General features: G+C 71.4%; 55 protein-coding genes and 1 pseudogene (1 of these 56 cut by a window edge). 24 read left to right on the top strand and 32 right to left on the bottom strand.

Annotation, left to right across the window (positions count from 1 at the left end; genetic code table 11):
* Positions 1–2: 2 nt before the first annotated feature.
* Positions 3–239 carry a hypothetical protein gene (locus tag ACESMR_RS13275; protein ID WP_373047647.1) on the bottom strand — a complete coding sequence of 79 codons (237 nt, stop codon included), beginning with the start codon at positions 237–239 and terminating at the stop codon, positions 3–5.
* Here ACESMR_RS13275 and ACESMR_RS13270 point away from each other — a divergent pair.
* A complete protein-coding gene (locus tag ACESMR_RS13270) occupies positions 147–587 on the top strand; it encodes an NUDIX domain-containing protein (RefSeq protein ID WP_373047643.1) in 441 nt (146 codons plus the stop codon). The two genes, ACESMR_RS13275 and ACESMR_RS13270, sit on opposite strands and share 93 nt — an antisense overlap.
* A gap of 40 nt (positions 588–627) precedes the next feature.
* Positions 628–921 (top strand): hypothetical protein, encoded by a 294-nt coding sequence (locus ACESMR_RS13265; protein ID WP_373047559.1) that lies wholly within the window; start codon positions 628–630, stop codon positions 919–921.
* 37 nt (positions 922–958) lie between these two features.
* Here ACESMR_RS13265 and ACESMR_RS13260 read toward each other — a convergent pair whose 3' ends face one another.
* On the bottom strand, positions 959–1,273 hold the full coding sequence (locus ACESMR_RS13260) for a DUF3817 domain-containing protein (protein ID WP_373047558.1): 315 nt from the start codon (positions 1,271–1,273) through the stop codon (positions 959–961).
* A gap of 125 nt (positions 1,274–1,398) precedes the next feature.
* Between ACESMR_RS13260 and ACESMR_RS13255 the strand changes: the two genes are divergently transcribed.
* Positions 1,399–2,601: a metallophosphoesterase gene (locus ACESMR_RS13255; RefSeq protein WP_373047557.1), complete on the top strand. Its 1,203-nt coding sequence runs from the start codon at positions 1,399–1,401 to the stop codon at positions 2,599–2,601.
* A gap of 92 nt (positions 2,602–2,693) precedes the next feature.
* On the top strand, positions 2,694–3,467 hold the full coding sequence (locus ACESMR_RS13250; RefSeq protein ID WP_373047556.1) for a hypothetical protein: 774 nt from the start codon (positions 2,694–2,696) through the stop codon (positions 3,465–3,467).
* Positions 3,468–3,479: 12 nt separating this feature from the next.
* On the opposite strand, the gene ACESMR_RS13245 is transcribed toward ACESMR_RS13250, so the two are convergent.
* From ACESMR_RS13245 to ACESMR_RS13230, 4 genes are all read right to left on the bottom strand, one after another.
* On the bottom strand, positions 3,480–3,923 hold the full coding sequence (locus tag ACESMR_RS13245) for a MarR family winged helix-turn-helix transcriptional regulator (protein ID WP_373047555.1): 444 nt from the start codon (positions 3,921–3,923) through the stop codon (positions 3,480–3,482).
* Complete coding sequence (locus ACESMR_RS13240; protein WP_373047554.1) at positions 3,920–4,291, bottom strand: Rieske (2Fe-2S) protein; 372 nt, start codon at positions 4,289–4,291, stop codon at positions 3,920–3,922. The genes ACESMR_RS13245 and ACESMR_RS13240 overlap by 4 nt, the downstream gene beginning before the upstream one ends.
* An 11-nt stretch (positions 4,292–4,302) precedes the next feature.
* Positions 4,303–5,373, bottom strand: a complete 1,071-nt coding sequence (gene hppD / locus ACESMR_RS13235; RefSeq protein WP_373047553.1) for a 4-hydroxyphenylpyruvate dioxygenase — start codon at positions 5,371–5,373, stop codon at positions 4,303–4,305.
* A gap of 77 nt (positions 5,374–5,450) precedes the next feature.
* Entirely contained in the window at positions 5,451–6,410 is a 960-nt protein-coding gene (locus ACESMR_RS13230) for a CAP domain-containing protein (RefSeq protein WP_373047552.1), read from the bottom strand.
* Positions 6,411–6,514: 104 nt separating this feature from the next.
* Here ACESMR_RS13230 and ACESMR_RS13225 point away from each other — a divergent pair, with 104 nt between their 5' ends.
* Together ACESMR_RS13225 and ACESMR_RS13220 are read left to right on the top strand one after the other, a co-directional pair.
* Positions 6,515–7,774, top strand: a complete 1,260-nt coding sequence (locus ACESMR_RS13225) for a phytoene desaturase family protein (protein ID WP_373047551.1) — start codon at positions 6,515–6,517, stop codon at positions 7,772–7,774.
* On the top strand, positions 7,771–8,706 hold the full coding sequence (locus ACESMR_RS13220; RefSeq protein WP_373047550.1) for a sigma-70 family RNA polymerase sigma factor: 936 nt from the start codon (positions 7,771–7,773) through the stop codon (positions 8,704–8,706). Before ACESMR_RS13225 ends, ACESMR_RS13220 begins: the two co-directional genes overlap by 4 nt.
* Here ACESMR_RS13220 and ACESMR_RS13215 read toward each other — a convergent pair.
* The 3 genes and pseudogenes from ACESMR_RS13215 to ACESMR_RS13205 all read right to left on the bottom strand — a co-directional run.
* Positions 8,661–9,650 carry a CAP domain-containing protein gene (locus ACESMR_RS13215; RefSeq protein ID WP_373047549.1) on the bottom strand — a complete coding sequence of 330 codons (990 nt, stop codon included), beginning with the start codon at positions 9,648–9,650 and terminating at the stop codon, positions 8,661–8,663. The two genes, ACESMR_RS13220 and ACESMR_RS13215, sit on opposite strands and share 46 nt — an antisense overlap.
* A 62-nt stretch (positions 9,651–9,712) precedes the next feature.
* On the bottom strand, positions 9,713–10,189 hold the full coding sequence (locus tag ACESMR_RS13210) for a GGDEF domain-containing protein (RefSeq protein ID WP_373047548.1): 477 nt from the start codon (positions 10,187–10,189) through the stop codon (positions 9,713–9,715).
* A gap of 4 nt (positions 10,190–10,193) precedes the next feature.
* Positions 10,194–10,895, bottom strand: a pseudogene (locus ACESMR_RS13205) (hypothetical protein); the annotation flags it as partial.
* Between ACESMR_RS13205 and ACESMR_RS13200 the strand changes: the two are divergent.
* Positions 10,894–11,544, top strand: coding sequence for an NADPH-dependent FMN reductase (locus tag ACESMR_RS13200; RefSeq protein WP_373047547.1), 651 nt, complete (start codon positions 10,894–10,896; stop codon positions 11,542–11,544). The pseudogene ACESMR_RS13205 and the gene ACESMR_RS13200 sit on opposite strands and share 2 nt — an antisense overlap.
* Here ACESMR_RS13200 and ACESMR_RS13195 read toward each other — a convergent pair.
* Genes ACESMR_RS13195 through ACESMR_RS13185 form a run of 3 tightly spaced genes read right to left on the bottom strand, consistent with a single transcriptional unit; the run spans position 11,541 to position 14,241 of the window.
* Positions 11,541–12,872: a nicotinate phosphoribosyltransferase gene (locus ACESMR_RS13195; protein WP_373047546.1), complete on the bottom strand. Its 1,332-nt coding sequence runs from the start codon at positions 12,870–12,872 to the stop codon at positions 11,541–11,543. The genes ACESMR_RS13200 and ACESMR_RS13195 overlap by 4 nt on opposite strands.
* Complete coding sequence (pncA, locus tag ACESMR_RS13190) at positions 12,869–13,510, bottom strand: bifunctional nicotinamidase/pyrazinamidase (RefSeq protein WP_373047545.1); 642 nt, start codon at positions 13,508–13,510, stop codon at positions 12,869–12,871. The genes ACESMR_RS13195 and pncA overlap by 4 nt, the downstream gene beginning before the upstream one ends.
* A 53-nt stretch (positions 13,511–13,563) precedes the next feature.
* On the bottom strand, positions 13,564–14,241 hold the full coding sequence (locus tag ACESMR_RS13185) for a hypothetical protein (protein WP_373047544.1): 678 nt from the start codon (positions 14,239–14,241) through the stop codon (positions 13,564–13,566).
* A 199-nt stretch (positions 14,242–14,440) separates the two neighbouring features.
* Here ACESMR_RS13185 and ACESMR_RS13180 point away from each other — a divergent pair, with 199 nt between their 5' ends.
* Complete coding sequence (locus ACESMR_RS13180; RefSeq protein WP_373047543.1) at positions 14,441–15,070, top strand: DUF938 domain-containing protein; 630 nt, start codon at positions 14,441–14,443, stop codon at positions 15,068–15,070.
* Here the strand turns inward: ACESMR_RS13180 and ACESMR_RS13175 are convergent.
* Positions 15,061–15,954, bottom strand: a complete 894-nt coding sequence (locus ACESMR_RS13175; protein WP_373047542.1) for a pirin family protein — start codon at positions 15,952–15,954, stop codon at positions 15,061–15,063. The two genes, ACESMR_RS13180 and ACESMR_RS13175, sit on opposite strands and share 10 nt — an antisense overlap.
* 160 nt (positions 15,955–16,114) lie before the next feature.
* Here ACESMR_RS13175 and ACESMR_RS13170 point away from each other — a divergent pair, with 160 nt between their 5' ends.
* From ACESMR_RS13170 to ACESMR_RS13150, 5 genes are all read left to right on the top strand, one after another.
* The gene (locus ACESMR_RS13170) at positions 16,115–18,079 is read left to right on the top strand and encodes a DUF4215 domain-containing protein (RefSeq protein ID WP_373047541.1); all 1,965 of its coding nucleotides are present in this window, start codon (positions 16,115–16,117) and stop codon (positions 18,077–18,079) included.
* 179 nt (positions 18,080–18,258) lie between these two features.
* Positions 18,259–19,713: a PhoX family protein gene (locus ACESMR_RS13165; protein ID WP_373047540.1), complete on the top strand. Its 1,455-nt coding sequence runs from the start codon at positions 18,259–18,261 to the stop codon at positions 19,711–19,713.
* Between the two features lie 143 nt (positions 19,714–19,856).
* On the top strand, positions 19,857–21,149 hold the full coding sequence (hmgA, locus tag ACESMR_RS13160; protein ID WP_373047539.1) for a homogentisate 1,2-dioxygenase: 1,293 nt from the start codon (positions 19,857–19,859) through the stop codon (positions 21,147–21,149).
* Between the two features lie 103 nt (positions 21,150–21,252).
* Positions 21,253–22,539: an NTP/NDP exchange transporter gene (locus ACESMR_RS13155; protein WP_373047538.1), complete on the top strand. Its 1,287-nt coding sequence runs from the start codon at positions 21,253–21,255 to the stop codon at positions 22,537–22,539.
* Positions 22,536–23,459 carry an aldo/keto reductase gene (locus tag ACESMR_RS13150; protein WP_373047537.1) on the top strand — a complete coding sequence of 308 codons (924 nt, stop codon included), beginning with the start codon at positions 22,536–22,538 and terminating at the stop codon, positions 23,457–23,459. The genes ACESMR_RS13155 and ACESMR_RS13150 overlap by 4 nt, the downstream gene beginning before the upstream one ends.
* Positions 23,460–23,462: 3 nt before the next feature.
* On the opposite strand, the gene nrfD is transcribed toward ACESMR_RS13150, so the two are convergent.
* The 15 genes from nrfD to ACESMR_RS13075 form a co-directional block, all read right to left on the bottom strand.
* Positions 23,463–24,548 (bottom strand): NrfD/PsrC family molybdoenzyme membrane anchor subunit, encoded by a 1,086-nt coding sequence (gene nrfD, locus ACESMR_RS13145; protein ID WP_373047536.1) that lies wholly within the window; start codon positions 24,546–24,548, stop codon positions 23,463–23,465.
* A complete protein-coding gene (locus tag ACESMR_RS13140) occupies positions 24,545–25,363 on the bottom strand; it encodes a 4Fe-4S dicluster domain-containing protein (protein ID WP_373047535.1) in 819 nt (272 codons plus the stop codon). The genes nrfD and ACESMR_RS13140 overlap by 4 nt, the downstream gene beginning before the upstream one ends.
* Positions 25,353–28,628 carry a formate dehydrogenase gene (fdh, locus tag ACESMR_RS13135; protein WP_373047534.1) on the bottom strand — a complete coding sequence of 1,092 codons (3,276 nt, stop codon included), beginning with the start codon at positions 28,626–28,628 and terminating at the stop codon, positions 25,353–25,355. Before fdh ends, ACESMR_RS13140 begins: the two co-directional genes overlap by 11 nt.
* A complete protein-coding gene (locus ACESMR_RS13130) occupies positions 28,592–29,824 on the bottom strand; it encodes a cytochrome-c peroxidase (protein ID WP_373047533.1) in 1,233 nt (410 codons plus the stop codon). Before ACESMR_RS13130 ends, fdh begins: the two co-directional genes overlap by 37 nt.
* Complete coding sequence (locus tag ACESMR_RS13125; protein ID WP_373047532.1) at positions 29,821–30,231, bottom strand: FixH family protein; 411 nt, start codon at positions 30,229–30,231, stop codon at positions 29,821–29,823. Before ACESMR_RS13125 ends, ACESMR_RS13130 begins: the two co-directional genes overlap by 4 nt.
* On the bottom strand, positions 30,228–30,620 hold the full coding sequence (locus ACESMR_RS13120) for a c-type cytochrome (RefSeq protein WP_373047531.1): 393 nt from the start codon (positions 30,618–30,620) through the stop codon (positions 30,228–30,230). The genes ACESMR_RS13125 and ACESMR_RS13120 overlap by 4 nt, the downstream gene beginning before the upstream one ends.
* The gene (locus ACESMR_RS13115) at positions 30,617–31,537 is read right to left on the bottom strand and encodes a cytochrome c oxidase assembly protein (protein ID WP_373047530.1); all 921 of its coding nucleotides are present in this window, start codon (positions 31,535–31,537) and stop codon (positions 30,617–30,619) included. The genes ACESMR_RS13120 and ACESMR_RS13115 overlap by 4 nt, the downstream gene beginning before the upstream one ends.
* The gene (locus ACESMR_RS13110; RefSeq protein WP_373047529.1) at positions 31,534–31,869 is read right to left on the bottom strand and encodes a hypothetical protein; all 336 of its coding nucleotides are present in this window, start codon (positions 31,867–31,869) and stop codon (positions 31,534–31,536) included. The genes ACESMR_RS13115 and ACESMR_RS13110 overlap by 4 nt, the downstream gene beginning before the upstream one ends.
* A 3-nt stretch (positions 31,870–31,872) precedes the next feature.
* The gene (locus ACESMR_RS13105) at positions 31,873–32,475 is read right to left on the bottom strand and encodes a heme-copper oxidase subunit III (protein ID WP_373047528.1); all 603 of its coding nucleotides are present in this window, start codon (positions 32,473–32,475) and stop codon (positions 31,873–31,875) included.
* Positions 32,472–34,331, bottom strand: coding sequence for a cytochrome c oxidase subunit I (gene ctaD / locus ACESMR_RS13100; RefSeq protein WP_373047527.1), 1,860 nt, complete (start codon positions 34,329–34,331; stop codon positions 32,472–32,474). Before ctaD ends, ACESMR_RS13105 begins: the two co-directional genes overlap by 4 nt.
* Positions 34,328–35,284 carry a cytochrome c oxidase subunit II gene (gene coxB, locus ACESMR_RS13095; RefSeq protein WP_373047526.1) on the bottom strand — a complete coding sequence of 319 codons (957 nt, stop codon included), beginning with the start codon at positions 35,282–35,284 and terminating at the stop codon, positions 34,328–34,330. Before coxB ends, ctaD begins: the two co-directional genes overlap by 4 nt.
* Positions 35,281–36,741 (bottom strand): cytochrome b N-terminal domain-containing protein, encoded by a 1,461-nt coding sequence (locus tag ACESMR_RS13090; RefSeq protein WP_373047525.1) that lies wholly within the window; start codon positions 36,739–36,741, stop codon positions 35,281–35,283. The genes coxB and ACESMR_RS13090 overlap by 4 nt, the downstream gene beginning before the upstream one ends.
* Positions 36,738–37,274, bottom strand: coding sequence for a ubiquinol-cytochrome c reductase iron-sulfur subunit (locus ACESMR_RS13085; RefSeq protein WP_373047524.1), 537 nt, complete (start codon positions 37,272–37,274; stop codon positions 36,738–36,740). The genes ACESMR_RS13090 and ACESMR_RS13085 overlap by 4 nt, the downstream gene beginning before the upstream one ends.
* A gap of 75 nt (positions 37,275–37,349) precedes the next feature.
* The gene (locus ACESMR_RS13080; protein WP_373047523.1) at positions 37,350–38,045 is read right to left on the bottom strand and encodes a pirin family protein; all 696 of its coding nucleotides are present in this window, start codon (positions 38,043–38,045) and stop codon (positions 37,350–37,352) included.
* 78 nt (positions 38,046–38,123) lie between these two features.
* Entirely contained in the window at positions 38,124–38,669 is a 546-nt protein-coding gene (locus ACESMR_RS13075) for a YceI family protein (protein ID WP_373047522.1), read from the bottom strand.
* A gap of 129 nt (positions 38,670–38,798) precedes the next feature.
* Here ACESMR_RS13075 and ACESMR_RS13070 point away from each other — a divergent pair, with 129 nt between their 5' ends.
* From ACESMR_RS13070 to ACESMR_RS13060, 3 genes are all read left to right on the top strand, one after another.
* Complete coding sequence (locus tag ACESMR_RS13070; protein WP_373047521.1) at positions 38,799–39,665, top strand: LysR family transcriptional regulator; 867 nt, start codon at positions 38,799–38,801, stop codon at positions 39,663–39,665.
* 76 nt (positions 39,666–39,741) lie between these two features.
* Positions 39,742–40,857, top strand: coding sequence for a pirin family protein (locus ACESMR_RS13065; protein WP_373047520.1), 1,116 nt, complete (start codon positions 39,742–39,744; stop codon positions 40,855–40,857).
* Positions 40,858–41,062: 205 nt separating this feature from the next.
* Positions 41,063–42,829 carry a cytochrome-c peroxidase gene (locus ACESMR_RS13060; RefSeq protein WP_373047519.1) on the top strand — a complete coding sequence of 589 codons (1,767 nt, stop codon included), beginning with the start codon at positions 41,063–41,065 and terminating at the stop codon, positions 42,827–42,829.
* Positions 42,830–42,877: 48 nt separating this feature from the next.
* Here ACESMR_RS13060 and ACESMR_RS13055 read toward each other — a convergent pair whose 3' ends face one another.
* The 3 genes from ACESMR_RS13055 to ACESMR_RS13045 all read right to left on the bottom strand — a co-directional run bounded on the left by ACESMR_RS13055 (position 42,878) and on the right by ACESMR_RS13045 (position 47,118).
* Positions 42,878–44,284, bottom strand: a complete 1,407-nt coding sequence (locus ACESMR_RS13055) for a carboxypeptidase-like regulatory domain-containing protein (protein ID WP_373047518.1) — start codon at positions 44,282–44,284, stop codon at positions 42,878–42,880.
* A gap of 70 nt (positions 44,285–44,354) precedes the next feature.
* Positions 44,355–46,289, bottom strand: a complete 1,935-nt coding sequence (locus ACESMR_RS13050; RefSeq protein ID WP_373047517.1) for an ABC-F family ATP-binding cassette domain-containing protein — start codon at positions 46,287–46,289, stop codon at positions 44,355–44,357.
* Between the two features lie 46 nt (positions 46,290–46,335).
* Positions 46,336–47,118, bottom strand: coding sequence for an MBL fold metallo-hydrolase (locus ACESMR_RS13045; RefSeq protein ID WP_373047516.1), 783 nt, complete (start codon positions 47,116–47,118; stop codon positions 46,336–46,338).
* A 156-nt stretch (positions 47,119–47,274) separates the two neighbouring features.
* Here ACESMR_RS13045 and ACESMR_RS13040 point away from each other — a divergent pair, with 156 nt between their 5' ends.
* Positions 47,275–47,718 carry a DUF302 domain-containing protein gene (locus ACESMR_RS13040; RefSeq protein WP_373047515.1) on the top strand — a complete coding sequence of 148 codons (444 nt, stop codon included), beginning with the start codon at positions 47,275–47,277 and terminating at the stop codon, positions 47,716–47,718.
* Between the two features lie 4 nt (positions 47,719–47,722).
* Here the strand turns inward: ACESMR_RS13040 and ACESMR_RS13035 are convergent, their stop codons facing one another.
* The gene (locus tag ACESMR_RS13035; RefSeq protein ID WP_373047514.1) at positions 47,723–50,572 is read right to left on the bottom strand and encodes a sigma 54-interacting transcriptional regulator; all 2,850 of its coding nucleotides are present in this window, start codon (positions 50,570–50,572) and stop codon (positions 47,723–47,725) included.
* 198 nt (positions 50,573–50,770) lie between these two features.
* Here ACESMR_RS13035 and ACESMR_RS13030 point away from each other — a divergent pair, with 198 nt between their 5' ends.
* The 7 genes from ACESMR_RS13030 to ACESMR_RS13000 all read left to right on the top strand — a co-directional run.
* Positions 50,771–51,196, top strand: coding sequence for a FixH family protein (locus tag ACESMR_RS13030; protein ID WP_373047513.1), 426 nt, complete (start codon positions 50,771–50,773; stop codon positions 51,194–51,196).
* 29 nt (positions 51,197–51,225) lie between these two features.
* Positions 51,226–52,941 (top strand): cytochrome c peroxidase, encoded by a 1,716-nt coding sequence (locus tag ACESMR_RS13025; protein WP_373047512.1) that lies wholly within the window; start codon positions 51,226–51,228, stop codon positions 52,939–52,941.
* The gene (locus ACESMR_RS13020) at positions 52,938–53,291 is read left to right on the top strand and encodes a DUF3703 domain-containing protein (RefSeq protein ID WP_373047511.1); all 354 of its coding nucleotides are present in this window, start codon (positions 52,938–52,940) and stop codon (positions 53,289–53,291) included. The genes ACESMR_RS13025 and ACESMR_RS13020 overlap by 4 nt, the downstream gene beginning before the upstream one ends.
* Positions 53,288–54,181 (top strand): NAD(P)/FAD-dependent oxidoreductase, encoded by an 894-nt coding sequence (locus tag ACESMR_RS13015; protein WP_373047510.1) that lies wholly within the window; start codon positions 53,288–53,290, stop codon positions 54,179–54,181. Before ACESMR_RS13020 ends, ACESMR_RS13015 begins: the two co-directional genes overlap by 4 nt.
* Before the next feature lie 32 nt (positions 54,182–54,213).
* Complete coding sequence (locus ACESMR_RS13010; RefSeq protein ID WP_373047509.1) at positions 54,214–54,468, top strand: GIY-YIG nuclease family protein; 255 nt, start codon at positions 54,214–54,216, stop codon at positions 54,466–54,468.
* 103 nt (positions 54,469–54,571) lie between these two features.
* On the top strand, positions 54,572–54,883 hold the full coding sequence (locus tag ACESMR_RS13005; protein ID WP_373047508.1) for a nucleotidyltransferase family protein: 312 nt from the start codon (positions 54,572–54,574) through the stop codon (positions 54,881–54,883).
* Positions 54,880–54,899 carry the start of a hypothetical protein gene (locus tag ACESMR_RS13000; RefSeq protein WP_373047507.1) on the top strand. It continues 469 nt past the right edge of the window, so the window shows 20 of its 489 coding nt (coding positions 1–20); its start codon is at positions 54,880–54,882; the stop codon falls past the right edge of the window. The genes ACESMR_RS13005 and ACESMR_RS13000 overlap by 4 nt, the downstream gene beginning before the upstream one ends.

Below are 54,899 nucleotides of genomic sequence, written 5' to 3'. Positions count from 1 at the left end.
GGTCAATCGCCTGTCGAGTGGGTAGGATCCCGGGATTGTTCGCCAATTGGGGTGGCGCCATGCCGAACCGCGGAGACATGGAACTCGACCGCGTCGACGAAGCGGATCGGGTCATCGGAACGACGAAGAGGAAGCGCGCGCTCGACGTGGCAGCAGGCTTCCGTGTCGTTCACGTTCTGCTCCGCGATCGGTTCGGAAGACTTCTTCTGCAGCAGATCGCCGCAGAGCACGATCGCCACGCGCTGCAGTGGGGATCGTCCGTCGCGGGTTACGTGCAGGCCGGCGAGAGCTACGAGAGCGCCGCGCGGCGGAAGGTCGCCGAGGAGCTCGGGATCGCCGAATTGCCTTTGCGCCATCTCGGCACGACTTCGATGCGCGACGGCGCCGCAACGAAGTTCATCGGTGTCTTCCTCGGCGCGATCGACGAGGGGAGCCTGCATCCGAATCCGAGTGATTTCGCTGCGGTGGATCTCGTGCCGTTGAGCGATCTGCAGCGTGAGTTGGCGTGTGGCAGCCGCCAGTTCACACCGACGTTCGAACAGGTCTTCCGCTTCGCATGGAAGACGCTGGCAGGAGCCCCGCAGTGAGGGAGGAAGAGGGGCGGGCCCCGGCGGGCTTCTCGCTGCGGTGCTGGTATTGGCTGCTTTCACCGCGGTGCTTGGTTCGCTCGTGGTCGAGCGCAGCCACGAGCACTACCGGAACGCACGAGACGGCTTTCGCGAGCTCGAACGCCGGTTGGGAATTCTCGACCAGGGCCTCGGTCTCCTGACGACGCCCGGCATGCGAGGGGAGAAGCACCCGCTCGCGGCGCAGGGTGGAGGAGGATTCGAGCTACCAAAGGTCTACCGCGCGGTGCAGCTGCTCCTCGTGTGCCTGGCGCTATTCGACGTCGTGGCGGCAGTCATGATCTGGCCCGAGTAGCGCTCCGCCGGGCAGGCGGCCAGCGGCGCCCCGGGTGTCAGGCCTGCGGGGCGATGCCGGTGTCTGCCTCCCGGGCGAGGCGGCGGTCGATGACGAAGGGGCCGAAGGGGAGCACCGAGGCAGCGAGCAGGGCGAGCAGGCGGCCGACGCTCCAGCGGTGGGCCAGCGTCGCCTGCATCGCCGCGGCGACGTAGAGCACGAAGAGCGCGCCGTGGGCCCAGCCCACCACCTTCACCGCCTCCGGCATGCCGGCCAGGTATTTGAGCGGCATGGCGATGCCGAGGAGGACGAGGAAGGAGACGCCTTCGAGGAGGCCGACGAGGCGGAGACGGGCGATGGGCGTGCGGAGCATGCCCCTGCCTACCACGGGAGCTTCGTCTGGCGCGACAGGGGGGCGCCTGGCGCATCCGGGCAGGAATCGAGAAGCCGCCCGGTTGTTGGGGGGCCGCCAGGTCCGCCCGCAGGAAAGCCGCCCCCATGATCACACGCGTCATCCTCCTCTCGCTCGTCTTCAGCCTCGTCTCCTTCCTCGTCGTCCGCGCGCTCTCGCCCAGGCTGCTGCGCGGCTGGCGGCAGGTTGTCCCCTATTGGCTCTTCGTGCTGGGGATCCACGGCGCGTGGCTCTGGGTGCGTGCGCAGGGGCACGGCCAGACCGGTGATCTGGGCGCAGCCGTGCAGGTGATCGCCAGCTCGTGGACCATCACCACCCTCGCCTGCGTCTTCATCGGCGGGCCCTGGGCCCTCCTCCGCCCGCGCCTCGAGAAGCTGCGGGAGAAGCCGGTGGATCTCGAGCGCCGCCGCTTCCTCGGCGGGGCGGCGGTGCCGGCTGCGGCGCTGGCCACCGGTGGCGGCGGCAGCATCGCGGGGCTCGGGCCCTTCACCGTGCGCCACGAGGAGATCCGTGTCGCCGGCCTGCCCGAGGCGCTCGACGGATTCCGCATTGGCCAGATCACCGACGTGCACATCGGCGACTTCGTCGATCCCGACTTTCTCCACGAGGCGGTGGCGGCGATGAACGAGGCGCGTTGCGATCTGCAGGTGATGACCGGCGATCTCATCGACGATCTCGCGCAATTCGAGGCCACCCTCGACGCCATGGAGGCGAACGACGCGCCCCATGGCATGCTCTGCATCCTCGGCAACCACGAGATCTGGCGGGGCAGGGCGGAGGTGATCGCGGGCTACCAGCGGCGGGCGCCCAATGGCCGGCTGAAGCTGCTCGTCGACGAGAGCGTGCGCATCGATCACCGCGGCACCGCCCTGCAGGTGGTGGGCGTCGACTACCCGATCGGCGCCGGGCGCCGCGGCAAACACCGCCTGCCGAAGGAGGAGCGCGACGCGAAGATGGCCACCATGGCCGAGCGCGCCTGGGCGCAGGTGCCGGCAGGTGATCCGGTGCTCTGCCTCACCCACCACCCCGACTTCTTTCCCCACGCGGCGAAGCGGGGCGCGGCGCTCACCCTGGCCGGCCACACCCACGGCGGCCAGGTCGCCTTCCTCGGCTTCCCGCTCTTCCGCTTCGCCTACGACTACATGCTGGGCCGCTACCGCAAGGGGGAGAGCCACCTCTACGTCTCCGGCGGCACGGGCCACTGGCTCCCCTGGCGCGTCGGCGTGCCCACCGAGGTGACCATCCTCACCCTGCGCCGGGCCGAAGCGGGGCGGGCCGCGGTGAGCTGATCCCGCGCCCGGTTGCACCCCGGACGCGCCGTGCAGAGCTAACGCGGTGCGGGGATGCCGGTTCCGAGGCCGGCCCCGGTGCGGGGGCCCCTTTGTCTCTCCTCAACGGCGTCGACCACACGCTGATCGCGCTCGTCTTCCTCGGGCTCCTGGTCGGGGCGGCGGAAGGGGCCTACCGCCGCGCCGGTCGCACCCACCCGAGCGAGGAGCTCCGCAGCCAGGTCGCCACCCTGCAGGCGGCGCTCCTCGGCCTCCTCGGCCTGCTCCTCGCCTTCACCTTCGCCATGTCGTCGGCGCGCTACGACCAGCGCCGGGAGCTGGTGGTCGAGGAGGCCGACGCCATCGGCACCGCCTGGCTGCGGGCGATGGTCCTCGACGAGCCGGCGCGGAGCGGGCTGCAGGAATTGCTCCGCCGCTACGTCGACGCACGGCTCGGCTATTACGAGGCAGGCGCGAACGAGGGGGCCATCGCGGAAGCGGTGGACGAGGCCCTGGCCATCGAGGCGGATTTCTGGCGCCTCGCCGTGGAGCAGGCGCGGGAGCATCCCGACCCGATCCGCGCCCTGCTGCTCGCCTCCCTGAACGAGGTGATCGATCTCGAGGAGGAGCGGCTGGTGGCGCTCCACGCCCGCGTACCCGACGCGGTGGTCCTGCTCCTCCTCGTCGTCGCCCTCGCGGCGATCGGCGCCGTGGGCTACAGCTTCGGCCTCGCCCGGAAGCGCCACCTCGCCGCGACGCTCATCCTCTCGCTGCTCGTCGCTGCGATCGTCTTCGTCATCCTCGATCTCGACCGCCCCCGCCGCGGCCTGATCACCGTGAGCCAGGAGTCGCTCTACGACGTGCGCGAGAGCGTGCGCGCACGGTGACCGGGAGCGCCGCTACCGCGCGGCGAGCTTGCGCAGCAGCGCGTGGAGCTGCGCGCGCTCCTCGTCGCTCATGTGGCAGGAGATCCGGCGGTCGTGCTCGAGGGCCCGGTCCCGCCAGGAGCGGAGCGCCTCCTCTCCCGCGGCGGTGAGGTGGAGGCAGTTGGCGCGGCGATCGCCCGGGCGGGCGCGGCGCTCCACCAGCCCCTCCTCTTCCAGCCAGTCGACGAGCAGCATCGATCCCGAGCGGGCGATCTGCAGCGTCTCGCCCAGCGCGGTCTGGCTGAGCCCGGGGTTGGCGCCGACGATCACCAGCGCCGCGAAGCGCTGCGGCGTGACGCTCCCCAGCGCGTCGGCGAAATCGTCGTAGACCGCGAGCTGCGCCCTTCGCAGCGCGTAGCCCAGCAGCTCGTCGAGCACGTCCTGCGCGACGGCGCTCTCGGGGGCCTGGAGCTTCACGCGGTCTTCACCCAGCCGTCGTCCACGCGGACGGGCCACGGCGTGAGGCTGGCGCCGCTGCACGGCCCGCCCACACACGCACCGTCGTCGATGCGGAAGAGGGCGCCGTGCCAGACGCAGCTGATCAGGTCCTTCTTCTCGGTGAGGTAGTCGTCGAGCTTTCGCGAGAGCGGCAGCCCCGCGTGTGGGCAGCGGTCCACGTAGCCATGGACCACCTCGCCCCTGCGGACGACGAAGCCGTGGAAGAAGGCCTCGCCGATCTGGAGCACGAAATTGCGCGCCCCGGGATCGGCGAGATCGGAGAGCAGGCAGAGCCGCACGCCTGCAGGCGTCTGCCAGACTCTCTCGCGAACGGTCGTCTCGGACATCCGGCGGCGGATCAGCCCTCGACCTTGATCACGCCGCGGCGGATCTGGTCGAGCTCGATCGACTCGAAGAGGGCCTGGAAGTTGCCGTTGCCGAAGCCCTCGTTCCCCTTGCGCTGGATGATCTCGAAGAAGATCGGCCCGAAGAGGTTCTCGGTGAAGATCTGGAGGAGCAGGCCCTCCTCCTCGCTGCCGTCGATGAGGATGCGGTTCTTCTTCATCCGCGCGAGATCCTCACCGTGGCCCGGGACGCGCTTGTCGACGAGCTCGTAGTAGGTCTCGATGGTGTCCTGGAAGACCACCCCGTTGGCCTTCATCTTCTCGACGGTGGCGTAGATGTCCGGCGTGGTAAAGGCGAGGTGCTGGATGCCTTCGCCGTTGTACTGCCGGAGGTACTCCTCGATCTGCGACTTGTCGTCCTGGCTCTCGTTGAGCGGGATGCGGATCATGCGATCCGGCGCGATCATCGCCTGGGAGAAGAGGCCGGTGGCCTTGCCCTTGATGTCGAAGTACTTCTGCTCGGTGAAGTTGAAGACCTGGTTGTAGAAGCTCGACCAGGTCCGCATCTGCCCGCGGCGCACGTTGTGGGTGAGGTGGTCGAGCAGCTGGAGGCCCATGCTGTTCTTCGCCTCGGCCTCCGCAGCGCCGGGGATCTGCTCCCACGAATCGTAGACCGAGCCCTTCTCGCCGTACTGGTCGACGAGATAGAGGAGCGAGCCGCCGATGCCCTCGAGGACGTAGGAGCCTACGCCGAGGGCGCCGGGGGCAGCGTCGGTGGGCTTCGCGCCCCGCTCGATCGCCAGCTCGAAGGCCTTCTTCGCGGCCTTGACCCGGAAGGCCATGCCGTTGGCGGAGGGGCCGTGGTCGGCGCGGAAACGGGCAGCCTGGCCGGTGGTCTCGCGGTTGAGCAGAACGTTGATGTCGCCCTGCTTGTAGCGGATCACGTCCTTGGTCGGGTGCTTCGCGAACGCGGTGAAGCCCAGCAGCTCGAAGGTGCGGGCCATCTTCTCCGGCTCGGGCGAGGTGAACTCGACGAACTCGAAGCCGTCGGTGCCAAGGGGATTCTCGAGGGTCGTGTCGACCATGTGCTGCTCCTTCTTCACGTCGCGCCGTGGGCGCGGGTGGGACTCGGGCGGCACACTGTAACGGTGTGTTACAGCTGTCAAGGCGCGACGCGGCGCATCGCGCAATCGACCAGCTCGAAGCTGTAGGAGATGGGCTCCGAGGCCCCCGTCACCTCGACCGAGTAGGTCCTGCCCACGGTGGTGCCCCAGCCGTCCGGGACGATGCGCAGGGCGTAGCGGCTGCCGTAGCGGGCGAGCAGGGGGTGCAGCGTCACCGGGCGCTCGACCCCGTCCTCGCGGACCACCACGCCCACCCCGGCGAGATCGATCCGGTTGCTCTGGATCGACCAGCCGATGCTGTCGACGTTGCCGCTCCAGGGGGTGGCCCCGTGGATCATCTCCACCGGGACCTTCCCGGGCGGCGGCCAGGCCACGAAGGGCGCCTCGTCCACCTCGAAGGGATGGACCACCCACATGCACGAGAACTGGTCGGTGGTGCCGACGCCGATCTGCTCGAGCGGCGGCGAGAGGATCCAGCGGCGGTGCCCCAGCGACCTCGAGTTCGAGGCGCCCGAATCGGCCATGTAGAGGTGCACCGCCTCGTAGCCGTCGGCGGTGGCGATGTTCGAGTTGCTCGCAGCCTGGCGCGCCACCGGGTCGAAGCAGGCCCAGCTCTCGGGCGGCTCGTGGCTCAAGGAGCGGTTGGCGTGCATCAGCACCGCGCACTGCTGCGCCTTCTCGTCGAGGGCGGGATCCGCCTCCACCGGCTCGAGGCCGGCGACGAAGCGGTAGGCGTTGGTGAGGACCACCGAGGCGGCGCGCACGTCGGGATCGTCCCCCGGCTCGCAGCTGGCGGCGTCGCCGGTCCAGGCTGGCGCCACCTCCGCCTCCCTGGCGCAATTCCAGGCCTGGCACACCGCCGCTTTGCGATCGTCGAGCGCCCGCTCGCAATAGGGCAGCTCCTGCTGCGGGTCCTTGCCGGTCTCCTTCTCCTCGCTTCCGCCGCACGCTGCAGCGGCGACGAGGAGGGCCCCCACTCCGATCGACGTCCGAAACATGGGCGCCATCATGCACGCCGGGTTGTCGGGGGACAAACCTGCCGTAACCTTTCCGCGGCCCCGGACGTGGAGGCGGTGGACCCTCGTTTTTTCCGGAGAATCCCATGCCGCCGCAGATCGCCGTCGTCGGGGGAGGCCTCGCCGGCCTCACCGCAGCCACCCTCCTCGCCAGGGAGGGCGCCGCGGTCACCCTCTTCGAGCGGGCACCGCAGCCCGGAGGCCGCGCCGCTTCGACGCTGGCGCACGGCTTCTCCCTCAACTTCGGGGCCCACGCCCTCTACCTCGGTGGGCCCGGGGCGCGGCTCCTCCGCAGGCTCGGGGTCGAGCTCCCCGGCGGCCCGCCGCCGAAGGCGCCCCTCGCCCTGCGCGGCGGTGAGCTGGTGCCGCTGCCTGCGGGCTTCGGCAGCCTCCTCTCCACCCCGCTCCTCGGCTGGGGCGGCAAATGGGAGCTCTCGCGGACCCTCTCCGCACTGCTCTGGCGCAGGGCCGCGGCGCACGACGGCGAATCGCTCGCCGGCTTCCTCGCCGCCCTGCCGGTGCAGGGGGAGGTGCGGGCGCTGCTCGCTGCGATCTTCCGCCTCTCCACCTACGCCGCCGACGCGGAGCGGCTCTCGGCGGGGGCGGCGATCCGCCAGCTCCAGATCGCCACCAGGGGCAACCTCCGCTACCTCGACGGCGGCTGGCAGGCCCTGGTGGACCGCCTCGCGGCGAAGGCGGAGGCGGCAGGGGTGCGCCTCGTCGCCGGCTGCAGGGTGGAGGCGGTGGAGCACGAGGGACGGGTCCGCGCCCTCCGCCTCGCCGACGGCACCCGGTTGCCCTTCGACGCCGCCGTGATCGCCACCGGACCCGCTGCCGCAGCGGCGCTCCTCGGCGGCGCCCGCTGGCCCGCGCCGACGCCGGTCCACGCCGCCTGCCTCGACCTCGGCCTCGCTCGCCTCCCCGAACCCTCGCGCCTCTTTGCCCTCGGCATCGACGCGCCCCTCTACGTCGGCGTCCACGCCAGCGCCCGCCTCGCGCCCGAGGGCGGGGCGGTGGTGCACGTGGCGCGCTACCTCCTCGGCGAGGAGCAGGGCGACGAGGCCGGGCTCGAACTCGCCCTCGATCGCCTGCAGCCAGGCTGGCGGGACCACGTGGTGGAGCGGCGCTTCCTGCCGCGGATCGTGGTGAGCCACGGCCTGCCCCTCGCGGCGCAGGGCGGCGCCGCCGGCAGGCCCGCCGGCGAGGTGGCGGGGATCGAGAACCTCCGCCTCGCTGGCGATTGGGTGGGGCCAGAGGGCATGCTCTCGGATGCGAGCTTCTCCAGCGCCGCCGCAGCAGCAGCGGCGCTCGCCGGATCGCTCGCCAGGGAGCGCCGCGCGTCGTGAACCTTTCCCCACCAGCAGCTGCCGCCTTCCGGGCGCACGAGCCCTTCCTCCGGGCGCTCCTGTATCGGCTCACCGGATCGCCTGCCGACGCGGAGGATCTGGTGCAGGAGACCTTCGGCAGGCTGCTGGCCGATCCCCCGCCGGATCTCGAGGCGCCGCTCCGTCCCTGGCTCACCAGGGTGGCGGTGAACCTGGGGCGGGATCTGCTCCGCCGCCGCAGGCGCGAGGGCTACGTGGGCCCGTGGCTGCCGGGACCGATCGAGACCGAGGCCCTCGGGCCCTGTGCCGGCGATCGCTACGAGGTCCTGGAGAGCTGCACTTTCGCCTTCCTCCTCGCGCTGGAGGCCCTCTCTCCCAAGCAGCGGGCGGTGCTCCTCCTGCGCGACGTCTTCGACCACGCGGTGCGGGAGACGGCGGAGGTCCTCTCCATTTCGGAGGCGGACGTGAAGACGACGCTGCACCGGGCCCGCAGGGCGATGGCGGCCTATGACCGCGGCCGCCCGACCCGTGCCGGCCTCGGGGCGCGGCAGCTCGCCGCGCTGCAGCGCTTCCTCGCAGCGGTGCGCAGCGGCGACGGGGCTGCAGCGGCGGCCGCCCTCGCCGAGGACGCGGTGCTGGTGAACGACGGCGGTGGCGACTTCGTCGCGGCGCGGCTGCCGGTGGTGGGCCGCGATCCCGTGGCCCGCTTCTACCTGGGGCTGGCGAAGATGGCGCTTCCCTACGCGATGGAGCCGCGGGTGCTGAACGGCATGCCGGCGCTGGTTGCGCGCTGGCCCGATGCGCCGCCGCCCCATGCGCCGCTGCTGGTGATCCGCTGCGAGGTGGACGACACCGACAGGATCCGCGCCATCCACGCCATCGCCGCCACCCGCAAGCTCGCCGCGCTTCAGCCGCCGGCAGATGGCCCGCAGTCGACGAGGTGGAATTCGTAGGCAACCGGGGCGCTCGTGCCGGCGAGCTCCACCCGGTAGGTCGGGCCCACGGCGGTGCGCCAGCCGTCGGGCACGATCTTGATCGCCTGGCGGCTGCCGTAGTTGTTCTCGAGGGGCAGCGTTTGCACCGGGCGTTCCACGCCGTCCTCGGTGACGGTGGCGCTGGCAGCAGAGAGGTCGATGGTGTTGCTCTGGATCGACCAGCCGATCGCGTCGAGGCTGCCGATGCCGGGGTGGACACCCTGCACCGCCTCCGCGGGGACGGGACCGGGTGGCGGCCAGGCGACGAAGGCGGCGGTGTCGTTCTGGAAGGGGTGCATGATCCACATGCACGAATAGCCGTCGGTGGTGCCGAGCCCCGTCGCCTCGAGGGGCGGCGAGAGGATCCAGCGCCGGTGGCCGAGGGCAGCGGCGTTGTGCTCGCCGGCGTCGAACATGTGGAGGTGGATCCCCATCACCCCTTCGTTCGAGGCGAGGTTGCTCTTGCCCGACGCCTCGCGCCCTGCGGCGCTATAACAGGCGGCGCTCTCGTCGGGGAAATGCTCGAGCACGTCGTTCGCGTCCTGGAGCAGCGCGCAGGCCTGCGCCTTCGCGTCGAGGGCCGGGTCGGTGACCAGCGCCGGCAGATCGGCGACGAGTCGGTAGGCGTTGACGAGCTGCAGCGCCGCTGCGCGATTCGCGTCGTCATCACCGGGATCGCAGGCGGCGACCGAGCCGCTCCACGCGACCCGGCCCTCCCGTCCGCGGGCACAGCTCCAGGCCTGGCAGACCGCCTCCGAGCGACCTTCGGGCTCGCGCTCGCACGCACCCGGTGTCTCGCCACCGCCACCGCCGTCGCACGCGCAGGCGGCCTCGCCTGCGCAGGGGCAATCCGCCGGCTCCTCGCCACCACCCCCGCAGCCCGCGAGGGCCAGCACCAGCATCGCTCTTCCGATCGAACGCATGCCGCGAGCTACCACGTGGCGCCGGGGCGGATCAGCCACCCGGATGGCGCTTTAAGAAAGCTTCAGGGCGGCGTGCTGCAGATTCGGCTGCGCCCCGCCTCCTTCGCCGCATAGAGCCGCTCGTCGGCGATGCGGAGGAGCGCCTCGGGCGTGTCGCCGTCTTCGGGATAGGCGGCGACGCCGCCGCTGAAGGTGCAGTGGAAGGTCGCACCCTGCTCGCCGGTGAAGGGGATCGCCTGGAACGCGCCGAGGAGGCGCGCCAGGATCCCCTCGGTGGCTGCGGCGGTCTCGCCGGGAAAGGCCACCAGGAACTCCTCGCCGCCCCAACGTCCCCGCAGATCCTCCACCCGGAAGCTGGCGGTGAGCAGGTGGCCGAAGCGAAGGAGCACGCCGTCGCCGACGAGGTGCCCGTGCTCGTCGTTCACGCGCTTGAAGTGATCGATGTCGAGGAGGGCGAGGGCGGCGGGCCTCGCCGAGGCGGGCGGGCGGGCTCTCCGCTGCGAGCAGCAGGATCGGCAGGTCCTGCCACCGCGGCGCAAGGCGCAGCATCCTGCAGAGATCGAGGCCGCTGGGGCCGGGCAGGGCGACGCCGGCGAGGAGCAGGGCGGGCCGGTGCTCCTCGAGCGATTCGAGGAGGGAGGAGGGATCGTCGATCGCCACCGCGTCCATCCCCGCCTCCCCGAGCTGCCGAACGAGCTCCGCGGAGAAGCTCCGATTCGCCTCGAGGACCAGGACGCGGGGGCGCTCCAACCCGGGGCCCGCCACGAGCTGGCGGATGGCGCTGCGGAGGTAGGCCCGGTCGAGCGGTTTCACCAGGAAGAGCGAGGCGCCTGCCTGTGCAGCGGCCAGGCGCGCGGCGACGCCTGCATCCCTGCCGAGGAAGGCGACGCCGGCGAGGTCGAAGGCCGAGGGGCCGAGCTCGAGGTCGACGACGGCGGCGCCCAGCTCGAAGCGGCGGGCGATGGCGAGCGCCTCCGCCTCGTCCTTCGCGGGATGGGCGCGGATGACCCGGTTGCGATCGAGCTCGGCGAAGAGGGCGAGGGCTTCGGGGGCGGCGCAGGCGACGAGGACGTGGGGCGCATCCTCCGCCCCCTGGCGCTCCTCGCCCGTGTGCTGCTCGATCGTCGCCACGACTGCTCCGCCTCCCCGCCCGGCGCGGTAGCTCGCACGACTCGGCGCTTCGAGGCAAGCGGGCCATCGGCAGCACGCTGCAGGCGGCGCGGCGCGAGGCCACCGTCTCTCCATGCGCATCCTCTGCTTCGGCGCCTCGCTGCGCCGCGACTCCCTCAACGCCCGGCTCGCCAGCCTGGCTGCCGACGTCCTCCGGCGCGCAGGTGCCGACGTCGATCGCGCCGACTTCGCCGAGTTCGAGATGCCGATCTACGACGGCGACGTGGACGCCTCGCCGGGGCCGCCGCCAGGGGCGGTGGAACTCTGCATGCGGGTGCGGCAGGCGGAGGCGCTGGTGCTCGCCTGCCCGGAGTACAACTACTCGATCGCCGGCCCGCTCAAGAACGCCATCGACTGGGTCTCGCGCTTCCGGCCGATGCCGTGGCGGGGCAAGAGCGTCTACCTCCTCGCCGCTTCGCCCTCGCCGATGGGCGGGATCCGCGGCCTGTGGCAGACCCGGGTGCCCTTCGAAGCCTGCGGGGCGCTGGTCTTTCCCGACATGTTCGCGCTGGCCCACGCGGACAAGGCCTTCGACGCACAGGGGCGGATCGCCGACCGGGCGTTGCAGGCCCGCCTCGAGCGGGAGCTCACCGGCTTTCTCCGCCTCGCGGAGCGCATCGCGCCGATCTGCGACGAGGACCACGTGAAGCGCCCCACCCGCGAGCAGCTGCAGATCGCCGCGGCGCTGGAAGAGGAGAGCGAGGTCCAGCCGCCGTCGCACTAATGGCGGCGCACGAGCGCGGCGCGCACCGCCTCGAGGTCCGCCTCGAGTCCCGCGCTGAAGGAGACCGGGTGGTGGGCCTTCGTCTCCACCGCTCGCAACGCCGGCGGCAGGCTGCGACGCCCCCGCGCCGCGCGCTCCCTGGCGGTGGCCAGCGGCTCGCGCGGCGCGAGGCGGCGGCCGCCCCGCATCATCGGCACGAGGAGCGGCTCGCCCTCGATCGCCTCGTCGTGGCGGCCGATCACGTCGCGCCGGAGCACAGCCCCTTCGGCCTGTCGGAAGACCTGCTTGCGGCCCGGGTGGATCACCTTGGACGAGGAGAGCTTGGTGCGGCCCCGTCCGTCGTAGGCGACCAGCTTGTAGGCGACGTCGAGGGTGGGGGCGTCGGCGGAGGTGGCCATCCGTGTCCCCACCCCGAAGCCGTCGACGGGGGCGCCGGAGGCGACGAGCCGCGCCACGGCGAACTCGTCGAGGTCGGAGGAGACGAAGATCCGTACGTGGCCGCAGCCCGCCTCGTCGAGGATGGCGCGGGCTGCCCGGGCGGATTCCGCCAGATCCCCCGAGTCGATCCGGATCGCCTGCACGTGCTCGGCGCAGGCGGGCTTGCGCAGGAGCTCCACCACCTTCCGCACGCCCTCCAGCGTGTCGTAGGTGTCCACGAGGATCGTGGTGCCGGGGAAGATGCCGGCGAAGACCTCGAAGGCCCGGCTCTCGTCGTCGTGGGCCTGGATGTAGCTGTGGGCCATGGTCCCGAAGGTCGGAATGCCGTAGCGCATCCCGGCCTCGAGCAGCGAGGTGCCTGTGGCGCCAACGAGGTAGGAGCAGCGGGCGAGGTGGAGCCCGGCGTCGAGGCCGTGGGCGCGTCTGCAGCCGAAGTCGATCACGGTGCGGCCCTGCGCCGCCTCCACCACCCGGGCTGCCTTGCTGGCGATCACCGTCTGCATGTGGATCTGGTTGATGAGGAAGGTCTCCACCAGCTGCGCCTCGACGATCGGCGCCACCACCTGCAGAATCGGTTCGTTCTCGAAGACGATCGTGCCCTCCGGCAGCGCTTGGACATCGCCGGTGAAGCGGATCCCGTGGAGCCTCTCGAGGAAGCCCTCGTCGAAGATCCCCCGGGACCTGAGCCAGTCGACCTCCTCGGAGCGGAAGCGGAAACGCTCGAGGAAATCGAGGGCGTCCTCGATCCCCGCCGCCACCGCGTAGCTGCGGGTGGGCGGGAGCTTGCGGAAGAAGAGCTCGAAGACTGCCTCGCCGGTTCTGCCCTCCGCCAGATAGGCGGCCGACATGGTGAGCTCGTAGTGGTCGGTGAAGAGCGCGCCGCAGCTCATGCGAGAGGTCCCGTTGCAGCGGCGCCGAGGAGCGCCTCGCTCCGCACGACGTGGACGCCGGCCGCCTGGAGATCGTCGAGGGTCCGCTGCGAGTCGCCGGGCTCGAGATCGATGCCGCGGCAGGCGTCCTCGATCACCGTGACGTCGAGGCCGAGCTCGAGTCCATGGGCGGCGGTGGCCCGCACGCAATAGTCGGTGGCCAGGCCTGCCAGGTGGATGTGCCGGACGCCGTGCTCCTCGAGGTAGAGGTCGAGGCCGGTCGAGCGCCGCCGGGCGTTGTCGAAGAAGGCGCTGTAGCTGTCGACCGTGGGGTCGACGCCCTTGTAGAAGGTCGCCGCGAAATGGGAGGTGTCGAGCCCCGGCGCGAACGCCGCGCCCCGGCTCTCCTGCACGCAGTGCGGGGGCCAGAGCACCTGCTCGATCCCGTAGAGATCGACGCGGTCGCCCGGCTTCTTCCCGGGATGCGCGGTGGCAAAGCTGCCGTGGGCCCGCGGGTGCCAGTCCTTCGTCGCCACCACCAGCTCGAAGCAGGGGAGCAGCCGGTTGATCACGGGAACGACCTCGTCGGCGTGGGGGACGGCAAGGGCCCCGCCGGGCAGGAAATCGTTCTGGATGTCGACGACGATCAACGCGCGCATCTCTCGCCCCTGGAGGGAAGCTACGCACCGTCGGGCGAAATGGACCGCTGGCTTCAGGGCGGAGCGGGCGTGTTCTCGCCGTAGCTGGGCAGGTCGCCGAGCACGAGGCCGAGGCCACCCACCAGCCGTGGAGCAGCTTCGTCGGGAGGCGCGCCGAAGAGCGTGACGCCCGGGGCCAGGGCGACGCCGTCGCCCAGGCGGAACCAGGCGGCGAACGAGCCAGCCCAGGTCACCCGACCCGTCTCCGTGCCTCCGGCGACCAGGCCCACGCCGCCACCGGGGACGAGGGTGACGTCGCCCAGGTTGATGCCCGCCAGGAGCGGTAGCATCACCGCCACGGCGGGACCGGGCTGGTTGGAAACATCGTAGCCAGCATGGCCCCAGAAGGTGAGGCCAGGCGCGATGGCGAGGTCGAAGGAGCGGGAGCGGAGCAGCTCCACTTTCACGTCGAGCCCCAACGAGAGATCCAAGGCGAGGCCGAAACCGAGCTCGACGCCCTCATCGATGCCGGCGCGAAGCGTCCAACTGGGTACCGGTGCCATCGACGTGCCGCCGCGATCGCAGCCGTTTCCGTCGCAGCCCACGGCGATGGCAGGCGTGAATGAACCCACGTCCACCGAGACGTGGTGGGCGACGTCACCCGGGGCGAGGGTACGGGGCACGCCGTAGCGCTGCACGCCGGTGCAGCCGCCGAGGAGCAGGCTGGCGACGAGGACGATCGAACGGTTCATCGGCGGCTCCCCGGGTGGCAGCAGGACCGGCCACGATGCACGCGTTCGCGCAAGGCATTGGACGGCACCACGCTCGATACCCCCGGCAGAAGAGCATGACACAGAAGCCCGTGCTCGAGCAGAACGACGGCAGGCCCATTGGGAGGCGGGAGCGGCGCCAGGTGCTTGCTTGCCGCGGGCGACGGGGTAGGTTGCAGCCATGTTCGATCCCATCGAGCCCGATGGCCCGCGCCGCCACGCCCCCGCCACCCTGCGCAACCGCGAGCCGATCCTCGAGGTGCTGCGGCGGCTCCTTCCCGCCCCGGCGACGGTGGTCGAGGTCGCCAGCGGCACCGGCGAACACGCCGCCTTCTTCGCGGCGCAGCTGCCCCATCTCACCTGGCAGCCGACCGATCGGGACCCCGCGCTCCTCGCCAGCATCGACGCCTGGCGCGCCGACGTGCCCAACGTGCGGCCGGCGATCCACCTCGACGCTGCGGCGGAGGTGTGGCCCGTGGACCGTGCGGACGCACTGATCTCGATCAACATGATCCACATCGCGCCCCCGGAGGCGACGGAGGGGCTGCTGCAGGGCGCAGCCCGGATCCTTCCGCCCGGTGGCGTGCTCGTGCTCTATGGCCCCTTTCGCGAGGGCGGCAGGCATACGGCGCCGAGCAACGAGGCCTTCGACGCCGATCTGCGCCGGCGCAATCCGGCCTGGGGCGTGCGCGATCTCGGCGAGGTGGCTGCGAGGGCCTCGGCACTGGGCCTCCTCCACGAGGAGACGGTCCGGATGCCGGCGAACAACCTCACCGTCGTCTTCCGCAAGCGCGGAGTAGATCAGGGATAACGCACGATCGCGGGGCCGCTGCCGGGGAGCGGGATGAACTCGGCCTCCCCCGGCACCGGGGCGAAGCGGCGCTGCACCCAATCCTCCTTCGCCTGCTCGATCCGCTCCTTCGAGCTGGAGACGAAGTTCCAGTAGATGTGCCGCGGGCCGTCGAGGGCGGCGCCGCCCAGGAGCATCACCCGCGCCCCCTCCGGCGCTTCGAGCACCACGGGGACGCGGGGCCGGAGGACGAGCAGCTGCCCCGCCTCGTAGCGCCGCCCCTCGATCACCACCGCCCCTTCCACCGGAAACGCCGCCCGCTCCTCGTGCTCCGGCGAAAGCTCGAAGCGCGCACCGGCCTCGAGGACGAGATCGACGTAGAAGAGCTCGGAGAGCGCGGCGACGGGGGCGCGGAGGCTGCCGAGATTGCCGGCGACGAGGCGCAGGTGCACGCCGTCGGCGCGCTCCTCGGGGAGCGTGGCAGCGGGATGGTGGGCGAAGGCGGGCGGGCTCTCCTCGTGGGCCCGTGGCAGCGCCACCCAGGATTGGATCCCGAAGAGCCGCGAGTCGTGCAGCCGTTCCTCCGGCGGCGTGCGCTCGGAATGGACGATGCCGCTGCCGGCGGTCATCCAATTGACCGCCCCCGGCTCGATCCGCTGCACGCTGCCGAGGCTGTCGCGGTGGAGCATGGCGCCGTCGAAGAGATAGGTGACGGTGGCCAGCCCGATGTGCGGGTGGGGCCGCACGTCGAGGCCCGTTCCCGCACGCAGGATCGAGGGGCCCATCTCGTCGAAGAAGACGAAGGGCCCGACCATGCGCCGCTCGATCGACGGCAGCGCCCGGCGCACCGGAAAGCCACCCAGGTCCTTCGTCGGGGGTACGATCACCAGCTCGACGGCATCCATCGAATCCTCCTCGCAGGGGAGCCGCCATCGTGGCCGCCCGGCGCTGCCGCGTCGAGTCGGTCCCGCTCCCACCCCACAGGTCGGTGACTGCACGCTGCCGGGACTTTCGGTGTAGAAGGCGCGGCAACCGCGCACAACGTGCCGATCCCCGGGGGAAAAGATGCCCATCGTCCGATCGCTGTCCACCTGGGCCCTTTTGGCGCCGCTGCTCGTGCTCCTCGCGCTCGGCTGCGGCGGGGAGGAGGAGCAGGAGAGGGGCGAGCCCCCTGCAGCTGGATGCGGCGACGGGATCGTCCAGGCCGGCGAGGTCTGCGACGACGGCAACGTCGTCGAGGGTGACGGCTGCAGCCCGGACTGCAAGTCGGACGAGAGCTGTGGTAACGGCATCGTCGACGTGGCGGCAGGCGAGCGCTGCGATGACGGTGGCATCGAGGACGGCGACGGCTGCAGCGCCGACTGCAGCTCGAACGAGCTCTGCGGCAACGGTTTCGTCGACACCGCGGTGGGTGAGGCCTGCGACGACGGCAACGAGGTCGATGGCGACGGCTGCAGCGCCGACTGTCTCTCCACCGAGCGCTGCGGCAACGGCTACGTCGATGCAGGCCTGGGCGAGGTCTGCGACGACGGCAACAACGTGAACGGCGACGGCTGCGCCGCCGACTGCCGCTCCGACGAGAGCTGCGGCAACGGCATCGTCGATGCCGGGGAGGCGTGCGACGCCGGCGAGGCCAGCGCCAGCTGCGACGCCGACTGCACCGCCGCCTTTTGTGGCGACGGCCAGGTCAACGCCGCCGCCGGCGAGGAATGCGACGACGGCAACGACGATGATGCGGACGGCTGCAGGCGGGATTGCACCGTGAACGTCTGCGGCGACGGCGTGCGCAACCTGCTCGCCGAGGCCTGCGACGACGGCAACACCGTGACCGAGGAGGCCTGCCCCTACGGCGTCGCCTCCTGCACCGCCTGCGACGCGACCTGCAGCACCGAGCTGCAGCTCACCGGCGCGTTCTGCGGCGACGGGGCGGTGAGCGACGGGGAGATCTGCGACGACGGCAACGCCGCCACCGAGACGAGCTGTCCCTACGGCACTGCCAGCTGCATGGCCTGCGACGCGATCTGCCAGGTGCCGCTGCAGCTCACCGGCGCCTTCTGCGGCGACGGCAGGGTGAGCGACGGCGAGGCCTGCGACGACGGCAACACCGTGAGCGAGACGAGCTGCCCCTACGGGACCGCGAGCTGCACCACCTGCGACGCCACCTGCGCGAGCGAGCTGCAGCTCACCGGTGCTTTCTGCGGCGACGGCACGATGAGCGACGGGGAGGCCTGCGACGATGGCAACACCATCGACGAGACGAGCTGCCCCTACGGTGTGGCGAGCTGCACGAGCTGCGACGCCGCGTGCACGGCCGAGCTGCAGCTCACCGGTGCCTACTGCGGCGACGGGATGCAGGACCATCCCGCCGAGGTCTGCGACGACGGCAACACCGTGGACGAGACGAGCTGCCCCTACGGCACCGCGAGCTGCAGCACCTGCGACGCCACCTGCAGCAACACGCTCCTGCTCACCGGCGCGTTCTGTGGCGACGGGAACGTCGATGCAGGCGAGGCCTGCGACGACGGGAACACGCTCGCCTGCGGCAGCTGCAGCGCCGGCTGCAGCGCCGTCCAGCTCGCCGCCGCCACCGGCTCGATCACCGCGCTCGCCGCAGCGGATCTGGCAGATGGGGCCACTTTCACCATCGGCGACGGCCTCTCCCAGCTGATCACCTTCGAGTTCGACCGGAACGGAATGACGATGCCGCGCAACGCCGGAGTCCCGCTGGTATCCGGCGCCACCGCGGGCCAGGTGGCCACCGCGATCGCCAACGCGATCAACGGTGCGCCTGGCTTCGGCATCACCGCCACTGCATCCGGCAGCCTGGTCACGCTCTCCAACGACGCCGCCGGGATCCACGGCAACCGCGCGATCACCGAGACGGTGAGCGACGGCCGCTTCGTGGTGACGGGGATGGCGGGTGGCGCTGGCTCCGACTGCACGGCGGGTACGGCGTGTACCGCCGACGCCGATTGCGACCCCTCGCTCGTCTGTGCGAGCGGCACCTGCGACGTGCCGCCGGTCCCCTGATCCGGCAAGGCATCACGGTCCCCAAGTCCCGCGCCGGCACCATCCGGCGCGGGTCTTCGTTTTTGTCTCCACGCAATTGGATCCGGCTCCCCCGGCTCCCGCCAAAACGCCGCCACGGCGAAGCCATCCGGCGGTGGTCGACTCCCGGTCGCTCCCACCACCGCACAAGGGGACGACCGATGACGACCACGAACACCAGCCGCCGCAACCTGCTCAAAGGCGCCGCCACCCTGGCAGCAGCCGCTCCCTTCGCCGGGGCCCTCCAGGCCCTCTCCGTCCGCCAGGCCCGGGCCGACGTGCCCGCGGGGCCGGTGCCCAGCCCCTACGGCCCCATCGCCCCGGTGGCCGATCTCGCCACGGGCCTGCCGCTCCTCCAGCTCCCCGCGGGCTTCCAGTACAAGAGCTTCTCCTGGATCGGCGATCCGATGGAGAACGGCCAGCCGGTGCCGACCCGCCACGACGGCATGGGGGTGATCGAGGTGCGCCAGGGCCGCGGCGGCAGGGAGTTCGTCCTCGTCCGCAACCACGAGGCGGCGGCGACCCCCACGATCATCGACGCGCCGGCGAAGTTCGACACCGTCGCCTTCGCCAACGGCAATCGCGTCGGCGGCGGCACCACCACCCTCTACGTCCCGCAGGGCGTCGGGCAGCCGGTGCGCACCGTGCCCAGCCTCGGCGGCACCCGCACCAACTGCGCCGGCGGCGTGACCCCGTGGGGCACCTGGCTCACCTGCGAGGAGAACACCGCCGACGACACGCCGGCAGGTGGCCAGAAGCACGGCTACGTCTTCGAGGTGACCTCAGATCCCCTCGATACCACCGGCGCGCCGATCCGCGACATGGGCCGCTTCAAGCACGAGGCGGTCGCCTTCGATCCCCGCACCGGCGCCGCCTTCCTCACCGAGGACAACAGCAGCGGCTCCGCCTACTACCGCTTCCTCCCCAACGACGCCGCGCAGCGGGCCGGCGCCCTCGCCGCCGGCGGACGCCTCCAGGCAGCCCGGGTCAGGGGCACCACCAACCTCGACATCCGCCAGCCGCAGCTCGGCGACGTGCACGAGCTCGAGTGGGTCGAGATCGCCACCCCCGACAGCCCGACCGTCGGCGGACTCAGCGGTCCCTACCGGCAGGCCCGCGACGCAGGCGCCCTGCGCATGGGCCGCGGCGAGGGGATCTGGCACCACGACGGCAAGCTCTACGTCGTCGACACCAGCGCCGGCGCCGCGGGCCAGGGGGCGGTCTGGGAGCACGATCTCCGCGCCGACACCCTCCGCTGCATCTACGTCTCGCCCGACGCCGCGGTGGCCAACAACCCCGACAACCTCACGGTCAGCCCCCGGGGCGGCCTCGTGCTCTGCGAGGACGGCGGCAGGTCGACGGACGCCTACGGCGAGGGGTCGCGCCTCCTCGGCCTCCACGGCGAGGGCGTGGCCTACATCTTCGCCAAGAACAACGTCGTGCTCGAGGACGCCGCCCTCGCCGCCCTCGGCAAGAACGTCGCCGGCGGCGACTACCGGAGCAGCGAGTTCTGCGGCGCCTGCTTCGATCCGAGCGGGCACTACCTCTTCGTCAACATCCAGAGCCCTGGCATCACCCTGGCGATCTGGGGCCCCTGGGCCCGCGGCACCATCTGAAGCCTGCTCCCGCACGAGCCGCGTCGGCCTGGAGGCCGGCGCGGCTTTTTTGCGTGCTGCCCGTCGATCCGACGGCCTCGACGCGGTATGAGGCGAGGGTTTTCGAGCGGTCTGCCCATGCGGCGGTCCAACCGGGAGGTTCCATGGCCATCGACAGCTACCAGTCCGGATTTGGAAACGAGTTTGCGACGGAGGCCGTCGCCGGGGCGCTGCCCGAGGGGCGGAACTCGCCGCAGCGGGTTCCCTACGGCCTCTACGCCGAGCAGCTCTCGGGCACCGCCTTCACCGCGCCCCGCAAGGAGAACCAGCGCTCCTGGCTCTACCGGCTGCGCCCCAGCGCCAACCACCTGCCCTACCGGCCGATGGCACAGGGCCTGCTCCGCAGCGGTCCCTTCGACGAGGGGGCGGTGACGCCGAACCGGCTCCGCTGGAGCCCGCTGGAGATGCCGGCTGCGCCCACCGACTTCGTCCAGGGCCTCGTCACCTTCGGCGGCAACGGCAGCGCCGCGACCAACGCCGGCATCTCGATCCACCTCTACGCCGCCAACCAGTCGATGACCGACTCGGTCTTCTTCGATGCCGACGGCGAGCTCCTCCTCGTGCCGCAGGCGGGACAGCTCCTGCTCTTCACCGAGATGGGCAGGCTGCTGGTGGCGCCGGGCGAGATCGCGGTCGTCCCCCGCGGCGTGCGCTTCCGGGTGGAGCTCCCCGACGGCAAGGCGGCGGGCTACGTCTGCGAGAACCACGGCGCGCTCTTCAAGCTCCCAGACCTCGGCCCCATCGGCTCCAACGGCCTCGCAAACCCGCGCGACTTCCTCGCGCCGGTGGCGGCCTTCGAGGACGTCGATCGTGCGGTGCGCCTGGTGCAGAAATTCCAGGGCCGGCTCTGGGAGACGGAGCTCGATCACTCGCCCCTCGACGTGGTGGCGTGGCACGGCAACCTCGCGCCGTACAAATACGACCTCGCCCGGTTCAACACGATCGGCACGGTGAGCTTCGATCACCCGGATCCGTCGATCTTCACCGTGCTCACCTCGCCCAGCGAACTCCCGGGCACCGCCAACTGCGACTTCGTGATCTTCCCGCCGCGGTGGATGGTGGCGGAGAACACCTTCCGGCCGCCCTGGTTCCACCGCAACGTGATGAACGAGTTCATGGGGCTCATCCACGGCGTCTACGACGCCAAGGAGGGCGGCGGGTTCGTCCCCGGCGGCGCTTCGCTCCACAACTGCATGAGCGGCCACGGCCCCGATCGCGACAGCTACGAGCGCGCGGTGGCGGCGGAGCTGAAGCCCCACAAGATCGAGAACACGCTCGCCTTCATGTTCGAGTCGCGCTGGGTGATCGCCCCCACGCGCTTCGCCATGGAGACGAAGGCGCTGCAGAGCGACTACGACGCCTGCTGGTCCGGCTTCGAGAAGGCGAAGCTGCCCTGAGCCGCGCGGGGGCCCGACGGCCCCCGCCGCGAAGCGCACGGGAGCGAACGCTCCGGCGCGAGACGGGGGCGCCCGGCCCACCTGCCCGGCGCAGAATGGCGCCGTGACGCGAGCTCCCCTGCGCGGCGCCATCGAGCGCCTGGTCGATGCGAGGCCCCACGAGGTGCGGGGCCTCCTCCTCGCCTTCGCCTTTTTCCTCGCGCTCCTCGCCGGCTACTCGATCCTCAAGCCGATCCGCGACGAGATGGCGGTGGTCGCCGGTGTCCGCCAGCTCCACTGGCTCTTCACCGCCACCTTCGTCGCCACCCTGATCGCGGTGCCGGCCTTCGCCGCGGTGGCCTCGCGCTTTCCCCGGCAGCGCTTCGTGCCCTGGCTCTACCGCCTCTGCGGGCTCTCCCTCCTCGTCTTCTTCGCGCTCCTCCTCGGCGGCGCCGCCCCGGTCCACGTCGCCCGCGCCTTCTTCGTCTGGGTGAGCGTCTTCAACCTCTTCATCACTTCGGTCTTCTGGGCCTTCCTCGCCGACGTCTTCACCCCGGCGCAGGGCAAGCGCCTCTTCGGGTTCGTCGCAGCAGGCGGCACCATCGGCGCGATGGCGGGGCCGCTCCTTGCCGCCACCCTCGCCCCGGTGATCGGCCCCGCCTGGCTCCTGCCCCTCTCGGCGCTGCTCTTCGAGGGCGCCGCCCGCGCAGCGGGACGCCTCGCCCGCTGGTCCCGCGACGCCGGCACCCCACACGAGCGGGCCAAAGGCGAGAAGGTGCTGGGCGGCAGCGCCTTCGCCGGCTTCTCCGAGGTGGCCCGGTCGCCCTACCTCCTCGGCATCGCCGGCCAGACCCTGCTCTTCGCCATCACCTCCACGGTGCTCTACGCCCAATACCTGGGGCTGGTGGAGGGGGCGATCGCCGACGGCGCCAGACGCACGGCGCTCTTCGGCTACGTCGAGTTCGGCACCAACCTCCTCGCGCTCGGCCTCCAGCTCACGGTGAGCGGCCGCCTCCTCGCCCGCTTCGGCATCGGCTTCGGGCTCGCGCTGCAGCCGGTGCTGACCATCGCAGGCTTCCTCGCCCTCGGGGTGGCGCCCTTCCTCGGTCCCGCCGTCGGCCTCTACGGCGCCAGGCGCTCCGCCCACTACGCGATCGAGCGGCCCGCCCGCGAGACGCTCTTCACCACCGTGGACCGGGCGTCGAAGTACAAGGCCAAGAGCTTCATCGACACGGTGGTCTACCGCGGGGGCGACGCCGTGAGCGGCTGGCTGAACAGCGGCTTCCTGGCCCTCGGCCTGGGGGCAGGCGGCGCCGCCCTCGCGGCGCTACCCTTCGCCTGCGCGGGGCTTCTCCTCGCGCTCCTTCTCGCCCGTCGCCATCTTCGCGCCACGGAGGAGGTGGTCCCGTGATCGAGCTCTCCCGCCGCACCTTCCTCCATCTCGCCGCAGGCGCAGCGGCGCTGGCGGCCACGCCGGCCCTCGCGGCGAAGAAGGAGAGGCAGCCGCTGATCACCCGCACGATCCCCTCCACCGGCGAGGTGCTCCCCGCCGTCGGCATGGGCACCTGGCAGACCTTCGACGTCGGCGCCGCCGAGGCGGAACGGGCGCCGCTGCGGGAGGTGCTGCGCACCTTCTTCGACGGGGGCGGGAGGCTCATCGACTCCTCGCCGATGTACGGGCGCTCGGAGGCGGTGGTCGGTGATCTCGTCTCCGCGGGCGGCTGGACGAAGCTGCCCCCCTTCCTCGCCACCAAGGTCTGGACCCGGGGCCGGGAGGACGGCATCGCCCAGATGAACGAATCCTTCCGCCGGATGCGGACCGAGCGCATCGACCTGATGCAGGTCCACAACCTCGTCGACGTCGAGACACACCTCGCCACGCTGCGCACCTGGAAGGAGCAGGGGCGGGTCCGCCAGGTCGGCATCACCCACTACCAGGTCGGCGCCTTCGACGAGGTGGAGCGCTTGATGAAGGCCCATCCCCTCGACTTCGTGCAGCTGCCCTATTCGGTCGGCGTGCGCGACGCCGAGAAGCGCCTCCTGCCGCTGGCGCGGGAGCGCGGGATCGCCGTGCTGGTGATGCGTCCCTTCGAGGGCGGATCGCTCCTCCGCGAGGCACGCGCGAAGCCGCTCCCCGCCCTCGCCGCGGCGCTGGGGGCGACGAGCTGGGCGCAGCTCTTCCTGCTCTTCATCCTGGCAAACCCGGCGGTGACCTGCGCGATCCCCGCCACCGGCAAGCCGGCGCACATGGCCGAGAACGTGGCGGCGATGCGCTGCAAGCTCCCCGACGAGGCGCAGCGCAAGCAGCTCCTCGCGGCGATCGGCGCCTGACCCTCAGCGTGCCGTCACCTCGGCGGCGCCGTGTCCCGCCCGCTGCACCTCCGTCGTCGCCCGGACGTCGTGGGTGGAGGCCTTGCCCTGCCGGAAGACCGAGTAGCGCAGCGCCAGCGCCGCAGCGGTGCCCAGCGCCCCCGCCGCCTTGCGCCGCCAGGGCTCCCCGGTCGGCAGCAGATCGAGGGCGAGGCTCGCAGCGTTGAGCAACTTGGCAGCCTTCCAGAACGTGCCGGAGATCCCCTGCCGCAAGGGCAGCGCCGCCCGCTCGACCTGGCCCACCTCGCGCTCCACCGCCTCCGCTGCGACGAGCTCCGCCGCCTTGCCGGCGATTCCCAGGGCCCGCACCGTCCGCTCCTCCCGCCGCGCGAGCGGCAGGAGCTGGAGCAGCGCCGCGGTGCTCGCCACCGAGGAGGCGCCGAAGAGGAAGGGCAGGGTGCGCCGTCCCTGCTGCCACACCGGCACCGCGGTGTTGGCGAGGAGCGCCGCGGTATAGGTGGCGAGCGGCGGGCCCAGCACACCAGCTGCCAGGGTGGCGCTCCTGCCGATCGCACCGCGCCCGCCGAGCACGGCGCCGGCAGCGCTGGCCCCGCCGAAGGCGGCGAGGAGCCAGGCGCCGAGGTTCATCGGCGAGGTGGGGCGGAAGACGCGCAGCATGTGCAGGAAGCGGGCGGGTCTGCCCAGATCGTGGATGAGCAGCCCGGTGCCGAGGATCGCGCCCCCGGCAGCGATCCAGCGGGTGCGCCGCCCGAGCCGCTCCAGCCCCGCGTCGCCTGCGAGATCCACCGAGGCGGCGAGGGCCGCGCTGCAGCCGGCGACGCCGCCCACGTAGAAATAGGCGGCGATCGAAGCGACCCAGACCGGATCCTTGAGCATCGGCAGGCCGTGGTAGGTCGGCGCCTCGCGGTCGAAGGTCTCCGACGGCGCGTGCTCCACGGGGAAGCCGCGCTCGGGCACGGGGAAGTTGGCCCCGTGCGCCCGCACGATCTGCTGGGCCCCTTCGCCCTCCAGCACCGTGCGATCGGTGGCGACGTTGCGCCCGTCGCCTGGGTCGTCTCCCTCGAGCTCCGGCGCGAGTCCGTCCTTCATCGCGATCCTCCGCGGCCCACGAGCACGGCGCCCAGCGCCATCGCGCCGAGGCCCAGCGCCGCCATCCCCACCGAGCCCCAGAGCGCACCGGCCTTCTTCGTGGGCACCACCGGATCAGGTGGCAGGTTGTAGACCTCGGGCGCGTCGAGCAGCAGGAAGAAGGCGTTGAGCCCCTCGGTCCCGGGCTGGCTGGCGGCGTCCTCGCCGTAGAGCCGCGCCTCGCCGACGCCTGCGGCGTGCAGCTCCTCGACCCGCTTGCGGGCGATGGCCTGCAGCTCCTCCACGTCGCCGAAGCGGATCGAGTCGGTGGGGCAGACCTGCGCGCAGGCAGGCTGCATGTCGTCGCGGAGGCGGTCGTAACAGAGGGTGCACTTCCACGCCCTGCCGTCGTCCTCCTTGCGATCCACCACGCCGAAGGGACAGGCCACCACGCAATAGCCGCAGCCGTTGCAGACGTCGGGCTGCACGAAGACGCTGTCGAATTCGGTGCGGACGATGGCGCCGGTGGGGCAGGCCTCGAGGCAGGCCGCCCGCTGGCAGTGTTTGCAGACGTCGGACATGAGCAGCCAGGAGAAATTGCCGAGGCCCGACTGCTGCTGCGAGAGCGCCACCGGCCGCTCCACGAAGGAGACGTGCCGCCAGGTGGAGGCGCCGAGGTGGCCGGTGTTGTCGTAGGAGTTGCCGGTGAAGTGGAAGCCGTCATCCGGCAGCTGGTTCCACGACTTGCACGCCACCTCGCAGGCCTTGCAGCCGATGCAGATGGAGGTGTCGGTGAAGAAGCCCTTGCGGGAAGCGTGCTGCCCGTCATTTGCCATGGGGGAATCCCTCGCCGCTCTCCTGGCTCGGCTGATCGCTGCGCTGCCCCACGCCGGGAAGATCGCGGCGCAGGCGCAGGCGCTCCGCGAGTGGCGCCACCACCTGGCTGGTGGCGGCGCGACGCTTGTCGGCGCTCCTGCCGGGATGGACGTCGCAGGTGAGCGCCTTCGACTCCATGATGTGGACGTTGGGATCGGCGACGAAGCCGAGCAGGTCGTTGACGCTGTCGCCGCGAGAGCGGCCGACGTAGCCCCAGTGGTAGGGCAACCCGACCTGGTGGATCACCCGCCCGGCTGCCCGGAGCGACGGCAGGCGCCGTGTCACCAGCACCCTGCAGTCGACCCTGCCCCTGGCGGTGCTGATGGTGGCCCAGCCGCCGTTGCGCAGCCCCAGCTCCCGTGCCAGCTCCGGGGAGACTTCGCAGAAGAGCTGCGGCTGCAGCTCCACCAGCCACGAGAGCCAGCGGCTCATCCCGCCTGCGGTGTGTTGCTCGGTGAGCCGGAAGGTGGTGAGCACGTAGGGGAAGCGCGGGTCGTCGAAGGCCCGGTGGTAGGGGTTGTCCTTCCGCCGGAAGACGTGACGCGCCGGGTTGCACTGCTGCCCGTAGAGCAGGTTGCGGATCGGCGATTCCTGCGGCTCGTAGTGGGTGGGCAGCGGCCCGTCGACGAGGCCGCTCGGTGCGAAGAGCCAGCCCTTGCCGTCGGCCTGCATGAGGAAGGCCGAGTCGCCGCCGATGGTGGCGAGCCCCGTGGCATCCGGCGGCGGCCGGTAGGAGGGCGGCCGATCGGCGAGGAAGTCGGGGGTGTCGTAGCCCGTCCACTTCTGCTCCGTGTCGTCCCACCAGACGTAACGCTTCCGCTCCGACCACGGCTTCCCGTCGCGATCGGCGGAGGCGCGGTTGTAGAGGAGGCGCCGGTCGCCGGGCCAGGCCCAGCCCCACTCCTGCGCCACCCACGACTGCTCGTGGCCGGGCTTCTTGCGGTTGGTCTGGTTGATCCCGTCGGCGAAGCAGCCGGTGTAGAGCCAGCAGCCTGCAGCGGTGCTGCCGTCTGCAGCGAGTTCCTTGAAGCTGCCGACGGGGCTGCGATCGGCGACGCGCCAGCCGTTGATCTCGGCGAGGACCGCCTGCGCCGACGGCTCCTCGTGTGCGCCTTCGGTCGGGTACTCCCAGGTGAGCGCCAGGAAGCCCTCGTCCCGCGGATCGGTGGAGCCGGCGTAGAGTTCTTTCAGCCTGCGGCCGAGGTGGAAGACGAAGGAGAGCTCGCTCCGCGCATCGCCCGGTGGCGCCACCGCCGCCTCGTGCCATTGGAGCAGCCGCTGGGTGTTGGTGAAGCTGCCGTCCTTCTCGGTATGCGCCGCAGCGGGGAAGAAGAAGACCTCGGTCTCCACCTCCTCGGGCCTGATCTCGCCGCTGTCGAACTCCGGCCCCTTGCGCCAGAACTCGGCGGTCTCGGTGAGGGCGAGGTCGCGGACCACGACCCACGAGGCGTTGCGCAGCCCCTTGCGCTGCAGCGATCCGTGGGGTGAACCCACCACCGGGTTCTGTCCCATCACGAAATAGCCCTGCACCCTGCCGGCGGCCATGTCGGTGACCGTGACCATGTGCGAGTGGTCGCCGGTGAGCTTCGGGAGCCAGGCGAAGCCGAAGTCGTTCGCCTCCGTCGCCGCGTCGCCGTACCAGGCCTTGAGGAGCGAGACGGCGTACTTCGGAAATTCGCTCCACCAGCCCGACCCCGACTGGTTGTTGCGGATGTATTCGTCGAGCGACTGCGCATGCCGGGCGTGGGGCATGGGCAGGTAGCCCGGCAGCAGATCGTAGAGGGTGGGGATGTCGGTGGAGCCCTGGATCGACGCGTGGCCTCGCAGCGCGAGGATCCCGCCGCCGGGCCTGCCGATGTTGCCGAGGAGGAGCTGGAGGATCGCTGCGGCGCGGATGTACTGCACGCCCACCGAATGCTGGGTCCAGCCCACCGAGTAGCAGAAGGCGCTGGTGCGCTCGCGCCCCGAGTTCTCGCAGAGCGCCTCGGCCACCTGGAGGAAGAGCGCCTTCGGCGTGCCGCAGATCTGCTCGACCATCTCCGGGGTGTAGCGGGCGAAGTGGCGCCGCAGCACCTGGAAGACGCAGCGCGGATGCTGCAGCGTCTCGTCGACCTGCTCCTCCGAGAAGCGCACCTGCTGCGGCCGGCCCTCGCCGGCGCCGGGCTGGTCGTAGACCTCCTTGTGCCCGGCTGCGGGCACCACCCCGGGCACACCCTCGTACTGCCAGGAGGTGATGTCGTATCTGGCACCATCCGCGTCCCAGCCGTTGAAGATCCCGTCGAGATCCTCGGTGTCGCGGAAGTCCTCGTGGATCAGCACCGCCGCGTTGGTGAAGGCTTTGACGTAGTCCGCGAAGTAGCGCTCGGTCTCGATCACGTAACGGATGAGCCCGCCGAGGAAGGCGATGTCGCTGCCGGCGCGGATCGGAACGTGGAGCGAGGACATCGCGCTCGTCCGTGTGAACCGCGGGTCGACGTGCAAGATCCTCGCGCCGCGCTTCTTTGCCTCCATCACCCAGCGGAAGCCCACCGGGTGGCACTCCGCCATGTTCGAGCCCATGACCACGACGCAATCGGCGTTCTGCAGATCCTGCTGGAACGTCGTCGCGCCGCCACGACCGAAGGAGATCCCCAGACCGGGGACCGTGGAGGAGTGTCATATGCGGGCCTGGTTCTCGATCTGCACGATCCCCAGGCCGTTGAAGAGCTTCTTGATCAGGTAGTTCTCTTCGTTATCGAGGGTGGCGCCGCCGAGGTGGGCGATGCCGAGGGTGCGGTGGACGCGCCTGCCCTCGTCGGTCTCCGCCTCCCAGGTCTCGTCGCGGGTGCGCTTTACCCGCCGGGCCACCAGCTCCATCGCGTCGGCGAGCGGGATCTTCTCCCACTCGGTGCCGCCGGGGCGCCGGTAGAGCACCTGCCGGGCCCGGTGGTTGCCGGTGACGAGCTGATACGAGGCGACGCCCTTCGGGCAGAAGGTCCCCTCGGAGATCGGCGAGTCGGGATCGGGCTCGATGGCGACGATCTTCTCGTCCCGCACGTGCACGCGCTGGGCGCAGCCCACCGCGCAATAGGGACAGATCGAGCGGGCCACCCTGTCGACCCGCTGCGTCCTGGGAGCGAGCGCCTGGGTCCTGGCGGAGTGGGCGGTGGCGCCGAGCCCTTGTCCATCCCCGGCGCGGATCTGGCGGATCACCGGCCACCGGCCGATGACGTCGAAGATTCCCATCGCTTCGCCTCCCTGGAGTGGGGGGAGGATGGGGGGCGCTCTCCCGGATCGGGAAGCACCGAGGTGGGGGCCTCTGCTGCTGCCGGCGGTTGCCACCAGGGATCGTCGGGGACCGCTGCCTCGAGCGAGTGGAGGAAGGCGACGAGGTCCGGGGTGGAGAGGGTCGGCGGAATCGAGGCCAGGATCTCGTCCCGCCTGCCGACCGCAGGGGCGCCGGGCCGGAAGCGGTAGAAGTCGACCACCTCCTCCAGGGTGAGCAGCTGGCCCGCGTGCATGTAGGGCGCGGTTCGCGACACGTTGCGCAGGCCCGGCGTGCGGAAGGCGCCGACGAACGCGGGCAGCGCCGGATCGAGGAAGGGAAGCTCGCCGCAGGCCTCGCAGCGGAAGGGGTCGGCCCGGAGGAGGCGGGCGCCGTGGGCGCGGCCCTGGAGCGCACCGGGGCCCGGGGGCAGGCCGAGGTTGTGGAAGGCGCCGTCGGTGAGGAGCGGGCCGTTGTGGCAGGCGACGCAGCGGCCCTCCCCGACGAAGAGGCGCAGGCCGCGGATCGCCGCAGGGGAGAGCTGGCCGCCGCCGGTGGCGTCGCCTGCAGCCAGCGCCGCCGCGTAGCGATCGAAAGCGGTGGCGGGGATCCGCAGGCGGCGCTGGTAGGCCTCGAGGGCCTTGCCCACCTGGACGAAGGCGCGATCGATCGCGGCTCCATCGTCCAGCGGGGGAAGAGGACCGAAGACCGCTTCCCACTCCGGCCGGTGGGCGGTGGCGATGCGGTGGAGGATCTCCACCCGCTGCGCCCCCTGCTCCGCCGGGTGCTCGAGGGGCTCGAGGGCCTGGGACCAGAGGCTGTCCTTCCGCCCGTCGGCGGTGAGGAAGGGGAGCCACGGCGCGCCGAGGATCGTGGGGGTGTTGCGCGTCCCTGCGGCGAGGCCGCGGGCGAAACGCAAGCCGTCGGTGAAGTGGCGCGCCGGCTGGTGGCAGCTGGCGCAGGCCACGGTGCCGCTCGCCGAGAGGCCCGGATCGAAGAAGAGCCGGTGGCCGAGGCGTGCCGCCCGGGGATCGTCCGCCACCTCGTTGCCGGGGCTCGGCGGCGGCTCGGCCGGCGCGGCGAGGCTGGCCACCAGGGCGCGCTCCTGCTCGCTCCACGCCGGCGGCCCCGGCGCGTCGCAGGCGGCGAGGGCGAGCAGCCAGAGGAGGCGGATCATCGCGGCGGCTGCTCGAAGCGGAGATCGATGGTGTCCTCTGCCGCCGTGCCCTTCGCGTGGATCTGGAACGCCCAGCTCCCGGGCATGTGGAAGCGCAGCCCCTCGCTCCGCCAGGTGCCGATCCCCACCCGCTCGTGCGACGGCACCGTCTGCATCCCGTGGCCGTGCTCGGGCATGGTCGCGTCGAGGCGCACCTCCGCGTCGGCGGGCGCGCCGCTCGCGTCGTAGATCCGCGTCTCCACGGCGAAGCGCTCCCCGAGGCGCGGCGCCGGAGGATCGAGGACGAGCTCGAAGCGGTAGCGCCCCTCGCTCCCGGTTCCGGCGAGCCTGCCGGCGATCGGCGCCGGCGGCTCGCGCTCCCCGCTGCACGCGGCGAGGAGCAGGGCGTACGCGAGGAGCCGCCTCACAGGGGCCCCTGCCTGCCCTGGTGCAGGGAATAGAGGTAGGCGGCGATGTTGCGGGCGTCCTGCTCGGTGACGCCGAGGTTGGGCATCGCCGTGCGCGGGTTCACCGCCTGCGGGTCGCGGATCCAGGCGACGAGGTTCTCGGCGTTGTTGGAGACGACCCCGGCGACGTAGGCCCGCTCGCCGTAGTTGTGCAGCGGCGGCGCCACCCACGAGGTCGCCTCCCGGATCCCGGGGACGAAGTGGCAGCCGCTGCAGCCGTAGGCCACCAGCGCCTTCGCGCCGCGCTCCGGATCGGCGTCACCCACCTGCCGCGCAGGCGGCGTGTCGCGGAAATGATCGCAGCCGGCAAGGGCCAGCGCTGCTGCAAGGCTCAGCGTCGAGCGTCTCACCTCTTCCTCCCGACGTGCCGGAGCGCTGCCGTGGCGAGCTCCCGCTGCAAGGTTCGTCGCTCCGCCGCGAGAAGAAAGGCCCGCAGCAGCACGAGCGCGAGCACGACGTAGACGGCGTTGCCCGGCACCCACATCAGCAGGCCGGCGAGCTGCTGATCCTCGAGGGGGTGGATCCCCAGCGCGACCGCGCCTGCGGCGTGGGTGGCGTAGAGCGGCTCCGGGGCGAAAGTGAGGAGCGCGCCGAGGATGGTGGCCTGGGTGGCGGCGGCGAAGACGAAGAGCACGGCGGCGCCATGGCCCATGCCGCCGGGGAGCCCTGCGCGGCGGATCGCTTCGAAGAAGACCACGCCCGAGAGGACGAAGGAGCCGTGTTCGAGGGCGTGGAGCAAATCGCGCTGCAGCGCCCGCTCGTAGAGCGCCGGCGCGTGCCAGATCCAGACCGCGCCGCCGTGGATCGCGAGGGCAGGCAGCGGGCGCACGGCCAGGCGGAACGGCGCGAGGCGCAGGAGCCGCGCTGCTGGACGCCGCGCGAAGCGGGGGAGGCCACGCAGGAGCGCAGCTGCAGGCCTGGCGAGGACGAGGAGCGGCGCCGCCACCAGCACCAGCAGCAGGTGCTGCACCATGTGCACCGAGAAGAGGAGGCCCGCCCATGCGTCGAGGGGCGAGACCACCGCCACCGCCAGGGCGAGCCAGGCAGCGCCGAAGAAGGCTGCGCGGCGCAGGAGCGTGGCGCGTCCCCTGCGGCTCGCTACCCACTGCCTGCGTGCCCCCGCCACGTGGGTCGCGAAGAGGGCGACGAGCGGCAGCGCCTGCCACGTGCTCCAGCCCTCGCTCCACCCCGCAGGCGGCGCCGCAGGCACGTCGGCGAGCGCCGGTAGCGGCAGGAGGGCGAGGAGGATCGCAGGCAGCCCTCTCATCTGCAGGGATCCAGGAGGAGGGTGGGCAGCGATTCGAGGGCGATGGCGAAGACGAAGAAGATCCCCGCCCAGACGCCGAGGCGCGCGAGGAAATGGGCCCGGCCCGTGGCCGCGTCGCCGTCGCGCGCCGTGTGATGGTGGATCCGCCAGCCGACCAGCGTCGCTGCGGCAGCGGCGCCGATCGCGGCGAGATGCGCCAGCCAGAAGAGCCAGAAATGGCCGGTGCTGCAGATCCACGGGACCAGCGGGTAGACCACCATGACGTGGATCGCCCAGGCGATCGGCGGGCCGAGGAAGGCGAGGAGCGAGAGGGTGGGCCTGGTCGCTTCCACGGCTCAGGCTCCGAGGGCGCGGGGCGCGAGGTAGAGCGTCGCCCAGAGGGGGATGGAGGCGAGCGCGGCGAAATACCAGTAGAGCGCCACCACACCGAGGGCGGTGTGCTTCTCCGCGTGCAGATCGCGGCGGAAGGCGAGGGCGATGACGTAGCCGCCGAGGCCGAGGAGTCCCACCACGTGGAGGAGGCTGTAGCTCGAGGCCACCCAGACGATGGAGGCGTAGGCATTCGCAGCGAGGGAGTAGCTGCGCTGCGACGCCTCGATCCCCGCGATCACCGGATAGCCCGAGGCGAGGAGCAGCCCCAGGGCGAGACCGATCCGCAGGCGGCGTTCGTCCCCGCGGCGGATCCCCAGCTCCGCCCAGCGCACCGGAACGGCGCTCGCCACCAGAAGCGCGGTGGAGAGGGTGGGCAGGAGGAGCGCCGGCTGCGCGATCCCGTCGGGCGGCCAGCGCTCGGCGCCGAGCTGCAGATAGAAATAGGAGGTGATCAGCGAGCCGTAGGCGGTGGCCTCGATCGCCACGAAGAGAAGCATGCCGATCCAGGCGGAGGAGCCGGGGCCGGCGAGGCTGCGGGGCAGGTGGGCCACGTTGCGCGGTCTCACGGCCTCTTCTCCTTCCGCGGCCAATGCCAGCCGGCGAGGGCCACGCCGCCGAGGGCGAGCCCCACCGGCACGAGCAGCGGGTGGACCATGGCGCCGAGGAAGGCGAGGCTCAAGGCCATCGCCAGCCAGAAGGGCCAGACCGAGTTGAAGGGGAGCGAGGCCAGGGCCTCCTCCCGTGCGTCGAGCACGGTGGTCGTCACCACCATGCGCTCCCACTCGCCGGGGCGATCGGGGACGATCGCCGGCTCCGGCGCCGGCTCCCAGAGCGGATCGCGGCTGCGCACGGGGATCTGCTCGGTGAAGTTGTGCTGTGGCGGCGGCGAGGCGGTGGCCCACTCCAGCGTCGAGGCGCCCCACGGATTGGGCGGCGCCTTCCTGCCGAGAAACCAGCACCAGACGAAGTCGAGGAGGTGGACGAGCACACCCAGGCCGAGCACGAAGGCGCCGATCGTGGAGAGCCGGTTCAGCCCCTCCCAGCCCATCTCCGGCAGGTAGGTGTAGATCCGCCGCGGCATCCCCTCGAGGCCGAGGATGTGGAGCGGGAAGAAGGTGAGGTGGAAGCCGACGAAAACCAGGGCGAAGGCCACCTTCGCGCGGCCCTCGTGGAGCAGGCGCCCGGTGACCTTCGGGAACCAGAAGTGGATCGCCGCGAAGATCGGAAAGACCGCGCCGCCGATGAGCACGTAGTGGAAGTGGGCCACCACGAAATGGGTGTCGTGCACCTGCAGATCGAAGGGCACCGAAGCGACCATCATCCCGGTGATCCCGCCGAGGATGAAGGTGACGAGGAAGCCCACCGCGTAGAGGAACCAGCTGTGGAGCACGGCGCGCTGGCCCCGCCAGATGGTGGCGATCCAGGCGAAGATCTGCACCGTGTTGGGGATGGTGATGAGCAGGCTCGCAGCGGAGAAGAGGTTGGTGCCGACCAGCGGCAGCCCCGCCGCGTACATGTGGTGGACCCAGAGGCCGAAGGAGAGGAAGCCCACCGCCACCCCGGCGAGGACCACCGCGCCGTAGCCGACGATCGGCCGGCGCACCGCGGTGGGGAGGAGGGTGGAGATCACGCCCAGCGCGGGCAGGAGGATGATGTAGACGTCGGGGTGGCCGAAGAACCAGAAGAGGTGCTGGAAGAGCAGGGGCTTTCCGCCACCGGCAGCGGCGAAGAAGTGGGTGCCGAGGAAGCGATCGGTGCCGAGGAAGAGGCTCGCTACCACCAGCGGCGGCATCGCGAAGACGATCATGAAGGCCATCACCAGGATCGCCCATACGAAGAGGGGCATCCGGTGGGCCGCCATGCCGGGGACGCGCTGCTTGCAGATGGTGACGATGAGCTCCACCGCCGCCACCAGCGCCGCCACCTCGAGGAAGGCGATCATCGTCACCCACCAATCGAGGTTGGGGCCCGGCGAGAAGCCGGGACCGGAGAGCGGCGGGTAGGAGAACCAGCCTGCGTCCGGCGCCATCCCGAAGATCAGGCTGAAGTGCAGGGTGATCCCCGCCACCAGGTAGACCCAGTAGCCGAAGGCGTTGAGCCGCGGGAAGGCCATGTCCCGCGTCCCGATCATCAGCGGGGTCACGTAGATCGCGAGGCCTTCGAAGAAGGGCACGGCGAAGAGGAACATCATCGTCGAGCCGTGCATCGTGAAGAATTGGTTGTAGCGATCCGGCGAGAGCACGTCGCCCAGCGGCGAGAAGAGCTGCGCGCGGATGAAGAGCGCCTCGAGCCCCGCGATCAGGAAGAAGACGAACGCGGTCACCATGAACCGCTTGCCCACCACCTTGTGGTTCACGCCGGAGAGGAAGCCCAGGAGCCCCTTCGGCTGGCCCCAGAGCCTGTCGAGCTCCGCGGTGGTCATCGCAGGCTCTCCAGGTAGTCGAGGAGCTCGTGGAGCTCTGCCGGGGAGAGCGGCGATGCGGGCATGCGCACGCCGGGCTTGAGCGGCTGCGGATCGAGGATCCAGCCGCCGAGGTTGCCGCGGTTGTTTGCGAGGGTGGCGGAGCCGAGGGTGCGCCTGGTGGCGAGGTGGGTGAGATCGGGACCGGGCGAACCGGTGGCGCCGGCTGGGAAGGCGCCGCGGATCGCGTGGCACTCGACGCACCAGCGCTCGAAGTGGCGGGCACCTGGCGAGGTGGCGTCGGCGCTCGTGTCACGCTGCTGCGCGAGGATCCAGGCGTCGAACGCCTCGGCGGGATGGGCCACGAGGAGGAGCCCCATCAGCGCGTGCTGCACGCCGCAGAACTCGGTGCAGATCCCGCGGTAGGTGCCGGGCTCGTCCACCCGGAGCCGGATGGCGTTCCGGTGCCCGGGGATCATGTCGATCTTTCCTTGCGCCTGCGGGATCCAGAAGGAGTGGATCACGTCGGCGGAGGTGACGCGGAGCTCGACCTCGCTTCCCACCGGCACGTGGACCTCGGTGGCCGTCACCACCCGGTGGTCGGGGTAGCGGACCTCGAACCAGAACTGGTGGCCGATCACCTCGATCCGAAGATCGGCAGGGGTCGAAGGCACCCCCTTCACCTCGTTGCTCACCGCCATCGAGCGCACGAACATCACGGTGATCACCACGAGGGGGAGCACCGTGCCGATGGCGAGGAAGCGGCCATCCGCAGCGGCAGGGCGATCGGGCCTGGCGCTGCGGACGGCGTAGAGGGCGAAGCCGATCACCACCGCCGCCGGGACGATCGTGATCCAGAAGAAGAACCACCACAGCGACTCGAGGCGTGCGGCGTAGGGGCCCGCCGGCTCGAGGGCGGACATGGCGCCGCCGCAGCCCTGCAGCAGGAGCGCGATCGCGAGGCTCCGCTTCACTGCTCGCCGCCCGGTCCGCCGATGATCGTGGTGCTCGCACCGGCGGCCTGCTTGCGGCCCTCGATCGCCTTCAGAAACGCAACGATCGTTCCGAGCTCCGCGTCGGTGATCGCGTCGCGGTAGGCCGGCATGTCGCCGAAGCCCATCACCGTGCGCACCGCCACCTCCTCCGGCGAGAGGCGGGTGGTGACGTTGGTGAGGTCCGGCCCGTAGGCGCCGCCGTGGTCGAGGACCCGGTGGCAGATCTGGCAGCCGCGCTCGTGGAAGAGCAGGGCGCCCTCGTAGACCGGCCCCTCCGCCGCGCCGATCACCGCGGTCGGGATCGGCTTGGTCTCGTAGTCGGGCTCCCAGGGCGCCCGCAGCCCGAGCCAGATCAGCGAGGCGAAGGAGGCGAGGATCCCGACGACGATCGGGATCGCCCACGGCCGCCGCAGCGGGCTCCGCTCCCCCTTGCCGAAGAGGATCGGCATCACGAAAAGGAAGAAGAGCGTGCCCAGCGGCAGGTAGACCATCACCAGGGTCTCTGCGCCGCGGGGCTTGAGCCAGAGCACGGCGTAATACCAGATGAGGAACCAGTCGGGCCGGGGCCGCGCCGAGAGGGTGGTGGGATCGGGCGGCGCTCCCAGCGTCTTCGGGCCGAAGGTGAAGGCGAGGGCGAAGATCACCGCCACCACCACGAGGGCCGCGATCGCCTCGCGCCACACCGTGTCCGGGAAATAGTCGGCGCCGTGCTCTTTGAGCTTCTCGTACTGCGCGCGGTAGGTGCGCTTGTCGACGGGCTTGCCGCTCTCCGGCGGCTCCGAGATCCCGTTCTCGATCACCAGGTAGAGGTGGAACGAGACGACCGCCACCACGAGGACCGGCAGCACGATGGTGTGGAGCGAGTAGAAGCGGCTCAAGGTCGGGCCGCCCACCCCCTGGCCGGCGAGGACGAACTCGGCGAGCTCGGCGCCGACGAGCGGCACCCGCGAGGCGAATTGTGCAGCCACCACCACCGCCCAGACGCCGTCCTGGTTCCAGCGGAGGAGCTGGCCGCTGAAGGCGAGGAGGGAGGTGAGGAAGAGCAGGACGACACCGGTCATCCAGCTCGCTTCGCGGGGGAATTTGTACGAGCCGGTGAGGAAGGTGCGGCAGGCGTGCAGGACGATGAGGATCACCATCGCCGAGGCGCCGAAATAGTGGAGCGCCCGGATCAGCCAGCCGAGGGTTGCGACGTCGGTGATGTGCTGGAGGCTCTCGTAGGCGTGGGCCGGGGTCGCGACGTATTTGCTGGTGAGCGCGATGCCGGTCACGACCTGCACGAGGAAGGCGGCAAGCGTCGCGTTGCCGAGGATGTAGAACCAGCCCTTCCTGCCGGCGAGCGCCTTCGGGACCCGATGCTCCTGGATGAAGCGGTGGAAGACCGGCAGCCGGAAGCGGTCGTAGAACCAGGCCCAGAGCGCGCGGAAGGGATTCATCCGACCTTCCCCGGGAGGGGGAGGCCCTCGGCGCGGAGCTCGACCAGTCCCTGCCGGACCCGGACCTCGTAGCGGTCGAGCGGACGCGGGGGCGGGCCTGCTGCGACGTCGCCGTTCCGATCGAAGGCCCCGCCGTGGCAGGGGCAGAGGAAGAGGCCGGCGCCCGCGATCCAGCGGACCGGGCAGCCGACGTGGGTGCAGAAGGCGGAGAAGGCGACGAGGGATCCGTCCGTGTCGTGGCGCAGCCAGGCCGCGCTCGCAGCGCTGGCGCCTGCCCATGGCCGGGGATCCGGATCGAGGAAGGTGACCTTCACCGTCTCGCCGCGGGGAAAGTCGTCGAGCCTGCCGACGGGACGCCACGCGACCTGCGGCCGCTGCCGGAACGGCGAGAGGAAGAAGGCGACGAAGGGGATGCCCACCGCCGCGGCGGTGAGCCCTGCGATCCCCAGCGTGATGGCAGTGAGGAGCGAGCGGCGCTCGGGATTGGGAAGCCCCGGCTCCTCGCCTGCCCTCTCGGACGCGTCGCTGTGCATGATGCGGCCAGCGTAGGTAGCGCCCCGGCGCGGGGGAACCCGCCGCCCCAAGAGGGCAGGCCCCCGGGCCGTGGATCAGGCGAGGTCGAAGAGCAGCACCTCCGCCGGCTCGCTCGCGGTTATGCGCAGCTCGCTCTCGTCCGAGATCGCGACGCCGTCGCCAGCTTCCAGCTCGACGCCGTCGAGGGTCACCTCGCCCCTGGCGATTTGCAGCCAGCCGTGCCTGCCCGGCGCGAGGCCATGGCGCACGCTCTCGCCTGCATCGAGGGCGGTGCCGTAGAGCCGCACGTCCTGGTGGACCCGCAGCGAGCCCTCCGCACCCTCCGGCGAGACGAGGAGCCGGAAGCGTCCCCGGCGCTCCTCCTCCGGGAAGGCCTTCTGTTCGTAGCTCGGCGCGATGCCGCTGCGCTCGGGAAGGATCCAGATCTGCAGCAAGTGGAGGGGTTCGTCGCCGCCGTTCATCTCGCTGTGCACGACGCCGGTCCCCGCGCTCATCCGCTGCATCTCGCCGGCACGGAGCACGCCCACCGTCCCCATGCTGTCCCGGTGCTCGATCCGACCGGCGAGGACCCAGGTGAGGATCTCCATGTCCCGGTGGGGATGGGCGCCGAAGCCCTGCCGCGCAGCGACGCGGTCCTCGTTGATCACCCGCAGCGCCCGGAAGCCCATGTGCGCGGGATCGTAGTAGTTCGCAAACGAGAAGGTGTGGCGGGAGTCGAGCCAGCCGTGGTTGGCGTGGCCCCGCTCGCCTGCCCGTCGAATGGTCCGCATCGCGTCTCGCCTCTCTCTCCTCTCGGAGCAAAATGGCCGCGGTGGGGCCGGCGCGACACCCGTCCCCGGCGGCAGATTTCAGGCAGCGTCCGCAGCAGCAGCCTGCACGGCCTGCACCTCGAGCGCGATCTCGATCCGGTCGCCGACCAGCACGCCGCCAGCCTCCACCGCCTTGTTCCAGGTGAGCCCGAAGTCGCGGCGATCGATCGAGGTGTGGGCGCTGAAGGCGATCCGGTCGGTTCCGAAGGGGTCCTTCATCCGTCCGAGGTACTCGGCCTCGAGGACGACGTCGCGCTCCACGCCGCGGATCGCGAGGGTGCCGGCGATGCGGTAGCGATCGCTGCCTGCCTTCTCGATCGCGCTGCTGCGGAAGCGCAGCTCCGGGTGGCTCGCCGCATCGAAGAAGTCCGCGGAGCGGAGGTGATCGTCGCGGGCGCCGACCTGCGTGTCGATGCTCGCCGCCTCGATCACCGCCTCGGCGGAGAGGGGCCCGCCGTCTGCCCCGAGCTCCACGCTGCCGGCGAAGCGGGTGAAGCGGCCGTGCACCTTCGCGACCACCATGTGGCGGACGGTGAAGCCGATCGTGGTGTGGGTGGTGTCGATCTGCCAGGTCTCTTTTGCCATCTCGCTGCTCCTTCGGTTGGCGGCCTCGTTGCCGCGTCGATACAACCGAAGGTAGGTTTGTTGCAGTTCTGGCACTAGATAGCCTGACCGCAACAGATTGTTGCTGAAACTGGCAACAAAGGAGCCGACGTGGATCTGAAAGAGGTAGCGGTCTTCGTCCAGGTCGTCCGCTCCGGTAGCTTCACCGCCGCTGCCCGCGAGCTCGAGATGCAGAAGTCGAGCGTGAGCCGGAAGGTCGCGGAGCTCGAGGCGAGCCTGGGCGCGCGGCTCCTGCAGCGCACCACCCGCACCCTGCACCTCACCGACGAGGGGCGGATCTTCTACGAGCATGGCCAGCGGGCGCTGGCGGAGCTGGAGGAGGCGGAGCTCGCCTTGGGCGGGATGCGCGCCGAACCCCGCGGCCTGCTCCGCGTCACCGCGCCCCTCTCCTTCGGCTTCGTCGGGCCGATCGTCGCCGCGTTTCTCGGGCACTACCCCGAGGTGCAGGTGGAGATGGTCTGCACCGACCGCGTCGTGGATCTGGTGGAGGAGGGATTCGACGTGGCCATCCGTGCCGGCCGCCTCCCCGACACCTCGCTCATCGCCCGCAAGCTCGGCCACTCGCCCCGCTTCCTGGTGGCGAGCCGCTCCTACTTGAAGGGCCGAGCGCGACCGCGCAAGCCCGAGGACCTGGCGGGCCACACCTGCCTCACCTTCGGCTCGCAGCACGCGGTCTGGCGCCTCGCCTCCGGCGAGCGCAGCGCCGAGGTGAAGGTCGAGGGGAAGTTGGCGGCGAACGACTACGACCTAATCCGCGAGGCGGCGATCGCGGGTGGGGGCATCGCCCTCGTGCCGGAGCTCGGCTGCACGGGCGCGCTGCGCGAGGGGAAGCTCGAGCGGCTCCTCCCTGCGTGGACTTCGGAGGAGACGCCGATCCACGCCCTCTATCCGAGCACCCGGCACCTCGCGGCGAAGGTGAAGGCCTTCGTGGCGTTCCTGCAGGCACGGATGCGCTGACGCCGGGATGGAAACCCGGCGCCCGCTCGTACATCGGGTAGGTTCGGGATCGATCCCATTCGGCGAGGTTGCACGGATGAACCGCAGAGAAGCATTGAAGTTGATGGTGGCTGCTGGCGCCACGGTGGCGGCAGCCTGCAAGAGCGGGGTGGAGGAGCCGTCGGCGGAGGCACAGGCCGATGCCTTCCTCGGCTCGGAGCCCCTGGGGACGCCGCCCTGGAAGACCCTCGACCCCTTCCTCTTCTGCGTCCACCACGACGACGCCTACCCCGCGGGCAACGAGCAATTCGGCCCGGCGGCTTCGCTGGCGGGCAGGGAGATCGGCCGCGACTTCGGGGGCAAGGACGGCTGGAGCATGTACCACGGCGAGGTGGTGCCCGGTTTCCCACGCCACCCGCACCGCGGCTTCGAGACGGTGACCGTCGTGCGCAAGGGGCTCATCGACCACGCCGACTCCCTCGGCGCCGGCGCCCGCTACGGCGACGGCGACGTGCAGTGGCTCACCGCCGGCGCGGGGATCAACCACGCGGAGATGTTTCCGCTCCTCGATCGGACGGCGCCCAATCCCGTCGACTTCTTCCAGATCTGGGTCAACCTGCCCCGGGCCAGCAAGATGGCGCAGCCCCATTTCTCCATGTTCTGGAGCGACGAGGTGCCGCGGATCGTCGCCGAGGATGCGGGCGGGGGCAGCACCGAGATCACCGTGGTCGCCGGGCAGTTGGGCGATCGCCGCGCGCCGCAGCCGCCGCCCGATTCCTGGGCTGCGCGTGCGGAGGCCGACGTGGCGATCTGGTCGATCCGGATGAGCCCCGGGGCGCGCTGGACGCTGCCTGCTGCGAGACCCGGCACCAACCGGCGCCTCTACTTCTTCCGGGGCGAGGGGCTGCAGGTGGCGGGGCGCGCGGTCGCCGCGCAGCACAGCGTCGATCTGCTCGGCGAGCGGGCGGTGACGCTGCAGAGCGGGGCGAGCGGCGCGGAGCTGCTGCTGCTCCAGGGCAGGCCCATCGGCGAGCCCGTGGTGAAATACGGCCCCTTCGTCATGAACTCGCAGGAGGAGATCCGCGAGACCATCGCCGCCTACCGGCAGACCGGCTTCGGCGGCTGGCCGTGGGGCAGAAGCGATCCGGTGCACGGCGCGGAGGAGGGGCGCTTCGCCCGGCTCATCGACGGCAGGATCGTCCGGCCGACGTGATCCCCGGGCGCAGGGGGCGATCCGGAGCACCCCCTGCGCCGACGAGCCTTTCGAGCCGCCCTTGGCAGGTGCGCCGCAGCGGTCCGCCACGTGAGGTAGCCCTTCGACCGCAGTTGCAGGAGCTGCCGGGCGGCCCCTTCCTTCTCATGAGCGCTTTTTGCTCAGGCGGGCGTTGCCCGCGCGAAGGGGGAGGGGAGGAAGCCAGATGAGGGGGGATGGAATCAACCGGGCGCTGCTCGCGGCGACGCTGGTGGTCGCCATGGCGCAGGCTGCCTGCGGCACGGAGACACCGGCGCCGGACGACGGAACGGATCCAGGCATCCTGGGGGACAACGGCCTCGGCCGCGGCAGGGAGAATGGCGGCAAGCCGGCGGAGCCGCCGCCGCCTTCGCCAGGGACCGACGCCGAGGCACCCGCGGAGGATACGCGACTCGAGGGGACGTTGGCGCTGGTGCCCCTCTCCACGATCCGGGTGCCCCGGCCGATTGGGGGCGACATCATCAACCAGGAAGCGGCCATCGCGCTCGGCAAGGCGTTCTTCTGGGACGTGCAGGTGGGCAGCGACGGCGCCGTCGCCTGCGCGAGCTGCCACTACCACGCCGGCACCGACGACCGGCGGATGAACACGCTCCATCCGGGCGCGGACGGTGCCTTCGACAGCGGCGGCGTCACCGCGGCCGGGCAGCTCTTCGACGGCTCGAACATCGCCGGCACCAGCGACGATCGGGTCGGCTCGCAGGGGGTGATCGGCGGAACCTTCGTCGCCTCCAGCAAGAACAGCCCGGTGGACATGTGCACGCCCAACGAGCAGGCGCCCTTCTTCGGAAACCGGCAGGTCACCGACCGGAACACGCCGACGGCGATCGGCGCGGTCTACTACCGGGTGAACTTCTGGGACGGCAGGGCGAGCGACCAGTTCAACGGCGCCGATCCCTTCGGCGGCACCGACAACGCCGGCGAGCACCTCGGGGAGCTGATCGGCAACTCGAGCCTCGCGTCGCAGTCGGTGGGCCCGCCGCTCAACCCCACGGAGATGTCCTGCGCGGGCCGCCTCTTCAACGGTCCGAACAGCCTCGCCAGCAAGCTGCTCGACGCGCCGATCCTCGGTTCGCAGCAGGTCCACCCCGAGGACAGCGTGCTGGGGCGGTTCTCGGCCTATCCGGACAACGGGCTCGATTGCTCGAAGGGGCCGTGCACCTACCGGCAGCTCATCGTCCACGCCTTCGGCGGCAGGATGGCGGAGAAGGCGCAGAGCCAGTTCAGCCGGATCTGGGGCCAGGCGATCCAGGCCTACGAGGCGACGCTCATTCCCGACGACACGCCCCTCGATCGCTTCCTCGCCGGCAACGCCAGCGCGCTCACCGAGCGGCAGCAGCTCGGCCTCGCGATCTTCAAGGGCGAGGCGGGGCCCGCCGTGCAGCGGCAGCTGCCCTGCACGGTGTGCCACGCGGGCCCCGAGCTCTCCGATGCGACGGTCGGCGCGGTCTTCGCCAACGGGGGGAGCAAGCTCGCGCCCTTCGTGGGCAACGACCTCGGCTTCCACAACATCGGCGTGACCGCGCCCTTCCCCTTCGTGCCGATGCCGGCGAACTTCGACCCGGGGCGCGGCGGCGTCGGACCCAACGGCGCGCCGCTCTCGGATAGCGGATCGATCTTCGACATGGGCTCGTTCAAGACGCCCACCCTGCGCAACGCGGAGCTGACGGCGCCCTACTTCCACAACGGCAGCGCATCGACGCTTGCCGAGGTGGTGGCCTTCTACAACCGGGGCGGAAACTTCCAGCCGGCAGCGATCCGCCCCCTCGGCCTCACCGCCGAGGAGCAGGAGGCCCTGGTCGACTTCCTCGGCGATCCGCTCACCGATTGCCGGGTGGAGAAGAAGCGGGCGCCCTTCGACCATCCGTCGATCGACGTGCCCAACGGGCCGAGCTTCCCCGCCATCGGCGCGGAAGGGCTCGGGGCGTGCCCGTAGCGCTCTCGCACGCCTGCGGGCGGGGCCATCCCCGCCCGCAGGCGTGGATCACTCGGCGAAGAAGACGCCGGCGAGGTCCTCGGTCTGCGAGATCGGCACCATGGTGCCGCGGTCGTCCTTCAGCGAGCGGACCTTCACCTGGTAGTACATGCCCGGATCGAGGGGCCCGCCGTAGGTGACGGCAGGCGTCGAGCCGCTGTGGCCGGGCTCGGTGTGGGTCCAGACCTCGTCGCCGAGCGCGTCGAAGACCCGCACCTCGTAGGCATCCTCCGACGAATCGTCCTCCCAGGAGATCGTCGGCGCCGCGGTGACGCCGACGGGCTCGAAGCCCAGCGGGGGGAGGAAGGCGAGGGCGCCGGTGATCTTGAAGGACTCGGGCAGGGCCACGTCGGCGCCGGCGCCGAGCTCCTGGCGGACGATCGCGGTGCCGCCGATCGAGGTGTCGGGATCGCGGACGAGCCGATCGTTCTCGAAGCCGGCGAGGACGACGTAGCGGCCAGCGGGGATCCCGTCGATCGAGAAGGCGCCGGTGACGTCCGGGGCGAGGCCCGGATTCGGCGCGCGCAGCCCCGGGGGCGATTCGCCGCGCAGGGTGGCCTCGTCGAAGAGCGACTCGAGGACCAGGATGATCGAGGTGGCGTTGCCGTCACCCGGGTTGACGATCGAGACCTTGCCCGAGAGCCGCGCCGTCGCCGCTTCGGAGCGCGCCAGGTCGAGCACGGTGTCGGCGCCTTCCGCCACCGTGGCGGTGCGGGCCTCGAAGCTCACGCCGCGGGTGTAGCCGGTGACCTCGTAGTCGGCCGCAGGCAGGTTGAAGATCCGGTAGCTGCCGTCGCGATCCGCGATGCCGCTCACGCCGACGCCGTTGCGCTCGGCGACGACCAGCACGCCGGGCCGGCGCTCGGGGAGCGACACCGTGCCGGAGAGTGAGCCGAGGCCGACGGCGTCCGGCAGCTCGATCAGGCCCACCTCGGTGAGGGCGCTCTCGACCACGAGCTTGCCCTCGTCGTCCGCTGCTGCCGTGGTGTCGATCGGCAGCGCCTGCCGGATGCCCGAGGGAAAGGTCTGGAAGCCGGAGGCGTCGACGCGCAGGGTGAGCGCGACCCCCACCGGCGATCCGTCGCGCTGGCGCTCGTGCGGCACCGGCATCTCGTAGTTGCCGTCCTCGTCGGTCACCGCGACGGTGGCGAGCGGCGCGCCGTTCACGTCGAGGGCCACTACCCGCGCGCCCTCGACCGGGCTCTCGTCGGCGAGATCGACGACCTGCCCGCGGAGCACGACCGGCGCCGCGCAGAGGGTGCTGCCGTCGGTGGCCCACTCGCAGGTGAGCCCCGGCGCGCAGCCGGTGTCGGCGACGGCGTCGCAGGGGGGCTCCTTCTCCTCGTCTTCACCGCAGGCGGCGAAGCCGGCGACGACGAGGGACGAGCAGACGAGACGCAGAAGGTGCGAACGCATGGTGCTACCTCTCCGGAGGTAAAAATAATCCAACGACCCTAGCACATCCGCATGCGCCGCCAACCTGCGCTCAGCTCTGCACCGCGGCAAGGCGCTCCTGGGCCTCTTCCCAGGTGGCGTAGAGCCCGTCGAGCTCCTCCTTGGCGTCGCGATGCGCGTCCATGAGCGGCTTGGCCCTGGCGAAATCCTCGTAGAGCGCCGGGTCCGCGAGCTGCGCCGCCTGCTCCGCGATCGTCTTCTCCAGCGCCGCGATCCGGCGCTCGCACTCCTCGATCTCCCGCTTGATCGGCCCCTCCACCGCGCTGCGCCGCTGCCGCTCCTCCGCCTCGAGCCTGCGGCGCTCCTTCTCGCCAAGCGACGTTTTCGCCTCGGGAGTGGCCCGCGCAGCCTCCTGCTCCGGCGGCACCTGGTGGGCGAGCCAATCGTCGAGGTTGCCGATGTGGGGCAGCACACCTCGATCCTTCACCTCCCAGACGTGGGTGGCGAGGCCGTTGATGAAGCTCCGGTTGTGGGAGACGAAGACCAGCGTCCCCTCGTACTCCTTCAGCGCCTCGATCAGCATCTCGCTGCTGTCGAGATCGAGGTGGTTGGTGGGCTCGTCCATGAAGAGCAGGTTGCTCGGGAGGACGAGGAGCCTGGCGAGGGCGACGCGCGCGCGCTCGCCGCCGGAGAGCACGCCGATCTTCTTGTCCACGTCGTCGCCGCTGAACATCAGCGCGCCCAGGATCGAGCGGACCTCACGTTCGCCCTTCTGCGGCACCAGCTCCCGCACGAAGCCCAGGATCGTCGCCCGGGGATCGAGGGTGTCGGCGTGGTGCTGGGCGTAGTAGCCCATGATCACGTTGTGGCCGAAGGAGATCGTGCCGCCGTCGGGCTGCAGCTCGCCGGCGAGCATCTTGAGCAGCGTGGTCTTGCCGGCGCCGTTGGGAGCGACGATCGAGATCCGCTGGCCCCGCTCGATCGCGGCGCTCGCCCCGTCGTAGACCACGTTGTCGCCGAAGGCCTTGCGCAGGCCCTCGAACTTCACCACCTCGCGGCCGGAGCGCTGCACCTCGGGGAAGCGGAAGCGCATCGTCGCCCGCTCCTCGAGGAGCTGCACCGTGTCGAGCTTCTCGAGGGCCTTGAGCCGGCTCTGGGCCTGCCGCGCCTTGGTGGCCTTGTAGCGGAAGCGATCGACGAAGGCCTGCAGGTGGGCGCGCTTCGCCTCGAGGTTCTCGGCCTGCGCCTCGAGGAGCTTCGCCTCCTCCGCCCGCTGCACCTTGTAGCGCTCGTAGTTGCCCGGGTAGCTGCGCAGCCCCTCGATCTCCAGCGAGAGCACGCGGTCGATCTGCCGGTCGAGGAAGTCGCGGTCGTGGCTGATCAGCACCATCGCCTTGCGGCTCCTGCGGAGGAAGCCGTCGAACCAGGTGAGGGTGGGGATGTCGAGGTGGTTGGTGGGCTCGTCGAGGAGGAGCAGATCGGGATCCTGCAGGAGCAGCGCGGCGAGGGCGGCGCGCATCCGCCAGCCCCCGGAGAGCGAGGCGGTGGGCTGATCGAAGCGGGAGGCGTCGAAGCCGAGGCCTTCGAGGATCCGCTCGGCCCGGTGGCGGCCGTAGTGTTCCTCGAAATGCTCGAGCTCCTCGTGGAGCTCCGCCAGGGTGGCGGCGAGCTCGAGCTGCTCCGCCTCTTCGCTGGCCTGCGCCAGCGCCTCCTCGGTGGTCGCGAGGCGCGCTTCGAGGCTTTCGCGGCCGGGAACCGCGGCGAGGACCGCCTCGAGGAGGTTGCCCTGCGGCGCCGCGGCGAGATCCTGGGGCAGGTAGCCGACCCGGGCCTGGCGGCGGAAGACGAGGCTGCCCCCGTCCGGTTGCAGCTTGCCCGCCAGGATCTTCAGCAGCGTCGACTTGCCGGTTCCGTTGGCGCCGACGAGCCCCACCCGATCCTGCGGACCGATGGTGAAGCCGTCCTCCTCGAGGAGGATCTTGCTGCCGTAGGCGAGGCTGAGGTCCTGGGCGATGACGAGGCTCATGGCCCCTTCTATCGGCGCAGGCGTGGGGGCAAGTAAAGCGTCGGTGTCAGCAGACCGCCGGCGCCCCGGGCGCGGGGATCCCCTGCTCCGACTTGCCGCCGATTTGGTGGGTCTCCTCCTCCACGTGGGCGGGACAATCGCCGCACTTCATGTTGGCCGGCACGGCGAGATCCATCTTCTTCGGGTAGGGCAGGCCGAGGTTGGCCATGATCCCCACGAACTCCTCCCGGGTGCGGCTGCCGCCGAGGCGCGGGTTCCGCTCCCGCTCCTGCGCCACGGTGGAGACGTGCCGGTGCTGGTAGTCGTGGGCCGGGTAGACGAGGGTGTCGTCGGGCAGGGTGAAGATCTTCTGGTGGATCGAGTGCCAGAGCGTTTCGGCGTCGCCGCTCTGGAAGTCGGTCCGCCCGCAGCCGTCGATGAGGAGCGCGTCGCCGGTGAAGACCCGGGGCACGCCGCCCCATTCGACCAGGTAGGCGTGGTGGTGGTCGGTGTGGCCCGGGGTGAAGATCGCCCGGAAGGTGAGGCCGCCCACCTGCAGCGGCTTGCCCTCCTCGATCAGCTGGTCGGCGCATTCCAGCCCCTGCACCGGCGGCACGACGATCCTGCTGCCGGTGGCCCTGCGGAGCTTGCAGCCGGAGGTGATGTGGTCGGCGTGGACGTGGGTCTCGAGGGTGCAGGCGAGGCGCAAGCCCAGATCCCGCACCGCCGCCAGGTCGCGGTCGAAGGTCTCCATCACCGGATCGAGGAGGACGGCGGTGCCGGTCTCCTCGCAGCCGAAGAGGTAGGTGTAGGTCGAGGACTCTTCCTCGAAGAGCTGGCGGAAGATCACGGGCGCCTCCGGGTTTTTGCCGCGGAACGTAGGAAGCCCGGGGGCTCCCGGGCCACCATCCGTTCGGGCGTTGCGGCCCGGGCCCGGATGGGCGATCGCCGCTCGTCCACCCCGGACCTACCGTCATGCTCCGCGGCCAGCGCGAAGGAGCGTGAGATGGAGACGAGCACCGAGTCCACCCGGGGCGTGGGACCGTCGTACGGCTACACCCTGCGCTTTCCCGGCGAGCCCTTCGCAAAGCTGCGCGAGCGCACGATCGAGGCGCTGAAGCGCGAGGGGTTCGGGGTGCTCACCGAGATCGACGTGCAGGAGACGCTGCAGAAGAAGCTGGGCGAGAACTTCCGCAACTACGTGATCCTCGGCGCCTGCAATCCGCAGCTCGCCCACCGCGGCCTGCAGGCGGAGCTGGGGCTCGGCCTGCTGCTGCCCTGCAACGTCGTGGTCTGGGAGGAGGACGACGGCGCGGTGGTCTCGATGCTCCGCCCCGATCTCATGTTCCAGGCGGCGCGCGCCCCTGCCCTCGAGCCGATCGCGAAGGAGGCGGACGAGCGGATCCGCCGGGCGATGGAACACCTGCGCAGCGGGGCACCCCAGGGCTGATCTTCTACAGCCGGAGGTGTTCGGCGGTGAGGATCGGCGGCAGTGGATCGAAGGCGAGCGATCGCTCGATCACGTTGCGCAGCTGCCGCACGTTGCCGGGCCAGCCGTGGGCCACCAGCGCCAGCTCCGCGTCGGGGCTCAAGACCGGCGTCTCCCGGCCCTCCGGTGTGAGCTTGCGCAGGAAGAAGCGCGCCAGCGCCACCACGTCCGCGCGGCGCTCCCGGAGCGGCGGGATGTGCACCGGGATCACCTGCAGTCGGTAGTAGAGGTCCTCGCGGAAGCGGCCCTCGCGTACCAGCTCGAGCAGTTCGCGGTGGGTCGCCGCGATCACCCGCACGTCCACCCGCGCCGGGTTCCGCTCGCCCAGGGGAAAGATCTCGCCGTTCTCCAGGAAGCGGAGCAGCTTCGGCTGGGTCTCGAGGGGGAGCTCGCCGATCTCGTCGAGGAAGAGGGTGCCGCCCTCCGCGGCCCGGATCACGCCGGGGTTGTCGGAGGTGGCGCCGGTGAAGGCGCCCTTGCGGTAGCCGAAGAGCTGCCCCTCGAAGAGCTCGCGGGGGATCGCCGCGCTGTTGAAGGTGACGTAGGGGCGCGCGGCGCGCTGGGAGAGATCGTGGATCGCCCGGGCGACCACCTCCTTCCCCGTGCCCGACTCGCCGGTGATGATGATGGTCGAGCGTGATCCCGAGAGCCGCTCGAGCTCCGCTTTGAGCCGGCGCATCGGCTCGGACGCCGCGATGAAGCCCGGCAGCACGTGCTCCTCGGCGGGCGCCCTGGAGGCGACCTGCCGCGGGCGCTCCCGGGAGAAGCCGCGCAGCGCCGCCACCTCGAAGGCGAGGGCCGCGGTGGAAACGAGGCTCGAGAGGGCGGCGCGCTCCTCCGGGGCGAGGGCGCCGCCGACGCCGAGGCGCAGCCGGCGCCCGACGCCGTCGCTGAAGTCGAACCAGCGCCGCGGATCCGCAGGCCCGCCGACCTCGCCGCCCAGCGGCAGGATGCCGCCCTCGGAGTCGACTTCGACCAGCGCGACGCTCCTGCCGGGGAGGAGGCCGGTGGCGATGTCGACGAGCTCGCGCTGGAGGATCGACGCACCGAGGCCGCGCGTGGTGAGGCGCTGCAGCGGCACCACCAGGTCGTCCACGTGGAGGCGGGAGGCGGTCTGCGCCGCTGCCGGCGGTGGCGCCTCGGAGGCGAGCAGGGGCGGGACCGCCATCCCCAGCGCTTCCAGCGCAGCGGCGCTCTCCGCCAGATGGCCTTCCGCCTCGGGTCTGCCCTCGAGGTGGTCGAGGTTTGCGAGGGCGCGCCGCACCAGCGCCGCCTCCGGCAGGTTGCCCGAGACCTGGAACGTAGCCAGCGCCGCTTCGAGGGATTGGCGCGCCTCCCCGTGGCGGCCGGTGCGGAGGAGGAAGATCCCCCGATAGCGGCGGAAGAGCGCCGAGGCGGTGAGGGAGGCGGAGGACTCGAAGGCACGCTCCGCGAGCTGGAGGATCCGCTCCGCTTCCTGCAGCGGCGCGGCGCTGGTGCAGATCGCTGCAGCGTGGACGGCGACGTAGCGGTAGGCGATCGCCCAGGCGCCGGCGCGGCGGATCGCCGCGAGGTTCTCCACCACCGCTTCGGGCCAGCCGGGCTCGGCCTTGCCCTCGAGCACGTCGCACAAGATGCGGGCGATCCTGCCGAAGGCGCGGGAATGCTCCATGTGCACGCCTTCGAAGCGGAGGAGCTCGTCGGCGATGCGGCGCGTCCCTTCGATCCTGCCGCGCTGGGCGTAGAGCCTGGCGAGGGAGGTGTAGATCCGGAAAGGGGTGAAGCCGACCGAGCTGCCGATCCGCGTCGCCTCGAGGAGCTCCGCTTCTGCTTCGCCGAGGCGCCCCAGCCGCATCAGCACCTCGCCCTCGTTGCGGTGCAGGTGCATCGAGTGGACGCCGTCGGCGATGCGGTGTCGCTGCTGGATCCGCTCCGCCTGCTCGAGCGCCTCGAGGATCCGGGGCGGCGGCTCCGCCTCCTCGATCGCCACCTCACCGCCCCAGGCCAGGGCGCGGAGCTGCTGCAGGGGCAGACCGGCGGCGACGCTCGCCGCGCGGAACGCCTCGACGGAGCGCGAGGCCTCGCCGGCCCGGGCGTAGGAGAGCTCGCAGAGGCAGGCAGCCTCCAGGGCGAGGCAGCGGTTGAGCGGGGTGGTGGCGAGGGCGCGCATCTCCGCGCTCCGCTCCACGAGGCGGGCCACCATCGCCGGCTCGTAGACCGAGATCGCCGCGGTGAGCTGCGCGTACCAGAGGAAGAAGCGCTCGTCCTCGTCGCCTGCGCCGAAGAGCGCTTCCGCCAGGGCAGCGTGGTGGTTGGTGCGTCCGAGGCTGAAGAGGCGCAGGTCGGCGTGGGCGTGGAGATGGGCCGAGACCACGTGGAAGCGCAGCTGCACGGGGCGGGGCAGGCGGGCGACGTCGCCGACGCCGAGGAGGGTGGCGAAGGCGGAGCGGGCGTCGTGGCGGGCGAGCAGGTGGAGGCGGGCGAGTGCGATCGAGGCGAGGGCCCGGGATGCGTCGCCGCGGAGCGCGCCGCCGCTGAGCAGCGCCACGAGCTCGGTCTCCGCTCCGTCGAGGTGACATTCGTCGATGGCCCGCAAGGCCGGCAGCAGCGCCGCCTCGTCGGCGGGATCGAGGGTGGCGTCGGGAGGACGCGGTGGCTGCGCCGGCAGCTCCGCCGCGACCAGGCTGCGCAGCCGCGCGAGGACCTTGCCGCGGGGGCGGCGCAGCTCCGGGGAGCCTGGCGGCAGCTCCCAGCGGTAGACGGTGAGCGGGGTCACGCCGACGAGGGCGGCGAACTCGGCGCGGCTGCGCTCGCCGCGGAGGGCGCGGATTTCCAACGGGGAAGGGAGCTCTTCCATTTATCCAATTCCGGAAGGGCTGCCGGGCGAGCGGGCCCCGGCGGCGTCTTTCCGAAATCTATCCATCTGCAACGGGAAAGGCCATGTGGGGCGCGAAACGGCGGTTTTGGATGCTGGCACGGGAGCCGCAATGCAGGCGGGTGCAATCCAGCTCTCTTTCCAATCGGAGACAAGCACATGACCTCCCTCCGCATCGTCCTCCTCGCCGTCCCCCTGGCCCTCCTCGGCGGCTGCATGCTCATGGGCGGCCGCCCCAACCCCAACGCCAACACCTCCACCACCCGGTTCTCCGAGAGCGGGAGGTACGAGGTCAGCTACCGCCCCGACGTCACCCCGGTGCCGCGCCGCGCGCTCCACAGCTGGACGGTGGAGCTGCGCGATCGCGCGGGGCGCCCGGTGGACGGCGCCACGATCCGCGTCGACGGCGGGATGCCCGACCACGGCCACGGCCTCCCCACCCAGCCCGCGGTGCGCGAGGCGCTCGGCGGCGGCGCCTACGTGGTCGACGGGATGAAGTTCAACATGGGCGGCTACTGGGTGGTCGACCTGGCGATCGACGCACCCGGCGGCGACGACACGGTCCGCTTCGAGCTCAACCTGTGAGCAGCGCCAGCGTGCACCGGAGAAACGCCATGAACAGCTTCCTTCGTCTCGTCGCCGGCACCGGCCTCGTCGCCGCGAGCCTGCTCCTCCTCGCCTCCTCCGCCAGGGCCTCGTGGTCCGACGAGGAGCTCGCTGCCCTGCGGGACCTCCGCCTCGTCGAGGGACCCGCAGCCCCCGACCCGACCAACCGCTGGTCCGCCGACGAAGCGGCGGCGGCGCTGGGCCACCGCTTCTTCTTCGACACCCGCTTCAGCTCGAACGGCTCGGTCTCCTGCGCCACCTGCCACCTGCCCGATCAGCAATTCCAGGACGGCCTGCAGCTGGCGCAGGGCGTGGGCACCACCACCCGGCGCACCATGCCGATCGCCGGCCTGGACGCCTCGCCCTGGCTCTTCTGGGACGGGCGCAAGGACAGCCTCTGGTCCCAGGCGCTGGGGCCCCTCGAGAGCCCGGTGGAGCACGGCGGCGATCGCGTCCAGTACGTCCGTCTCGTCGCCTCCGCCTACCGCGACGACTACGAGCGCGTCTTCGGCAAGCTCCCCGATCTCGCGGGGCTGCCGGCGCACGCCGGGCCCAACGGCCCGCCTGCGGTGCGGGATGCATGGGAGGCGCTCCCGCCGCAGAAGCGCGATGCGGTGAACCGCGTCTTCGCCAACGTGGGCAAGGCGATCGCCGCCTACGAGCGCAAGCTGCAGCCCGGCGTCTCGCGATTCGACCGCTACGTCGACGCGGTGGTCGCCGGCGACGACGACGCCGCCAGCACGGCGCTGGGCGAGGAGGAGGAGAAGGGCCTGCGCCTCTTCGTGGGCAAGGCCAACTGCACCGAGTGCCACAACGGCCCGCAGCTCACCAACCACGACTTCGCCAACACCGGCGTCCCGCCGGTGCCGGGCCTGCCCGCCGATTCCGGCAGGGCGGCGGGAAGCGGCGACGTGCTCGCCGACGACTTCAACTGCCTGGGGCCCTACAGCGACGCAAAGCCCGAGACCTGCCGCGAGCTGCGCCACCTGCAGAGCGGCCACCACGCGGCGCGCCAGTACAAGGTGCCCTCGCTGCGCAACGTCGCCGAGCGCGCGCCCTACATGCACGCGGGCCAGTTGCCCACGCTGGAGGCGGTCCTCGATCACTACGACCGCGCCCCCGCAGCGCCCGCCGGCCACAGCGAGCTCCGGCAGCTGGGGCTCTCCTTCACCGAGAAGAAGCAGCTCGTCAGCTTTTTGCGCACCCTCTCGGCGCCGCTCGCCACCGAGGCGAAGTGGCTCGCGCCACCCCTCGCACCAGGCGCGAGCGCACCGGTGGTGGCGGAGAAGCGCGGCGACGGCGAGACGACGGTGGAGGGAAGCGTCGTGGTGGCCGCACCTGCAGCACGGCTCCTGCCCGTGCTCACCGGCCTCGACGAGTGGCCGAAGCTCTTTCGCGACGTGCGAGCGATGAAGCGGGCCGGGGGGATCTGGTCGGTGGACAACCGGGCCTTCGGCCACGCCCACCCCTTCCGTGCGGTCGAGGCGGAAGGCGGCGTCCGCCTCGAGCTCGCCGACGAGCACCACGGCAGGGCCAGCCTCGACTACCGGCTCGAGCCGGTCGACGAGGCGCGCGCCAGGCTCACCCTCCGCTACTTCATGACCACGCCGGAACAGCTCACCCAGGAGCAGGTGGTGCAGCTCCTCCGCAAGAAGGCCACCTCCGATCTCCAGGATTTCGCCAGCAACGCCCCCCGTTTCGCCGCACGAAAGGAGCAGCCGTGAACCAGAACCTCCGCAAGGCCTACGACCTCGCCATCGAGAAGGCGCTGCAGCTGATGCAGGCCGGTGACTACTACGAAGCCCACTTCCACCTCGAGCGGGCCCACGTGCTCGGGCAGCGCTTCGTCGTCCCCCACGTGCGCAGCCATTGGCTCATGCTCCGCGTCGAGATCGCCCGGCGTGCACCCGGCGCCGCCCTCGGGCAGGCCGTGCGCATCTACCTCGGTGCCCTCGGCTCGGCGGTGGGCGTGGTGCCGGTGGGAAATACCGGCGGCAGCGACGTCTCCATGTTCGCGCGGATGCCGGTGCCCGGGCCGGTTCGCCTCCTGATCGAAGGGGAGGAGGGGAGATGAACTACGACGTGCTGGTGATCGGTGGCGGCCCCGCAGGATTGAGCGCGGCGCTCCAGCTCGGCCGCGGCTGCAAGAAGGTGCTGCTCTGCGACGCGGGGCCGCCGCGCAACGCCGCCGCCGAGGAGATGCACGGCTTCCCCACCCGCGACGGCACGCCGCCGCGGGAATTCCGGCGAATCGGCAGGGAGCAGCTCGCGCCCTACGACGTGGAGGTCCGCGAGGTGGGCGTCCACCACGTCGAGGCGCAGGGCCGGGGTTTCGTGGTGGCGCTCGCCGACGGCAGCACCGTGCGCTGCAGGCGGGTGATCCTCGCCACCGGCATGGTGGACGAGATCCCCGACGTCCCCGGGATCCGCGAGCAGTGGGGCAGGCGGATCTTCCAATGTCCCTATTGCCACGGCTGGGAGCTCCGGGGCAGGCCCTGGGGGCTCCTCGCCACCTCCGAGCAGCTCCTCGAATTCGCCCTCTTCCTCACCGGCTGGACCGAGCAGGTGGTGGCCTTCACCAACGGCCCGCTTTCGATCCGCGACGAGCTGCGGCAGCGGCTGGAGCGGGCAGGCGTCGCGCTCGAGAGCCGGCGGATCGCCCGGCTCGTCGCCGGGCCCACCGACGAGCTCGCCGCCGTCGAGCTCGAGGACGGCACCAGGCGCGGCTGCGAGGCGCTGGTGGTGCGGCCGCCGCAGCGGCAGTCGGCCTTCGTGGCGCGCCTCGGCCTCGCCCTCGACGACGCGGGCTATGTGCGGATCGACGAGCGGGAGGAGACCTCGGTGCGCGGCATCTACGCGGCGGGTGACCTCACCACGCCGGTGCAGGGGGCGCTGCTCGCCGCCGCTGCAGGGACGCGGGCCGCCTGGGCGGTGAACCACGCCCTCAACGTGCACCGGGACTGACCCGTGCGCGCGGACGCGGTAGGTTGGCGGCGATGTCCGCCCCCTGGTTCGTCTACCTGCTCCGCTGCGCCGACGGCTCCCTCTACGCCGGCGCCACCACCGACGTGGAGCGTCGGGTGGCGCAGCACGACGCCGGCAGGGGCGCCGCCTATACCAGGGCCCGGCGCCCGGTGGAGCTGGTCTGGTCCGAGCCCGCAGCCGATCGGAGCGCGGCGCTGCGCCGCGAGGCGGCGATCAAGCGCCTCTCCCGCAGGGAGAAGCTGCTGCTGGCGACGTCGGGGCCGTGAGTTGATCTCATTCGCCACCGGGGCGGCGTGGTGGCGAGCGGCCCTCCACGTTGCTACGCTCGGCGCAATGGGGCCCGAAGAAACACTCGAGCATCTGCGGCGGATGGATGCGGCGCGTCGTGCTGCAGGTGCGGCACGGGCCGCCTCACTCCGGGCTCGGCTCGCCGAGGCAGCGCGGCTCGTTCGGCGGGCGGGCGGCCAGCGGGTCGTCCTCTTCGGCTCGCTGGCTGCGAGCGGCGAGCCGCATCCCGGCAGCGACGTCGACCTGGCGGTCGGAGGACTACCGCCGGGACAGCTCTTCGAAGTGCAGGCGGATCTGATGGAGTTGTTTGGCGTCCCGGTCGACCTGGTGCGGATCGAGGACGCGCCGGACAGCCTGGTCGATCGGATCGACGCCGAAGGCGAGGAGCTGTGAGCACCACCGCTCGCCT

This window comes from Vulgatibacter sp. (genome assembly GCF_041687135.1).
Taxonomy (GTDB): domain Bacteria; phylum Myxococcota; class Myxococcia; order Myxococcales; family Vulgatibacteraceae; genus JAWLCN01.
The sequence above is the reverse complement of the archived record's forward strand: the minus strand, read 5'-3'. Positions and strand labels throughout refer to the sequence as shown.

Excerpts from the sequence above, each read along its gene's own strand:
- ACESMR_RS13165 (WP_373047540.1), top strand. The coding sequence starts at position 18,259 with ATGACGACCACGAACACCAGCCGCCGCAACCTGCTCAAAGGCGCCGCC.
- ACESMR_RS13005 (WP_373047508.1), top strand. The coding sequence starts at position 54,572 with ATGGATGCGGCGCGTCGTGCTGCAGGTGCGGCACGGGCCGCCTCACTC.
- ACESMR_RS13085 (WP_373047524.1), bottom strand. The coding sequence starts at position 37,274 with ATGCACAGCGACGCGTCCGAGAGGGCAGGCGAGGAGCCGGGGCTTCCC.
- ACESMR_RS13185 (WP_373047544.1), bottom strand. The coding sequence starts at position 14,241 with ATGAACCGTTCGATCGTCCTCGTCGCCAGCCTGCTCCTCGGCGGCTGC.
- ACESMR_RS13080 (WP_373047523.1), bottom strand. The coding sequence starts at position 38,045 with ATGCGGACCATTCGACGGGCAGGCGAGCGGGGCCACGCCAACCACGGC.
- ACESMR_RS13055 (WP_373047518.1), bottom strand. The coding sequence starts at position 44,284 with ATGCGTTCGCACCTTCTGCGTCTCGTCTGCTCGTCCCTCGTCGTCGCC.
- ACESMR_RS13015 (WP_373047510.1), top strand. The coding sequence starts at position 53,288 with ATGAACTACGACGTGCTGGTGATCGGTGGCGGCCCCGCAGGATTGAGC.
- ACESMR_RS13060 (WP_373047519.1), top strand. The coding sequence starts at position 41,063 with ATGAGGGGGGATGGAATCAACCGGGCGCTGCTCGCGGCGACGCTGGTG.
- ACESMR_RS13215 (WP_373047549.1), bottom strand. The coding sequence starts at position 9,650 with ATGCGTTCGATCGGAAGAGCGATGCTGGTGCTGGCCCTCGCGGGCTGC.
- ACESMR_RS13255 (WP_373047557.1), top strand. The coding sequence starts at position 1,399 with ATGATCACACGCGTCATCCTCCTCTCGCTCGTCTTCAGCCTCGTCTCC.
- ACESMR_RS13230 (WP_373047552.1), bottom strand. The coding sequence starts at position 6,410 with ATGTTTCGGACGTCGATCGGAGTGGGGGCCCTCCTCGTCGCCGCTGCA.
- ACESMR_RS13140 (WP_373047535.1), bottom strand. The coding sequence starts at position 25,363 with ATGGCAAATGACGGGCAGCACGCTTCCCGCAAGGGCTTCTTCACCGAC.
- ACESMR_RS13240 (WP_373047554.1), bottom strand. The coding sequence starts at position 4,291 with ATGTCCGAGACGACCGTTCGCGAGAGAGTCTGGCAGACGCCTGCAGGC.
- ACESMR_RS13025 (WP_373047512.1), top strand. The coding sequence starts at position 51,226 with ATGAACAGCTTCCTTCGTCTCGTCGCCGGCACCGGCCTCGTCGCCGCG.
- ACESMR_RS13180 (WP_373047543.1), top strand. The coding sequence starts at position 14,441 with ATGTTCGATCCCATCGAGCCCGATGGCCCGCGCCGCCACGCCCCCGCC.
- ACESMR_RS13065 (WP_373047520.1), top strand. The coding sequence starts at position 39,742 with ATGAACCGCAGAGAAGCATTGAAGTTGATGGTGGCTGCTGGCGCCACG.
- ACESMR_RS13040 (WP_373047515.1), top strand. The coding sequence starts at position 47,275 with ATGGAGACGAGCACCGAGTCCACCCGGGGCGTGGGACCGTCGTACGGC.
- ACESMR_RS13225 (WP_373047551.1), top strand. The coding sequence starts at position 6,515 with ATGCCGCCGCAGATCGCCGTCGTCGGGGGAGGCCTCGCCGGCCTCACC.
- hmgA (WP_373047539.1), top strand. The coding sequence starts at position 19,857 with ATGGCCATCGACAGCTACCAGTCCGGATTTGGAAACGAGTTTGCGACG.
- ACESMR_RS13130 (WP_373047533.1), bottom strand. The coding sequence starts at position 29,824 with ATGATCCGCCTCCTCTGGCTGCTCGCCCTCGCCGCCTGCGACGCGCCG.
- ACESMR_RS13090 (WP_373047525.1), bottom strand. The coding sequence starts at position 36,741 with ATGAATCCCTTCCGCGCGCTCTGGGCCTGGTTCTACGACCGCTTCCGG.
- nrfD (WP_373047536.1), bottom strand. The coding sequence starts at position 24,548 with ATGAAGGACGGACTCGCGCCGGAGCTCGAGGGAGACGACCCAGGCGAC.
- ACESMR_RS13260 (WP_373047558.1), bottom strand. The coding sequence starts at position 1,273 with ATGCTCCGCACGCCCATCGCCCGTCTCCGCCTCGTCGGCCTCCTCGAA.
- ACESMR_RS13175 (WP_373047542.1), bottom strand. The coding sequence starts at position 15,954 with ATGGATGCCGTCGAGCTGGTGATCGTACCCCCGACGAAGGACCTGGGT.
- ACESMR_RS13115 (WP_373047530.1), bottom strand. The coding sequence starts at position 31,537 with ATGAGAGGGCTGCCTGCGATCCTCCTCGCCCTCCTGCCGCTACCGGCG.
- ACESMR_RS13010 (WP_373047509.1), top strand. The coding sequence starts at position 54,214 with ATGTCCGCCCCCTGGTTCGTCTACCTGCTCCGCTGCGCCGACGGCTCC.
- pncA (WP_373047545.1), bottom strand. The coding sequence starts at position 13,510 with ATGCGCGCGTTGATCGTCGTCGACATCCAGAACGATTTCCTGCCCGGC.
- ACESMR_RS13200 (WP_373047547.1), top strand. The coding sequence starts at position 10,894 with ATGCGCATCCTCTGCTTCGGCGCCTCGCTGCGCCGCGACTCCCTCAAC.
- ACESMR_RS13030 (WP_373047513.1), top strand. The coding sequence starts at position 50,771 with ATGACCTCCCTCCGCATCGTCCTCCTCGCCGTCCCCCTGGCCCTCCTC.
- ACESMR_RS13050 (WP_373047517.1), bottom strand. The coding sequence starts at position 46,289 with ATGAGCCTCGTCATCGCCCAGGACCTCAGCCTCGCCTACGGCAGCAAG.
- ACESMR_RS13170 (WP_373047541.1), top strand. The coding sequence starts at position 16,115 with ATGCCCATCGTCCGATCGCTGTCCACCTGGGCCCTTTTGGCGCCGCTG.
- ctaD (WP_373047527.1), bottom strand. The coding sequence starts at position 34,331 with ATGACCACCGCGGAGCTCGACAGGCTCTGGGGCCAGCCGAAGGGGCTC.
- ACESMR_RS13195 (WP_373047546.1), bottom strand. The coding sequence starts at position 12,872 with ATGAGCTGCGGCGCGCTCTTCACCGACCACTACGAGCTCACCATGTCG.
- hppD (WP_373047553.1), bottom strand. The coding sequence starts at position 5,373 with ATGGTCGACACGACCCTCGAGAATCCCCTTGGCACCGACGGCTTCGAG.
- ACESMR_RS13075 (WP_373047522.1), bottom strand. The coding sequence starts at position 38,669 with ATGGCAAAAGAGACCTGGCAGATCGACACCACCCACACCACGATCGGC.